Raw genomic sequence first — 56,457 nt, 5'->3', positions numbered from 1 at the left:
TCAACGTTCCCGTGGCTACGCTTGGCGTCCGTCGTTCACCGTAGCGCAAATCGGAGAGATGGTGCGGTTCGTCAAAGAAATCAAGCCGGACGTCATTGTATTTGTCGACAACTGCTACGGGGAATTTACAGAGCTGACCGAACCGACAGAGGTCGGCGTCGATTTGATGGCCGGGTCGCTGATCAAAAATCCCGGTGGCGGCCTTGCGGCTACGGGAGGCTACGTCGCGGGCAAGAGCCGCTACGTGGAGCTGGCTTCTTACCGCTTAACGGCGCCTGGTATCGGCGGCGAGGTGGGCGCCATGCTGGGGACGACCCGGGCTATTTTCCAAGGGCTGTTTCTGGCGCCTCATCTGGTAGGGCAGGCCGTCAAGGGATCGGTTTTTGCCGCGTCGGTGTTCGAGCAGCTTGGGTTCACGACGCATCCGCGCTGGAACGATCCGCGAACCGATCTGATTCAGGCGGTTCAATTCACGGGGCCGGAGCATTTGATCGCTTTCGTACAGGGGATTCAACAGGCGGCTGCGGTCGATGCCCATGTCGTCCCGGAGCCTTGGGACATGCCGGGGTACGAGCATCCGGTCATTATGGCTGCGGGCACGTTCATCCAGGGCGGAAGTCTGGAGCTTTCGGCGGATGCGCCGATCCGGGAGCCGTACATCGCCTATATGCAAGGCGGGTTAACGTATTCGCATTGCAAAATGGGCGTGTTGACCGCGATCCAAAATATGATGGACCGCGGATTGCTGCCATAACATCGTTTGTCTGTAATTCGATGCGCGGGTGCAGGTCATCCGCGTATTTTTTGTGAGAAAATATACTGTAATATGGGTTGACATAAGGCGAAAACCTTACATAACTTGACACGTTTTTTGAACAAGGTTACAATAGCGGTAAGGTTCTAAGTGCTTAGGAGTGATGGTCATGAGTGATGATATCCGCAGGAATATGGCGCTTTTTCCCATCGGCATCGTAATGAAGCTGACCGATTTAACCGCGCGGCAAATCCGGTACTACGAACAACACGAGCTTGTAATTCCGGCCCGAACGGGAGGCAACCAGCGGTTGTATTCGTTCAACGATGTCGAGAGACTGCTCGAGATTAAAGATTTGATTGAAAAGGGAGTCAACATCGCAGGAATTAAGCAGGTGCTGCTGCCGGTCGACAAAAACTCGGAGGAAGCGACCGTCTTGAATGAGCAAACCGAGGTTAAGCGCCGGGAGTTGACCGATACGCAGCTACACAGAATGCTGAAGCAGCAGCTGTTGGGTGGCGGCAAGCGTCCGAATCAGGTATCGCTGATTCAGGGCGAATTATCCCGCTTTTTCCGCAAGTAATGCTGTGTCGGGGCCTGTTCCGGTAGCGCTTTCGCGACTTTGCCGGACATCGCTCCGTTAATTTGTCTCATAGTTTAAGGAGGAGATTGTACAGTGACGGATAAACAATACACCAAGGAAGACATTCTGCGCATCGCCAAGGAAGAAAATGTAAGATTCATCCGCCTGCAATTTACCGACCTGCTCGGTACGATTAAGAATGTAGAAATTCCCGTAAGTCAGCTGGAGAAAGCTCTCGACAACAAAATGATGTTCGACGGTTCTTCCATCGAAGGCTACGTTCGTATCGAAGAATCCGATATGTACTTATACCCGGATTTGAATACTTGGGTTGTTTTTCCATGGGTGACGGAAGACCGTGTTGCCCGTATGATTTGCGATGTGTACCTGCCGGACGGCCGGCCGTTCCCGGGCGATCCGCGCGGCATTCTGAAATCGATGCTGAAGGAAGCCGAGGAAATGGGCTTCAGTTCGATGAATGTCGGTCCGGAGCCGGAGTTTTTCTTGTTCAAAACCGATGAAAAAGGCAATCCGACGATGGAATTGAACGATCAGGGCGGTTATTTCGATCTCGCACCGACGGATTTGGGAGAAAACTGCCGCCGCGAAATCGTACTGACGCTGGAGGAGATGGGCTTCGAAATCGAGGCGTCTCACCACGAGGTGGCTCCGGGTCAGCACGAAATCGACTTTAAATATGCAGACGCCATCAAAGCGGCCGACCAGATTCAAACGTTCAAGCTCGTTGTCAAAACGATCGCAAGACAGCATGGCTTGCATGCCACCTTTATGCCGAAACCGCTGTTCGGCGTGAACGGTTCCGGAATGCACTGCCACCAATCCCTGTTCCGCGGCAAAGAGAATGCGTTCTACGAGGAAAGCGACAAGCTGGGTCTGAGCACGTTGGCCAGACAATACATGGCAGGTATTTTGCGTCATGCCCGCGCTTTTGCGGCCATTACGAACCCGACGGTCAACTCCTACAAACGTCTGGTGCCAGGCTACGAGGCGCCTTGCTACGTGGCGTGGTCGGCCAGCAACCGCAGCCCGATGATCCGCATTCCGGCTTCGCGCGGTCTCAGCACGCGCGTGGAAGTGCGTAACCCGGACCCGGCGGCCAACCCGTATCTTGCGCTTGCCGTTATGCTTAAAGCAGGGCTCGACGGCATCAAGAACAAAATGCAGCTGCCGCCTCCGACCGACCGGAACATCTATGTGATGTCCGAAGAGGAGCGGGAAGAGCAGGGTATCCCAAGCCTGCCGGTCGACTTGAAGCAAGCGATCGATGAGCTGCTTCGCGACGATGTGATCTGCGATGCACTCGGCGATCATGCTCTCGCGCATTTCGTCGAGCTCAAAGAAATCGAGTGGGACATCTACCGGACTCAAGTTCACGCTTGGGAACGCGATCAGTATTTGACCCTTTATTAATACTTAGCAGGTATTAGCAGCAGCCTCTCATGATGGTGAAGCCATGATGAGAGGCTTTTGTGCATGTAAAAGCTGACTTGGATTTGAAAGGAAATTTCAAGCTCGGACACTCAGAGGATGACAGCAAAAAAGACTCCTTCATCAGGAGTCTTGATTCTGGTTACATGGGAACGAAATTAATGAATATTGCGGAATACGCCGATGACTTTACCAAGGATCGATACGTTCTTCAGTCGGAGCGGCTCCATTGTCGGGTTTTCCGGTTGAAGACGGATGTGGTCCTTTTCTTTATAGAACGTTTTGACAGTCGCTTCGTCGTCCTCGGTCATGGCGACCACAATCTCGCCGTTGTTAGCCGTTTGTTGCTGGCGAACGATGACATAGTCTCCGTTGCGAATGCCCGCCTCGATCATACTCTCGCCGATGACGCTCAACATGAAGACGTTATGGTCCCCGACGTAGTTGCTCGGAAGCGGGAAGTAGTCTTCAATGTTCTCTGTAGCGGTAATCGGTACGCCGGCCGTAACTCGTCCGATCAGCGGAACGCGGGAAACCGATACTGCGAATGCGCCGTCGCCGGTCGTACCGTCCAAAATCTCAATGGCTCTGGGCTTCGTAGGATCGCGCCGGATCAGCCCTTTCTTTTCCAGCCGCTCTAAATGACCGTGTACCGTCGAGCTGGAAGCAAGACCGACCGCTTCGCCGATTTCCCGAACGGACGGAGGATACCCTTTATCTTTGACCTCGTTCTTGATGAACTCCAGAATAGCTTGCTGGCGAGTGGATATCTTGCCCATATGAATCACTCCATTTTTGGTAATCATTACTTAGGAGTATAACACAGAACCGGAGTTCGTACAAACATAAGTTCGAAAAACGGATTGACACAAACATTTGTTCGTGTTAAATTCAGAACAGAACAAATGTTTGGGAGATGATATTCATGTATCAGAACAATCAAATGTTAGCTCAATTCAACCGTAATTCGGCTGCAGTCTCCATAGATCCCTCTTACAAAGTGAAAAAAAACAGAACATATGTACGAGTTGTGATTTTTGTTGTATCAGTACTGACGCTGCTCTTTGTCGGAGGTACCGTATCCGCGTGGGTAGGAAATGATGACGCATACGCTTATGCCAAAAGTACCGTATCCGCTCAAGCTTACGTAGTTGTAACTCAAGGCGATACGTTGTGGAGTATTGCTTCTTCGCATGCGGCAAAAGGACAAGATCTGAGAGAGTATGTCTTTCAGATAAGGAAGTTGAACAACTTGAAGAACGTAACAATTCACGAAGGGCAAAAGCTGCTGCTTCCATAATACATGGCCTTTTTTAACTTTTCCTGAATTTCTTCCGCAAGGCTTTGGCTCAATCCCTTGACTTTCAAATCCGGTAATGTCAAAGTATAATTTGATATGAAGCCATCTCGTTCGTGGATTAGCGAACGGAGACCTAACATTACCAGGAGGACAAGCATGATTGAATCGGAGCACGACATAACCGTGAAGCGGATCAACGAGTTGGCCCGCAAGGCGAAAGCCGAAGGATTGACGGAAGAAGAAATGGATGAGCGCAACGTACTTAGGAAAAAGTATATTGATTCTTTTAAATCCTCCTTGCGTTCTCAACTGGACAACATTAAATTCGTGGACGAGGACGAGAAGAAGTAAGGAAGAGGGGACTTGCTTCACTGATACAGCGTTTCCGGGCGCCGGAACAACATCATCTGTTTCAGAGTTCAAGTCCGGGATTGGAGTTAAATCCAATTGAGATACGCACTATACGTTGGATGATCTAGTAGCCGCTGGAAAAGCGCGGTATATTGGATGCTCCAACTTTTTGGCGTATTTGGGCGTATTCGGTTGACGAAATTGATCGGGAACGATGAGTTAACAGTAAGTGTAGAAAGAATGGACAAAGGGGCTCAGCTATGTCGCGGAAATGGCAACGCATGGTTCGCAAAAATACGAAAGTAACGAATGTTCAGCGCAAAAAGAGCGGCAAGGAAACGATTGCGGAATCAAGCGCTTCCGACAACTCGGTTACCTTTAAAGGACGAAGCTGGTTTCTTCCATTGATATTGGTCGCCACCGGGATCTTCTGCTTCATTATATTCCGTGGTCAAGCGGGGCAGGATCAGATGTACTGGTTCACGGGCGCGAGCTATATTTTCCTTGCGCTGTTGATTTATTGGGTCCGTCGGCCACTGTTGAAAATAGGCCCGGATTCGCTTACCTCTCGTCGTTTCGGCGGAGACCGGACCATGAGTGCGGATATGATCGACGAAATTTCCGTGACGAAGGATTCGATCTTTATTACCTTAAAGCCGAAAGGCGCCCGCTGGGGATACACGAAATTTTATCATCAATTCCCCGTAGAGGCGGCAGGGGAGAAGCTTCAAGAATTTGCTCAAAAAAATCAAGTGGCATTTAAGCAAGAATCTTAAGACAGAATCGACATCACTGGAGAGAAGAGGAATCCGGCTTATGGCAATCAAAGCAGTGCTTTTTGATTTGGACGATACGCTGCTCTGGGACGAGCGCAGTGTAAAGGAAGCGTTTCAGGCGACCTGCAGCGAGGCTGCCAAGCATTACGACATCGATCCCGCCCAGCTCGAAGACGCAGTAAGACGCGAAGCTCGGGCATTGTACGAATCGTTCGAGACGTTCCCGTTTACTAAAAAAATCGGTATTAACCCGTTTGAAGGGCTGTGGGCCCGGTTTGTCGAAGGAGAGCAGGAAGAGTTCCGCAAGCTTCAATCGTTGGCCCCGTCTTATCAGCGGGATTCGTGGACCCGCGGCTTAAAGGCTTTGGGGATAGAGGATGCCGAACTGGGACTGAAGCTGGCGGAGATGTTTCCGGCTGAGCGAAGAAACCGTCCGATCGTTTACGAAGAGACGTTCGAGGTATTGGAGCAACTGAAAGGGAAGTACAAGCTGCTTTTGCTTACGAACGGTTCGCCCGATCTGCAAAAAGAGAAATTGGCGGGCGTTCCGCAGCTTGCTCCTTATTTCGATCATATTATTATTTCCGGCGAGTTTGGCGAAGGAAAGCCTGCGGTATCGATTTTCGAGCATGCGATGCAACTGCTTGGCATTTCGGCTGAGGAAGGCGTCATGATCGGGGACAAGCTGACAACGGATATTTTGGGCTCCAACTCGATTGGAATGCGGAATATGTGGATTAACCGCCATGGGCTCTCGTTATCGGACGAGATTACTCCGGCGCACGAAATTACGAGCCTTCGGGATATTCAAAAGATCATTGATTCCTTGGAAGCTTAGAATCAGCACTCATTTTACCTAGCCGAAAAACCCGTCATTTATATGGCGGGTTTTTCACTACGTTTTAAATAATAAAACAAGCCGCCTTTGACAAGGGGCTTGCTGCTTGATTTATAAGTTCCGCTTACGCTTTTTGGAAAGTCGGGTCTTCGAACGGATGTGCGATCCAGCCCTCGGTTTCGATGAACAGACGGACGGCCACGATTTGACGGTTTTCCATCAAGGTGAAGAAATGCGGCTTATGCTCCGGAACCGAGATCACGTCACCGGCTTCCAGTTCAACGTCAAAATAACCGACATCGTCTGTCCCTTTAATGATGAAAATTCCTTTGCCGGCCGTGATGGCGCGAACTTCGTCTTCCGTATGCGTATGCACCTGTTCGAATTTTTTGAGCAGTTCATCCAAATTCGGGGTGGCGTCGGACAATGCAACGATGTCCCACGTCTGGTAACCGCGGCGGCTCGCCAGATCGCGGATTTCTTCATCGAAGGTAGCCAAAATCTGCGATTTTTCCTCGTCCGTCAACGAAAACTTCCCTTGAAGCTCTGCGGGCAGTTTAGCGGCGTTCCAATGCTCATAAAGCACCTCTTGCTTCTCTAAAAATGCTTTTACGTTGGCTTCGCCCGAGATGCGCTCGTTAGTGTTGCGAATGCGAATTTCTGCCATAGTTCTCCCTCTTCCTTCTTGAATTCGTGACTTCTGCTTCTTATTATAGTGGAAGGGGACGCATCTGTCGATGTATAATACAGATAAATCCGATAGGATTCATTAGATAAGTGCTGAATTTTGTCACAATTGCTTTTCAACATGTATCGTTTCTGATACACTTAAGGTTACATAATTTGTGAGTATTATGCGCAGTACGGTGCGAGAACCATAGATCGGCTGCATGAGTATCCGACCCCAATATACAACGGAGCGGGGCGGCAGGGTGAAAGGGGATCACGGATGAGCAAGCCATTATTACAAGACCAATTACAGAAAAAAATTATGATTTTAGACGGCGCCATGGGAACAATGATCCAACAGGAGAATTTAACCGCAGACGATTTCGGCGGCGACGAGTTGGATGGCTGCAACGAAATTTTGGTGGTAACCCGTCCTGACGTCATCCGTAAAATCCATGAAGCGTATTTTGCGGCCGGTGCTGATATGGTAGAGACGAATACGTTCGGCGCAACAAGCGTCGTACTGGCAGAATATGATCTACAGGACCGCGCGCGGGAGCTTAACCTGGCAGCGGCGAAGCTGGCCGTCGAAGCGGCTGAAAAATATAGTACCCCGGAATGGCCGAGATACGTTATCGGTGCAATGGGGCCGACGACGAAGACGCTTTCCGTAACCGGCGGAGTCACCTTCGACGAACTCGTGGACAGCTACTACGAACAAGCGCTTGCGCTGATGGAGGCGGGCGTGGACGCGCTGCTGCTCGAAACGTCGCAGGATACGTTGAACGTCAAAGCCGGCAGCATTGGTATCCGTAAAGCGTTTGAGATGGAAGGCCGCAAGCTGCCGCTCATGATTTCCGGTACGATCGAGCCGATGGGCACGACGCTGGCCGGTCAAAATATTGAGTCGTTCTATATTTCGCTTGAGCATCTTGAACCAATTTCGGTCGGATTGAACTGTGCTACCGGACCGGAGTTCATGCGCGACCATATCCGGACGCTGGCCGATATTGCAGGGACGGCGGTAAGCTGCTATCCGAACGCCGGTCTGCCGGACGAGAACGGACAGTACCACGAATCGCCGGAATCGCTTGCCATGAAGCTGGCAGGCTTTGCCGAGCAGGGCTGGCTGAATATTGCCGGCGGCTGCTGCGGAACGACGCCGGATCATATCCGCGCGATGGCCGAAACGCTTGGCCAGTACCAGCCGCGCAGTCACCGGGGAGAGCACCCGCCCGCAGTATCCGGCATTGAGACGGTTTACATTGAAGATGCGAACCGCCCTTACATGGTCGGGGAGCGGACGAACGTTCTCGGATCGCGGAAGTTCAAGCGGCTTATTGTCGAAGGCAAGTATGAGGAAGCGTCCGAGATTGCCCGGGCGCAGGTAAAAGGCGGCGCGCATGTCATTGACGTCTGTCTGCAGGACCCGGATCGCGACGAAATGAGCGATATGCAGCAGTTTTTGGAGCTTGTCGTCAAAAAAGTGAAAGTGCCGCTTATGCTCGATTCCACGGATTATCGGGTCATTGAGCTGGGGCTCAAATATTCGCAAGGGAAAGCGATCATCAACTCGATCAACCTGGAGGACGGGGAAGAGAAGTTCGAGAAGGTCGTACCGATTATTCATAAATACGGCGCGGCTGCTGTCGTCGGCACGATTGACGAGCGGGGGCAGGCCATTACGGCCGCCGACAAGCTTGAAGTAGCCAAGCGATCCTATGATTTGCTGGTGAACAAGTATGGCATGCATCCGAACGATATCATTTTTGACCCGCTTGTTTTCCCGGTCGGAACGGGGGATCAGCAATATATCGGCTCTGCTAAGGAGACGATCGAAGGAATTCGGTTAATTAAAGAAGCGATGCCTGACACCGAGACGATTCTCGGCCTCAGCAACGTATCGTTCGGTTTGCCGGAAGCGGGCCGCGAGGTGCTGAACGCCGTCTTTTTGTACCATTGTACGAAAGCCGGTCTGGACTATGCGATCGTCAATACGGAAAAGCTGGAGCGTTATGCGTCCATACCGGAAGAAGAGCGCCGTCTTGCCGAAAGCCTGATCTACAATACGAACGACGAAACGCTGGCCGAATTCGTAGCGCACTTCCGTACGAAGAAGGTCGAGAAGAAGGAAAAGATTTCGAATCTAACGCTGGAAGAACGGCTGGCCTCTTACGTTGTCGAAGGCACGAAGGACGGACTGATTGCGGATTTGGACATAGCGCTGCAAAAATACAAGCCGCTCGATATTATTAACGGTCCGCTGATGAAAGGGATGGAGGAAGTCGGCCGGCTGTTCAACAATAACGAGCTGATCGTGGCGGAGGTGCTGCAAAGCGCCGAGGTCATGAAGGCGTCCGTTGCTCATTTGGAGCCGTTCATGGAAAAATCGGAAAGCGCCGTGAAAGGAAAAATCATTTTGGCCACGGTCAAGGGCGATGTGCACGATATCGGCAAAAACCTGGTTGAGATTATTTTGTCCAACAACGGCTATCAGATCATCAACTTGGGCATTAAAGTTCCGCCGGAGCAGTTGATCGACGCTTACCGCAAGGAGCGGCCGGATGCAATCGGTCTATCTGGTCTGCTCGTCAAATCGGCGCAGCAAATGATCGTTACGGCGCAGGATTTGAAGACGGCCGGCATCGACGTGCCGATTATGGTGGGTGGCGCGGCTTTGACCCGGAAGTTCACCAAGACGCGTATTGCGCCGGAGTATGACGGTTTGGTATTATACGCCAAAGACGCGATGGACGGGCTGGATATTGCGAACAAGCTGAGCGACCCCGAGCAGCGGAAGCAGCTGGTCCGGGAACTTCGGGACAGCATGGAATCCGATGTAAAGGAATCCGGCCGCAAAGAAGAGCAAATGCCGGCCTTGACCCGCGTTAGAACGTCGTCGGTAGACCGGAACGTTCCGGTGCAGGTGCCGCCGAGCTTGGAGCGCCGTGTGCTGCGCGACTACCCTATAAGCCATTTGATCCCGTATATCAACATGCAGATGCTGCTTGGGCATCATCTTGGCTTGAAGGGGAAAATCGACCAATTGCTGGCCGACAAAGATCCGAAGGCGCTGCAGCTTAAAGAGACCGTTGATGAGCTGTTAGCGGAGGCACAGAAGAATGGTATTCTTCAAGCACACGGCATGTACCGTTTCTTCCCTGCACAATCGGACGGCAACGATGTGCTCGTCTACGATCCTAAGGATCATACGAAAGTGCTTCAGAAGTTTACCTTCCCGCGACAGGAAAAGGAGCCGTACTTGTGTCTTGCGGACTACCTTAAGCCGGTAGACAGCGGAATTATGGATTACGTTGGCTTCCTCGTCGTGACGGCGGGACATGGCGTCAGCGATCTTGCAACCCAATGGCGGGATAAAGGCGACTACTTGCGTTCGCATGCACTGCAAGCTGCGGCTCTCGAAGCTGCCGAAGGGTTCGCCGAGCGTATTCACCAAATGATGCGCGACGTCTGGGGCTTCCCGGACCCGGCCGAAATGACGATGCAGGAGCGCTTCGGAGCCAAGTACCGCGGCCAGCGGTTCTCGTTCGGCTATCCGGCGTGTCCGAACCTCGACGATCAGCAGCAGCTGTTTGCTTTGCTGAAGCCGGAGGATATCGGTGTTCATTTGACAGAAGGCAGCATGATGGAGCCGGAGGCATCCGTGTCGGCTATCGTGTTTGCGCATCCGCAGGCTCGTTATTTCAACGCCTAACCGTTTTTTGGGTATGCTATAAAAGGAGTGGGGCCTTGGTCGCTCCACTCTTTTGTTTAAGAAGAATGAAAAAGCTTGCTTTCGCCGAAGTACGAAGGTATGTAAGCTTTCTTACCAATCGGAACGATAGAAATGGGGTTGATGGAGCTTGGAGCTGTATTTTCTGGGGACAGGTGCCGGTATGCCTTCCAAAGAGCGGAATGTCACCTCCGTCATGCTGAATTTGCTTGCGGAACGGAACGTCTATTGGATGTTCGACTGCGGGGAAGGGACGCAGCATCAAATATTACGGGCACCGGTCAAAATCAGCAAGCTGGAAAAGCTGTTTATTACTCATCTGCACGGTGATCACATTTACGGCCTTCCGGGGCTCATGTCGAGCCGTTCTTACCAAGGTGGGGATACGCCGTTTACGATTTACGGGCCGGTAGGCATCCGGGAGTTTGTAGAAACGGCGCTTCGAATCAGCGATTCCCACCTAGGCTACCAGACCAAAATCGTGGAGTTCGAAGAGAAGGCCGAGTTCGTGCTGTACGAGGATGAGCAGTTCATTGTGAAGGCCGCTCCGCTGGTTCACCGGGTCGACAGCTATGGCTACCGGATCGAAGAAAAGCCGCAGAAGGGGAAGCTTGACGCGGCAAAGCTGAAGGAGCTCGGCATCGCTTCGGGACCGCTGTACGGCAAAATCAAGAAAGGCGAAGCCGTTACGCTGGAGGACGGCACCGTGCTTGAAGCCAGCCGTTTTATCGGTCCTCCGGTTCCCGGCCGGATCGTGACGATCCTTGGCGATACTCAGCCTTGCGAACATGCCGTCACGCTTGCCTGCCAGGCGGATGTGCTGGTGCACGAAGCGACCTTTGCGGAGGACCGTAAGGAGCTTGCGATGCAATATGATCATTCCACAGCGATGGATGCGGCTCGGACTGCCCAAGAAGCAGGGGCCAAAATGCTGGTTCTGACCCATATCAGCTCCCGGTATCAGGACGCGGAAGCCGAACGGCTGCAGGAAGAAGCGCGAACGGTTCATGATGAAACTTATCTTGCGCACGATCATTTTCGTTTGGACATCCCGGTGCGAAAACCGTCGTTGGCTGCCGGTGAAGCGGCTCCGCTGTAAGTGTGGTCCGTATCATATCGCCGATATGACAAAAACCTCCGTTCCTTACAATAGGTCTGCAAGGAGCCGGAGGTTTTTGTATCATGCCTCGTTGACGGGCTGCAATTATTGTTGATGTTCGGCTTCGTCCTTAATTTCCGAACGGAAGGCGTCCAAGCTTTCACGACGGCGTTCGTTTTTGGACTCGATTTGCTCCCGTTCCTGCGGGCTAATTTCGTCGGCATGCTCGCTCAAATAGTCTTCGGCTTCATTCATGTTTTCAATCGTGTGGTCGATGCTGTTTTGCAAATGCTCCACGTTGTCGGCACGGTTGTCCGGTTTTGCCATAGTCCCATCAAGCTCCTTTATTGTAAAAGTATGGCGCTTGGATAGCGCACCATCTTTACGGTGCCACTGTCCGTGCCGGAATATGCATGAAAGCATCATATTTGGCATACTAGCGGAAACGGGCTGATATTTTAGGGGAGAGGGGAGGCGTCTCCTGATGCGCGGTTTTGCCATCTTGCTCGGTTTTTATTTGCTGGGAACGATTCTGCAGCTCGGCTTAAAGCTTCCGCTTCCGGCTAACGTCATCGGTTTGATTTTGTTTACGGCTAGTCTGTTTCTGAAATGGGTCAAGGTGGAATGGGTAGAGGAGGCCGGCGGCTTTTTGATTAAGCATATGCTGTTGCTCTTTGCGCCGATTGTCGTTGGGACGATGGTGTTTTTTTCTTGGATTGGTGAGCAGGCAGTGACTATCCTGGTCAGCTTGTTTGCCAGCACGTTCGGGGTGCTGCTCGTCACAGGCTGGACGGCGAAGCTCTTTGGCGGTGGACGCGCACGGAAGGAGGGGAATCGTCGTCATGACGTTCCGTGAATGGACGGAGCAGCCGCTGTTCGGAATCGCTCTGACGGTGCTGGCTTATGTATTTGCGCTTGTGCTGCAGCAGCGATGGAAAGCGCTTCATCCGCTGCTGACGTGCTCGGCGCTTGTGATCGCCTTCCTGCTCGTCACGAATGTGCCTTACGATGCATACCGAAAAGGCGGAGATTACATTGTGTTCCTGCTCGGTCCCGCGACGGTAGCGCTCGGCATCCCGCTGTACAAAAACGCGCAGCGCATTCGCAATGCCCTATTGCCGATTGCTGCGGGCATCACCGCGGGTTCAATCAGCGCGCTGTTGCTGGCTGCCGGACTCGTCTGGGTGCTGGGAGGCAGCCGCGAACTGCTTGTGACCATGATGCCCAAGTCGGTCACTTCGCCGATTGCGCTTGAGATTTCCCGGCAAGCGGGAGGGATTCCCGAGCTAACCGCCGTTCTGACCGTTCTGACCGGCTTGATCGGAAGCATGTTCGGACCGGGGCTGCTGCGGCTGGCAGGCGTGCGCGACGACATCTCGATCGGGACCGCCATCGGCACTTCGTCGCACGGCATCGGCACGGCGCGGATCATCCGCGATTCGGAGCTGGCGGGCGGCGTCAGCGGCTTCGCGATGGGCGCTGCGGCGATTTTGACATCGTTGCTGTTTATTCCGCTGTATGGGTGGTTGCGGTGACGTTTACACTTCATTATTGAAAGGAGCCGTTCTGCGAACGGCTTCTTTTTTGTGCCGGACAGCCGGACAAGCCGGGCGAAGCCTTACAAAAGCTTTACACCGCGAAAACGCTATCCTAATAATCGTCTGCTACCCTAAAGCTGTAACTTTCATCCCATCAACCTTTACTTGGAGAAAGGCGTGTTGACGATGATCCGACAAGCAGCAAGTCAAGTCGCAAGCGAGCCGTCCATCTTAACCGTAAAGCTGGCAGAAACTGACTTTGAAGTGGAGCAGGCACTGCGTCTGAGGTATCAGGTTTTTGTGGAAGAAGAGAAGAACATGAAGATGCGAACTGAGAACGGATTGGAGCGGGATATTTACGATGCTTATTGCGACCATCTGATCGTCAAAGATGTAATCACGGGAGAGGTTGTCGGCACGTACCGGCTTCTGCCGGGAGAGCGGGCGACCTCGGGCATCGGATTTTACTCGGAAACCGAATTTGATCTGCACGCGTTCGATTCGCTGAAGCGCCAGACACTGGAGCTCGGGAGAAGCTGTATTGCACCGGCCTACCGCGGAAGCAGAGCGATTCAAATGCTGTGGGAGGGCATTGCCGCGTATATGACCGAGCTGAATTACCGCTATTTGATCGGCTGCGCCAGTTTGCGTCTCCCGAATTTGGAGGAGCTGAATCTGATCTATACGATGCTCCGCAGCAAGCAGGTCATTACGGAACGATACGGTATCCGTCCGTTGGAAACGCACCGGATTCGGGGGCTGAGGACGATCGAATCGGAGTTGACTGAGAAAGAAATTTTCCGTAGGCTGCCCCCGCTGATGAAGGGCTATCAATAGCTTGGGGCAGAGATTGGCGGCGACCCGGCGTACGACAGCCTTTTCGATACGGTAGATTTCTTTATCGTGCTGGAAAAGGACCGGATCACCCGCAGATATAAGAAGCATTTCCTAAACGGATAAGGGGGCTGGGAGCTTGTACGAATGGATTGCCAAAGTGACCACAGACAGGCAAGCGTGCGAGCGTTGGGCGCGACGGTGCGGTCTGCTGCCGAGAAGCGTACTGGCTGCGCTCTGCCGAATGGCGGCTCTGCTGTTGTATAGCTGCGCCGGTTCAGAGTTAAGACGCAAGGTGCAGGGCAACATGAAGGAGCTGTTGCCTGAGCGTTCGGCTCAGCAGATCAGGAAGGCCGGATTTCACTATACCGAAAATGTCATCTTTGCGCTTTATGAAATATTGCTGGAATCGCACCGGCTGCCGGGCAGCGAGAAATGGCGGTTTCGGACGGAAGGGGAAGCGTACCTGGAAGAGGCGCTGCGTCTGGGCCGCGGTGCGATTGTATATACCCCACATGCTGGTAACTTTTTTTACTACTATTGGTATTTGTGCCGGAAGTATTCGTGTCTTACCGTTGCCACCGGCGGTAGTCCGGAGCTGCGGCCGCTGTATTTGAAGTTTCTCGACATGGGCTGTCCGGGGCTCGACTATGATAGCACACCGCCGCTGGAGCTGCTTCGTAAGCTGCGGAAGCATTTGCAGGCGGGGGGCGTCGTCTTTTTGCTGGGGGATTTCTGGCGTCCGACGTTTCCGCCCGCCCGTTTCTTCGGCCGGATGACGCGAACACCCGAGGGTGCTTCGACGCTGTCGATCGAACAGGGAGTGCCGATTATTCCATTCAGCGGATGGCGCGAGCGCGGATGGCTACACCGGATGAGGTTCGAAGCTCCGCTGTATCTTTCTTCTTCGTTCACGAAGGCGACGCGGACAGAGGCGACGAATGTGCTGAACCGTTTCATGGAGCGGATTATTCGGGAGCGGCCCGAACAATGGTTCTATTGGTTTAATGCCGAGGAGCGCTGGGAAATCGAGCAAGGTGGAGGGGCAGGGGTTCATACAGAGCAGGAGCGGCGGAAGACGCATACGGCGTGACAAGCGAAGGAGGCGTATAGCATCATGGATACCGGAAGTCATCTGTTGTTTGGTGCTACATTGGCCGGTTTGGCTATGCTTCAGCCGGAAGTGGCCCAAGAACCGGCGCTGCTGCATGCGGTGCTGACAGCCGCGTTGATCGGTTCGCATGCGCCGGATTTCGATACGGTTGCCCGGGTTCGGGGCTATGCCGCTTACATTCGGGTGCATCGGGGAATTACGCATTCGCTTCCGGCTTTGCTTTTATGGCCGCTAGTGCTGTCCGTTCCGATCGCTTGGGGCTTCGGGGTATGGGAGTATGAGCCGCTTGTTTTCGCTTGGGCGATGGCGGCGGTCGTTTTCCACGTTTTTCTGGATTGGCTCAATGCTTACGGCGTCCAGTGCTTTCGTCCGTTCTCGCAGCGCTGGCATCACCTTGATGCGCTCCCGTTGTTCGAACCGGTGCTGTTTGTGACGCATGCGGCAGGCTTGATAGTATGGCTGGTGACGGGGAGTAATCCGGGATGGATGTTTTTGTGGATTTATTCGTTTACGTTTGTATATATCGGAGGACGGCTGCTTCATCACCAAGGTGTAGTCCGTTTTGTAAGAATGCGGCTTGGGTTGGAGGGGGTATGTCACATCGTCCCGAGTCTGCACTGGTTTCGCTGGCAGTTTGTGCTTGAGAGCAGCGACGCTTTTTATACGGGAACCGTTCAAGGCAAGGAGCTGACGGTCAAAGATATTTATGCCAAACATACCGAAGGCGGCATGGCCGTAGAGGCGACGCGAGCGGTTGATGGCGTGCGGGCGTTTTTGCACTTTGCGCAGCGCGTGCATGTGACTTGTACCGAGAGGCAGGACGGTTATGAGGTCCGATGGCGGGATATGCGGTTTTGGCACAATCACGAGCTGCCCTTTGGGGTGGACGTAACGCTCGACCGGGATCTTAAGGTCGTCAGTCAATCGCTCGGCTGGAGGAAAAAAGCATGGGACCCGCCGTATGTGTAAACCGCTCGGGGGATTGCAGAAATTTGATGAAAAAGGTCGGACCGCAGGTCATCAAAGCTGCGAAGTGTTGTATGCCCGAGAAACAATTGGAAAAACGGTTTTGTTCCGAGGTATGAATAAAAAACGATCGGGATAGAATAGTTCAGTAAACAACCAAGCATGGGGAGGTTGACGGAATGGATTTTACAAGCCACGATATCGCCGTGATCGAGCAGGCGCTGCAGCTTGCCATTCGGTCGCAATCAAGCGGCGCCAAGGCGCAGCCGTTTCAGGAAGTGCTGGGCAAGCTCCAAATGAGCGCAAATGCGGCCATGAACTCAGCTTCGATTCATAAGGTGTCTATGCATGACGGCATAAGATTCGACTACGACGATTCTTCCGATGTGCTCTAAGTTGATCCATGCGTATAGAGTTATCGGGACCAGCCGGTACGAAGGGCGGCAGGCCAAGGCAATTCTGCTCGACTGCCGCTTGCCGGTTTCACCACGGATTATTCTCCAATAAGATTTGCATCGCATCAAGCCGACCTTCATTGAAAGTATCACTTTTCCCTCAAAATCAAGCTGCCCTCTTTTACAGACGACTCTGCAACGAAAAACTTTCCCGGGAAAGCGCAGGATGCGACATGCTTTCTTCAAGTTTCAACACCGATTAGACGTGTCATTCCGATCCCATTCGACCAGCTCCGCTAAGAAAAGAGATTGTCACGCGAACATGCATTCGATATAATGAAAGGAACGTTACCGTCAAAAGGAGCTGCATTTATGAACCGTTTGACTGGCAAGGTTTCTTCCATCGAAGAAATGATCGGTTTGATCCGTTCGTCGTCTGAGCTAATGTCCCAGGTGACTTACTGGCATACGATTCCGCCGCGGGAAGGGCGGTACGAGTCATTCCCGGAAGGCTTGCACGCCGGGCTGCGGGAAGCATTGCTCACCCGGGGCATCGGACAATTATATACGCATCAAGCCCAATCGTTTCATGAAGTAAGCGCGGGGCGGCACGTCGTGACCGTGACCCCGACCGCCTCGGGCAAGACGCTGTGCTACAACCTGCCGGTGCTGGAGGGCATATTGAAAGACGAGAGCGCGCGTGCGCTCTATTTGTTTCCGACCAAAGCGCTGGCGCAAGACCAGGTGGCCGAGCTTCAAGAGCTGGCGAATATTATGGGCGCCGATATCAAGACTCATACGTACGACGGGGATACACCACCGACCGTACGCCAAGCCATTCGCAATGCCGGGCACATCGTCGTGACGAACCCGGATATGCTGCACTCCGCGATTTTGCCGCATCACACGAAGTGGGTGAAGCTGTTTGAAAATATAAAATTTATTGTCATTGACGAGGTTCACTCTTATCGCGGCGTGTTCGGCAGCCATGTGGCGAACGTGATCCGGCGTCTTAAGCGGATTTGCCGCTTTTACGGCTCGAATCCGCAGTTTATTTGCGCTTCGGCGACGATCGACAATCCGAAGGAGCACGCGGAGCGGCTGATCGGGGAAAGCGTATCCCTTGTCAACGACAACGGCGCGCCCGCGGGCGAGAAGCACTTTGTCTTCTACAATCCACCCGTCGTCAACCAGCAGCTTGGTATCCGCAAGAGCAGTGTGCTGGAGACGAGGAAAATCGCCGCGATGCTGCTGCGCCAGGGCATTCAAACGATCGTATTCGCGCGGAGCCGCGTGCGGGTCGAAATTTTGCTTACGTATTTGCAGGAGCTGGTCACCCACGAGTTGGGCACGAAATCGATCCGCGGTTACCGCGGCGGGTATCTGCCCAAGCTGCGGCGCGAAATCGAGCGGGGGCTGCGCAGTGGAGAGATCCGCGGCGTCGTCAGCACAAACGCGCTGGAGCTCGGGATCGATATCGGACAGCTGCAGGCGTGCGTGCTGAACGGCTATCCCGGCACCATCGCAAGCACGTGGCAGCAGTCGGGCCGCGCCGGGAGACGGCAGGAAAGCTCCGTCACGTTCCTCGTGGCGAGCAGCAATCCGCTGGATCAATATATGATCCAGAACCCCAGATTTTTTTTCGAGCGTCCGCCGGAGCGGGCACTGATCGAGCCGGATAACCTCATCATCCTGGTTGATCATGTCAAATGCGCCGCCTACGAGCTGCCGTTTGAAGAGAACGAACAATTTGGCGGCGAGTCGCTGCATGATATTTTGGAGTTTTTGACAGACGAACGTATTTTGCACAGGGTAAAAAACAGGTGGCATTGGATGGAGCAGTCGTTTCCGGCGCATGACATCAGCTTGCGATCGGCCGCACAGGAAAATTTCATCATCATCGATATGACGAACGGCGCCCGGGTCATCGGCGAGGTGGACCGGTTCAGCGCCCCGACGATGATTCACGAGGAAGCGATCTATATCCACGAGGGTGTACAGTATCAGGTGGAGAAGCTCGATTACGAGGAGAAGAAGGCTTACATACGCGAGGTCGACGTCGATTATTTCACGGACGCCAGTCTGGCCGTCCAGTTAAAAGTGCTGCATGTGCATCGGGAGGCGATTGACCGGGGGCTCAAGCGGCAGTTCGGCGAAGTGACCGTGAACGCGAAGGCGACGATTTTCAAAAAAATCAAGTTGCGGACCCACGAGAATATCGGATCGGGGCCGATTCATCTGCCGGAGGAGGAGCTGCATACGAGCTCTTACTGGTTCACGTTCGACGACGAGATTGCCGCAGGCATGACGGTGAACGATATGCAGTTTGCGCTGCTGGGGCTGGCGAACGTGCTCGTGCACATTGCGCCGCTTTATTTGATGTGCGACCCGCATGACATCCGCGTCGTCCCGCAAGTGAAGGCGGTGCATAACAAGCAGCCAACGATCTTTTTCTATGATCGTTACCCGGGCGGCGTAGGGCTTAGCGAGCGGCTGTACGAAGTGCACGGGGAGCTGCTGGCCGAAGCGCAGCGCTTGATTTCGTCGTGCGGCTGCTTGAGCGGCTGTCCGGCCTGTATCGGGCCGATTGAAGAAGTCGGGCTAACCGGGAAGCAGCTGTCGCTTGGGTTGCTGAAGCAGCTGGAGGTTTCGCGATGAGCTCGCTTAAGGAAAGGCTGCTGCGGCACAAAAAATCGATAGCGGGTACGCAGGAACGCGAGGAAGAAGCCAAAATTCACGTGGGAGAGGAACCGCTTGGGTCGGCCGAAGAGGGCCAGGCGGCTCACGGCGAGAGTAAGCCAGAGTCCGCGGCGGAGGTTGACGAATGGTCGGTTGTAGGTGCGGCCATGGAGCATACGGAATGGGGCGATTTTGTCATCCGCCGCCGCACGTATGAAACGGGGTTTCGTCACGGGCAGTATGAGCTTAGCCGTTTATCGTCCTGCGCAGAGGAGTTGTTCGCGCTGCTGGAGCCAACGGTAGGCAGTGCTACGTCAAACCGTGCGGCCGCTCCATTCCACGAACGGCTGCTCTTTCTGGATACCGAGACGACAGGGCTGGGGCATGGGGCAGGCAACGTGCCGTTTATGGTTGGAGTCGGATTTTACCAAGGCAATCAATATCATATCGAGCAGATGCTGATCCGGCACCCCGGCGAAGAGTCGGCGATGCTGGCCTATTTGGAGCAAAAGCTTGCTGCGCATCCGGTGTTAATCTCTTATAACGGCAAATCGTTCGATTGGCCGATTGTCAAAAACCGCTATATCATGAACCGGATGGAGCTGGCCGTTGAGCCTGCGGGACACATCGATTTTTTGCATCCGTCCCGCAGCTTGTGGAAGCATACGCTGCCCTCCTGCCGACTAGGCAAGGTTGAGGAAGAGCGGCTTGGCGTCCGCCGCGAAGAAGACGTGCCGGGCTCGCTCGCACCGACGCTTTATTTTCAATATTTGGCCCAGCTCGATCCTTCCGTTTTGGAAGGCGTGTTCGTGCATAATGAGCTGGACGTGCTGTCGCTGGCGGGCCTCGCCGTTCATTTTGCCTGCTTGTTGAACGGTTCCCATGATTGGTCTTGTGCAAGGTTGTTCGGTTTAGAGGAATGCTTTCGGCTCGGCCTGTGGCTCGATAAAATCGGTCGAAGCGACATGGCTGACACCGTGATGAACGCGCTGAGCGAAGAGCTTCTCGCTGCGGACGAGCTTGCTTCCGAAGAACCGTGCCTGCTGCCGCTTGCGCAATTTTACAAGCGACGGGGACGCTATACGCAAGCCTGTTCGCTTTGGAGCCGGTATATCGCCCTGAAGGGCGATCGTGCAACGTCTTCGCTGGAACCATATATCGAGCTGTCCATGTACTATGAGCATAAGGAAAAACAGTGGGAGCGCGCTCTTGCCTATGCTCAGGAAGCGCTTGACCATCTTTGGCGGCGAGATGCCTTGAAGCGGAGCAGGGAACGCAAGCCGATCGCACAGAGTGGCAAGCGTACGAGGGAAAAAGAGGAGCGGGAGGAGGATGCCGATGCCGTTAGCCTGCGCAAGCGAATCGAACGGCTGCGGCGGAAAACGGCCTCCTCCACTCGTGCGATACGTGTTACTGAGGCTATAGAGCCCGAACCGTTCGATTCCCTCCTGCCGCCGAAGTCAAGCGCAAAGCTATCCGTTAGGTCATCCGGCCAAGCCTCGGCATCAGCTCCGGTTCAGGGGGCATCGTCTGCCGTATCCCGCGTTCCTCAATCAACAAGAAAAAGAAAATCCGGCCTGTCTGCGGCGGAACAGCTTTCTATGCCACTGTAAGTATAATTTTGCTTTGGGGTGGAAATACATGGTAAGATCATGATCCGAAAGGAACAATGACGATGCCTGAACTGCCCGAAATGGAAAATTACCGCAAGCTGTTAAGCGAGCGAATCATAGGCCGAACTGTGACGGATACCGAAGTAACAAGAGAAAAATCGATTAACGTGACGCCCGAGCGATGGGCGCAGGAGCTGATCGGTCAGGCCGTTTCCCGCATTGACAGGAGAGCGAAGCAGCTGCTGTTTCGTTTAACGACAGGCAACGTTCTGGTGCTTCATTTAATGCTCGGAGGCATGATGTTTTACGGCAAGGCAGAGGAAAAGCCCGACCGGTCCGTCCAAGTGCGGCTCGGCTTCGGAGATCGTCATTTGTTTTTTATCGGGCTGCGGCTCGGTTATTTGCATCTCCACGATCCGTCGGAAGTCGAGGAGCTGATGAATAAGCTCGGTCCCGAGCCTTTTGATCCTGGGCTGACGCCCGACCGGTTCGCCGAGCGTCTGCGCGTAAAAGCGGGCACGCTAAAAAGCAACCTCGTCGATCAAAGCGTCTTTGCGGGCATCGGCAACTGCTATAGCGATGAGATCTGCTATCATGCAGGTCTCTTGCCGTCCCGGCGTCCCAACGCGCTCTCTGATGAAGAGCTTCACCGGTTATACTGCTCTATGCGCGAAGTGCTGACGGAAGCGACGCAGGGCGGCGGGTACATGGAAATGCCGCTGTTCGTCGGTGACTCGCTTACGGGCGGCTTTGACAGCCGCTGCCGGGTTTACGACCGCGAAGGAGAGCCGTGTGTGCGCTGCGGCAGCCCGATTGCCAGACACGACGTCTCGTCCAAGAAATCGTTTTGCTGTCTTGTCTGTCAGAGGTGAGGGGGCGTTGACCATGCGTTTCGGCTGTCATATCAGTATTCGAGGCGGTTATGCGGAAGCGGCAAAGACGGCGGTAAAGCTAGGAGCTCAGTCGTTCCAATATTTCCCCAAAAATCCGCGAAGCTTGACCATAAAGTCGTTTAACCGCCAGGACGCCGAGCAGTGCGCCCGGTTTTGCCGCGAGCACGGCCTGCTCAGCATCGCTCACACTCCTTATCCGACGAATCTTGCCGTAGGCCCGGGCGAGCTTCGGCAGGCAACGATCGCCTCGCTTCGCAACGATCTTGAGATTGCTGACGCGTGCGGCTCGGTCGGCGTCGTGGTCCATTTTGGCAAATATAAAGGGGATGACCCGTTACAAGGCTATAAAAATATTATACAATGTATGAATGAAGCGCTTGCCGGCTATACGGGCCGTTCGCTGCTGCTGATCGAGAACCAGGCGGGCGAAGGGACCTCGATGGGGACGACGCTTGAGGAGCTCGTGCAAGTGCGGAATCTTTGCGCTTTTCCGGGGCTTGTCGGCTTTTGCCTCGATACGTGCCATGCTTTTGCCTCGGGCTTGTGGCCCTCTTCCAAGGACGGTTGGCCGGAGCTGGAACGGCATGCGGCAGCGACCGGTTATTTGCAGCACCTCCGGGCGATTCATCTGAACGATTCCGTGTACCCGCGAGGCGCGCATAAAGATCGGCATGCTATGATCGGCCGGGGCGAAATCGGGGAAGCCAGGTTCGCTTCGCTGCTGCAATCGACTGCGCTTAAGTCGATGTCCGACCTTCCGGCGGTGCTGGAAACGCCTGTCCTGCAGGGGAGCACGCACGCTTCGGAAATTCGATACGTCAAGGAGCTGAGCGAAGGGTGATTCACGTTTATTTGGACGATTATCGCGCTTGTCCTAAAGGATTCGTACCTGCCCGTACCGTGGACGAATGCTTACTGCTGCTGCAGGAGTGCGAAGTGGACGTGCTTTCGCTCGACTACGACTTGGGCTGGGGACAGCCCAACGGACTGGAATTGGTTCGGGCGATGGTAAGCGCCGGTTTATTTCCACAGCGCATTTATTTGCATACGTCGAGCGATGCAGGCCGTCAGCAGATGTTTCAACTGCTGTATGCAAGCAAGCCAGAGCACGTCCGGCTGACGAACGGTCCGATGCCTTCCGGGATGCTTATGGAAATTTCTGAAACTGTAAAAGAATAGGTTGTGGTTCAACATGACGATGGTCTTATCCTTGCAAGATATTCATTTTATCCGCGAAGACCGGCATATTTTGTCCGGGGTCAATATCGATATTCGCCAAGGGGAGCACTGGGTCGTGCTCGGCCGGAACGGTTCGGGTAAAACGACAGTTCTGGAGCTGATGAACGGCTACGAGTTCCCGACCCGAGGCAAAGTGCAAGTGCTCGGCAATACATACGGGCAATGCGACGTCCGCGAAGTCCGCAAGCAGATCGGTTATATCAGCCAATCGCTGTATGAGAAACTAAATGCCGGGGACCCGGTGTGGGAAGTGATTGCCACCGGCGAATTCGGTTACTTGCGTTTTTACGAAGAGATTCCGCAGTCCGCCCGCGAGAAGGCGATCGGCATGCTGGAAAAGGTGAAGCTTGCCCATTTGGCCAATCAGCCGCTTGGTACACTGTCGCAAGGCGAGCGGAAAAAAGTGATGCTGGCGCGCGCTTTGATGACAAATCCGTCCATTCTCATTATGGACGAGCCATGTTCGGGTCTCGACTTATACGAGCGCGAGCGGCTGCTGGAAAATGTCAACGTGCTCGGCGGCCAGCAAATGACGGTCATTTATGTCACGCATCACATCGAAGAGATCATTCCGCTTTTCACGCACGTTGTGCTGATCGAGCAGGGGCATATTATTGCTTCCGGCGCGAAGCGGGACGTGTTGACCGAGGAAAATCTGGCAAAGGCGTATCAAGTGCCGATTCGGATCGAATGGTCCGGAGACCGGCCTTGGATTAAGGTGCTGTGATGACTGTGATGAACGACTCGATATTTATCGGCACGTCCAACCGGGGATTTGCCCAGCAGGCGCAAGAAGAGCTTCGGCGTCTGCTAGGGCAGTCGGTTAAATTTGAATGGCTGGCTCCTGGCGAAGTGTTCGTATTTACATCCGAATTTGAGAGAAGCGATACGATTGGCCGCATCCTGGCGCAGGAACCCGTATTTCTGCGGCATATGCAGCCGGTCGATGCGACGCAACCGTGGAGTGGTACTTTCGATCATGCGATTCACTATATTCATGAGATGCTGGTCGCTGCGGGAGCGTCGGTAAAGCAGATGAACGTAGCGGTACAAGCCAGAAAAGCAGAAGGGGAAGCTTTAGCGAGCCTATCCCTGCCGTCGGTTCGCTCTTCTGTTGAAGAGATACTGGCAACGGTTTTCGAGGCGAACCCGGTCTCGCGCGATGCGGACTTGATCCTATCCTTGTATTTCACGGAAGCTAAGCTATATTTCGGTTTGTCCCGGCCTCAGGACAATTTGTCCGATTGGTCCGGCGGAGCCATCCGCTTCCGCAAGGAGGAAGGACAAGTGTCGCGGGCCAAGTTCAAGCTGCTGGAGGCGGAGCAGGCCTTCGGCCTGGATTTGTCCCAGTACCGGTCAGCGCTCGATATCGGCGCTGCGCCGGGCGGGTGGACGTCGTTGCTGCTGGAGCGTGGACTTCGGGTAACTGCGGTTGACCCGGCCAAGCTGGACGCGACGCTGCTGCGTCATCCGCAGCTTACGTTTTTTCAGAAAAAGGCGGATGAGGTTTCGTTTGCAGCAAATGCATTCGACCTGCTCGTTTGCGATATGAGTTGGAGCCACCGGCAAATGGCCAAGCTCGTCCGGGGGCTGTTAGGCGCGCTGCAGCCGGGTGGAACGGCTGTTATCACAGTGAAGCTGATGCACAAGAAGGCGTTTCAAACGATTCGCGAAGTGGTGAGCGATCTGGCTCCGGAGCTGGAGCTTCAGCAAGCGAAGCAGCTTTTTCACAACCGCGAGGAGCTTACGCTGTTTTTGATGAAGCAAGTGTGACCGGTTTTTCTGGCAATGCGAGCCGAAAGGAGTCTTGCGAATGTCCGATGCGATTTTTTGGAATGATTTGTTTTCCAAGCTGAGACCGGAGCAGGTCAAGTACGATATGTGGCTGGAGCCGTTCATCGGAGGCCTTGATCCGTCCGAAACCGGTCCCATTTTGGATCTCGGCTGCGGTGCGGGGAACGATACGCTGTATTTAACGGAAAAAGGCTTCTCCGTCATCGCTTGCGACCTTTCGGCTGAAGCGCTAATGAGGGTACAAGAGCTCGTGCCACAAGTTAAAACGGAGCAGCTTGATTTGCTGCAACCGTTGCCGTTTCCGGACGGTTCGGCGCAGGCTGTGGTGGCGGATTTAAGTCTCCATTACTTTTCTTGGGGCGATACGAAGCGAGTCGTCGCAGACATTTCCCGGGTGCTTCGGACGGGCGGGCAGCTTTGGTGCCGGGTCAATTCGACGAAGGACTTCGAATACGGCGCCGGACAAGGAAGGCTGATCGAGCCGAATTATTACGAACGGGACGGGAAGCGCAAGCGTTTTTTCGATGGTCCGCAGTTGGAACAGCTGTTTCAGGAATGGCACATATCGTTTCTACAGGAACAAACCATGAACCGCTATGACAAGCCGAAGGTCGTCTGGGTAATGGCGGCAACTAAGCCCGAGCTTCGTTAGACAGCCATTCAACGGGGCGATTTGGAAGCTTAGATAGGGTGGCAAGCAAAGCCGAAACGTAATTTTTGCCCCGGACCCTTGCGTATCCCATTTTTTATGCTATAATACGGTTAATTGCATATTTACAAAAGCGGAAGCACCGCTGACCAAGGAATGGATTTCCTGTCAGTGTGTGCTTTTTTTGTGTTTCTAAGGGGGAATTTGAGAACGTGTGATCTATGAAGTACAGGGAAGAAGTATCCAGTAAAAGGAGATACCGCAGGAATAAGCTTGACGCACAGATACGAAGGAGGGGGGCCGTCGGTGGCTAAAATTATGCTGGTGCTGTTGGACGAGGACGCTTATTTTGGCGAGATGCTGTCTGCCTACGTTCGCTCGTCCGAATATGCGGAGCGGTTTAGTATACGCGTGTTTACGTCGATGGACGAAGGAGTCCGGTTTGTAGAACAAAACAAAGAACCGCTGATTATTATGGTGCACGAATCGCTTATGCCGCTGCCTGACGCCGTGTTTGGGCTTAAACCGGGGTGTACGGTCATGATCAGCGATTCGGCAAGAGAGGGCGGACTGCTCGAATATCCGATCATGTTCAAATACCAGCCGCTCGACAGGCTGTTATCGGGCATTACCGCGCATTATAACGAATTTTGCGCAGGTGAGCCGTTGCGGGGGAACCGGGGAGCGAAGACGGTTGCCGTTTATTCGGCCGTCGGCGGAGCGGGCAAAACGGTAACGGCCGTTCATTTGGCGTATCAGCTTGCCCAGCAGGGGGAACGCGTCTTCTGTTTGGGGCTGGAACTGCTCCCGTCCCGCGCTTGGTATGTCCAGGATGGAGCGGATGAAGCGGAATCGTTTTCCCAGCTTTTATACTATGCCAAAACGGCTCCGACGCTCATTTCTTCCAAGCTGGAAGGGCTCAAAAGAAAGCATCCCGACTGCAAATTTGATTACGTTCCTCCGTCAATGCACCTGAAAGAACTGGCGGAGATGGAGGCGTCCGATCTAAAGCATATTTTGCAAGGGATCGAATCTACGAGGATGTACGACCGTATCGTAATCGATTTGGACTCGATGCCACATGCGGCGACAAGGGAGGCGCTTCAGGCGGCCGACCTCGTTCTATGGCTGCTGCTGGACGACTGCGTACATTTGAGCAAAAACGCCGAGCTGCTCCGAAGCTGGACTGCGCGGGAGCGGACAACAGACTGGCTGCATCGGGTGCGGTTCGTCCATAACAAAAATGCCGGACAGACGGTGAACCGGTTCGAGACGTACGGATTTGCACATAGCAGCGAACTGCCTTACGTCCCCGAGTGGAAAGGCGTCGGGCGCGTGGAGGACATGATGTCGCCTGTCTTTGCCTTGGCTGCTGCCGGCTTGGTTCGAGCCGGTGAGGAAGGGTCGCGGTATCGATGAAGGATATCACGGTAAAGCAGCAGATCAAACAGCGCGTACGGGACAGCTTGGATTATGGAAATGCCTTGTCAGACGAGCAGCTCATGGAGCAGATTGAGCAAATCGTGTTTGCTTACTCCAGGGAATCATTTTTGACTGCGGGGCAAAAGCGGACGTTGGTGCAAGAGGTGTTTCACTCTTTCCGTGGGTTGGACGTGCTCCAACCGCTCGTCGACGATCGGACGATTACTGAAATTATGATCAATTCCCATGACCAGATCTTCGTTGAAAAAGACGGGCGCGTGCTGGAGACGGAGATCCGTTTCGAAAGCAGGGAAAAGCTGGAAGATACGATTCAAGCGATCGTCGGCCGGGTCAACCGAATTGTGAACGAGTCGACTCCGATCGTCGACGCGCGGCTTGCAGACGGCTCCCGCGTCAATGTTGTCCTCCCGCCAATTGCGTTGAAAGGTCCGGCGATGACGATCCGGAAATTTCCGGAAAATCCACTAACGCTGGACGATCTGATTGCACGTCAGGCGCTCTCGCGCGAAGCGGCACAGCAGCTTATTCGCTTCGTCAAGGCAAAATACAATTTGTTTATCGGAGGGGGAACAGGTTCGGGGAAAACGACATTTCTCAATGCGCTGGGACAATATATTCCGCCGGACGAACGCGTCATCACGATCGAAGATTCGGCCGAGCTGCAAATTCGCGGCGTTCCGAATCTGGTCAGCCTCGAAACCCGCAACGCCAATACGGAAGGAAAAGGCGGAATCACGATTCGCGACTTGATCCGGTCATCGCTGCGGATGCGGCCGAATCGCGTCATTGTCGGAGAGGTTCGGGGCGCGGAAGCTTTGGATATGCTGCAGGCGATGAATACCGGTCATGATGGATCGTTATCGACGGGTCATGCGAATTCGGTTCAGGATATGCTGAGTCGTTTGGAGACGATGGTATTAAGCGGGGCCAGCCTGCCGGTCGAAGTCGTACGCAAACAGATCGCATCGGCGATCGACGTCATGATCCACTTGACCCGTCTTCGCGACCGTTCCAGACGGGTAACGGAAATTACCGAAGTTATCGGGGTTGAGGAAGGGGAGGTGAAGCTTAATCCGCTTTATCGGTTCGTGGAGACGGGCGAGACGCCGGAAGGCAAAGTGATCGGGCAGCTTGAGCCTACCGGGAATGCTATGGAAGGGACTTGGAAGCTCGAGATGGCGGGCTTGATCTAACAGGACAATACCAGGAAAGGGGGAGGATATCGAACATGATCAAATCGGCTTTCGGCCGTTTGCGCGCCTTTGCGGGGTTGTCTTTCGGCACGAAGCCGGCGCCTGCGGCTTCCAAGGCAAAGCTTCCGGATTATAACGAATACCAGCTAACGTGGGGACAAAAGGCAACTGCTATCTTTTTCGGCGCAGCCGTTATGGCGGGGATTGCTATGGTGTTTTATAAAAACCCATTGATTGCCGGGCTGTTTTCCTTAACCGGCTTTTATTATCCGGTGATGCGGTGCAAGGCCATCATAGCCAAGAGGAAAGCGCAGCTAAAACAGCAGTTTAAACAAATGCTAGCTTCGTTGGCCTCTTCCATGGGGGCGGGCCGCTCGATCGAATCGTCTTTTACGGAGGCGCTCGACGACTTACGGCTGCTGTATCCCGATGCCGGAGCGATGATTGTGCGTGAGCTTGAACTCATCATTTGGCGGCTGCAAAACGGAGAAACCGTGGAGGCATGCCTGCTCGACTTCAGCCGTCGGGCCCATATCGACGAGATCGGTCAGTTCGCGGAAGTATTCGTTATATGCAAGCGGACGGGCGGCAGTCTGGTTCAGGTGGTTCGGCGAACGGCCGTCATTATCCAAGAAAAATTGGATATCGAACAGGACATCCAGGTGACATTGGCCCAAAAGAAATTCGAATCCAAAGTGCTTACGGTTGCGCCCGTCATTCTCATAGCAGCGCTCGCTTGGATGACGCCGGATTATATGGAACCTCTGTATGAAGACGGCGGCGTGCTGATCATGACCGGTGCACTTGGGGTATTGTTCGGCTGCTTTGCCTTGGCGCAAAAAATTATGAATATAAAGGTGTGAAGCAATTTGTGGCTGCTCGCGCTATTGCTGTTGGAGCTGTTCACCGTTGCCGGTGCAGCTTGGGCAGGATTTCCAAAGTATGCTCCATGGGTCCGCGACGAGCGAGGTCTTCCGCGTTCCGATGCTTTCTTTTGGCTCGCTCCTGCAAGCTTATGGTTTATGGACCGGACCAAGCTTGCCGATCGATTATCCGAGCCGCTCGGCAAGGTGCATCGCGTCATGATAGGACTGCACGGTGCGAAGCTGGCGATCTCGGAAACGAGATGGTTTGTAGCCAAGGCGCTTATTATTGCTTACGGCCTGCTTATTTTGAGCACGATGGCCGGTTTGGCTGCAGGAGAAGCGGAGATGCTGGTTTATAGCCTGCCATTGACCATCTTTGTCCCGTTTCTGATGTACAAACAAGCTGCCGGGGAGCTTAAACGTAAGAAACAGTCCATCTTAATTGAGCTTCCGGAAGTTTTGAACCAACTGATGCTGTTGGTCGGCGCGGGCGAAACGGTACCGCAGGCCCTGATACGGATTGTGAAAGGAAAAGAGTCTGTCAGCAGTCCGTTAATGGCCGAATTGAAGGAAACCGTTCACGCCCTTAAGGTGAATGTGTCCTTTTCCAAAGCGATGGAGGACTTCAGCAAGCGGTGCGCAATGCAGGAGGTTTCACTATTTACGACAACGCTGCTATTGAATTACAAGCGGGGCGGCGACGAACTGGTAATGGCTTTGAGGGAACTGTCCGTCAACCTGTGGGAGAAGCGTAAGGCACTTGCCAAAACGCTAGGAGAGGAAGCCGCCTCCAAACTGGTGTTTCCGATGGTCATGATATTTTTTGTCGTCATGGTTATGGTAGCGGCTCCTGCTTTAATGATGATGAACTAATCGAGTAACAGACATAGTTTTGCGACAATAAAGGAGGAAAAAGGAATGGAAGCTTTGAAAACGGCGTGGCATCGGTTTTGGAAAGAAGAAGACGGACTTGGTACGCTTGAGATTTTGCTAATCATTGCGGTGTTACTCATTATTGCAATTGCTTTCCGAAAGTGGATCACGAAGTGGATGGAAAGTTTGTTTAACGATGCCAGTAAAGAAATAAAGGATTCCAAAAATGTAAATATCGACGATAGCAAGTTAGGCACGCCCTGACCTTGGCATGATGACATGATAGTGTTTATGAAATTTATCCATAAACGGTTGTTCGTTATAACGATCCGCCGATTCTTTGTCGGTCATTCCGGTCAATTTACGATGGAGGCGTCCTTGACACTTCCTATCATTTTAATCGCGACTTTGCTGCTTATTTTCTTATCGCTGTTTGCCTATCAGCAAGCTTCCGTTCATTATACGGCGGCATTGACGGCGGATCGGACGGCTTATATCTGGGACAATAGCAGAAAAGATCCGGTCACCGGATCGGTTGGACTGGGGCAAACGGATGGCTTGTACTGGCGGCTGACGAACGACCACGTGATGAATTTATTCAGCTTTTTGCTCCCTATCACTCCGGCTTCCGTTCAGCTTCCGGTATCCGGCCAAGCAGCCGGTCAAAACGGTCCTATAGGCAAGCTGTCTCGAGCCGCTGACAGCCTGCCGGGGCAGTTGCGTGGAGAGATTGATTATACGAATCATGGATTTCTGCGCTATGTTCGCGTCGTCTTGGAAAAAAAGTTTCACGTTCCTTCCTTTGCACGGAAATGGTGGGGCAAAGAGGCTGATGTGGAGACTTCGTCCCAATCTTACGTGATTGACCCGATCGAAACGATCCGGCTGACGGATCTGACCCGAACTTTTATTGGCGAAATTCAAGGGCGAATCAAGCCGAAGGATGCTTTGAAAACGATGGTCGACCCGAAGACCTCGGTCAAAGAACCGGTAAAAATCACCTCGGAAATTGAAGCTGCAGAGCATTTACGCGGCTTGGTTGGCGGGATAAGCAAGAAATTTAATTTGACCCCCGAAACCGTCCGGGTTGTCGATGCCTTGGACTCTTCCGGCGTGGCGCATCAGGCCTATTACACCTTTAATGAAAAAAATTTGCGAGAGCAGATGGCAAAAGACGCAGAGCTGCTGAAGCAGGGCACTCAAATTAAAGGCGTGGTGTGGCATTTTTTCAAGGTGTCGAAGAACGACAAAATGAAGCTGACTCAAGGGTTAAAACGTGAGCTGGAACAAAAAGGAATTGTTGTCGTGCTTCATGAGTAACGGATGGGGGAATCCGGAGGTGAATGTTTGAGGAGGTTGCTAAAGCTATGGAAGGAACAAAGCGGTGCCGTATCCATTTATTTGATCATTATTCTTGTTCCTTTGTTTCTGCTGTGCGGGCTGCTGATCGATGTCGCAAGGTGGAAGACCGCGGATAAGGAAGCCGAGAATGCCGTAAAATCCGGGGTTCGCTCGACACTTTCCGCTTTTTCTCCGAAGCTCGCAGCCTATGGATTGTTTGGTACGGACCTGACCGGTAGCAAGGGGGACGAGATTTTCAAGCAAACGGTAGCCGGCAATTTGTCCGGTGCTGCGGAGCCTGGTCAATTCCGTTTTATTGATCAACGTTTGGAAGAGGATTCCGCAAAGGTAACACCGATCTTCGCCTTATCCAGTCATACGATCTTTAAGCAGCAAATATTGGAGGAGATGAAGTACCGGGCTCCGATGATTTACGCGCTTGAACTGACCGACAAATTCAAAAAAACAGGCCTTGATACCAAATTGAATCAAGCTTCGAAATTCGCGGAAAATGCGGTTAAAGTCGAAGAGCTGCTAGAGGAACGCGATCGCAGACTGGATGAAGCATGGGACGCCTTTCAGGCGATACGCCAAAAGTCTGAAGTGCTGCACCCCCATTATGATACGCAGCTTCGCGATTTGAACGCATTAAGTGAGAAAATCGGCATCCATACGCTGGAAAATATACGGGCCTCGCTCCAGTCGGCGCAAGCTACGCTGAAGGTGCTAAACGACCAAATCAAGCAAATCGACGGTTCGATCATGTCTTTGATCCAAGGCGGCATAGGTGCCGCCGATTCGATCCGGCAGTTGAATCAGACGAAAAACGAATTGCAGCGTCAAGCGGCGGAAGCGGGACAAAAAGTAGAAGAGTTCCAACATCTGTTGGACGATTTTACCAAATACGCCGCTCTGCTCGGATTGTTGAAAGGCGAGGCAGCGCTCGATGATGCGGTGCTCTCCAAACTTAAGGATGCGTTCTTGGAAGCGATGAAGCTGGCTAAAAAAGCTAACGATGACTTGAATACCGAAATCAGTAAAGTTCGGCAGCCTAATGGTTCGGGTCAGCAGCTAAAGGCCGAGGATGTATTCAACTTTGTGCAATTAATCGACCGCCAGGAATTGGAAGAGTGGGAAGCGGGAGTAGGAACGGCGGTAGCTCAGTTTTCCAGCGTACGGGTTCAGCTTGAAGATAACCTCATGTTTACGAAGCAAAAATATTCTATGACTATAGCGGCATTGAACGGATTCAAAACGAAAGTAGATGAATGGTACGCCAAACAGAATAAGGTACAAACCGAGCGTCAGAACAAAAATAAAGCGACGGCGGCGGCTAAGCGAGAGCAAAGGGCCAAAGCGCAGCCGATTCTGGACGAGTTTCGGCGAACGATCGGCAGCTGCTCTCTTGTATCCAATGTCGATCCGTATGAGGAGAGCTACCGCAAGCTTCAGGGCGATCCGAAGACGGCTGGCAGCAAAGGCTTTTATCAGACGTATTTGGAAATGAACCAAGCTGCTGGGGCAATTTCTCCTGTATCTGCTATTAATTTGAAAACACCGGATCAGGCCGGGTCGAGCTCTTTGAAGCTGGTTTCTGCATTGGAAGGGGTGTTGACGGATGTGCGTGACGAGTTTTATATCGATGAATTTGCAGTCAGCAAATTCAGTTATCGTACACTTGGCTTGGAAAAAGATGCTTCCGGCCGGCCCAAAACCTCCAAAGAGCTATCCAATCCCGCAGGTCATGCATTGACCAATCAGGAGGTTGAATATTTAATTTATGGTTCAACTACTTGCAGCGGCAATTATTCGTCGGCGTATGCGGAGATGTTCGCCGTCCGGCTGGCGATTGGAACGACCGAAGCGCTGCTTGAGCCGCGCAATGAGGTGCTTGCCGCCGGTTCGCCGCTTCTCGTCTTGCTGGCTGCGGTGACGGAAGGCGCAATTCGGGCGCAAGCGGACATGATGAAGCTCGTTCAGGGCGAGCAGGTGCCGCTGTCCCAGAAATTGAGCGGAGTAATTACGTTAGGATATAAAGATTATTTGAGATTATTTCTGCTGCTTCATAGCCGTGAGTCGGTTCTGTTGTCCCGAATGCAGGCGCTGATCGAATTAAACACACAACAGAAGCTTTACCAAATGACTACATATGTTTCCGGTGGTGTTACCACCTCGTATCGGCTTTGGTTTTTGCCGGCAATCATGAAAATGGTGGGGAAAAGCGGGTTCTCCGGTTGCGAGGTAAGCGGTAATCGCTGCCGAATGACCAAAACGGCAGACTTTACATATTAGGAGGCCAGTATGTTGCGATGGACGAAAGAGCAGAGAGGAAGCATCACTCTTGAAGCGGCGCTTGTGATGCCTTTTTTTCTGGCATTTCTTCTGCTGCTGATTGCGTTTATTCGCGTATCGTTGGCCGAGATGGCACTGCAGTCTGCCGTCTCGGAATCGGCTAAAGTCATTGCTGCCAACATGTACCCGGTCGAGCTGTTGTACCAACAGGGGCAAGCACGATGGCAGAATAGCCGAGCCAGTGCCTGGTTGGGTAACGTGGTGACCCAACTGGAGACGGCCAGACAAACGGTCATCGATTCCGAACAATTCGTGGAGGACTACGGCAAATGGATTCCTGAGCCTATGGTTCGTTTGGTCGCTTGGGAAAAAGAGCATAGAGAACAGCTGGAAGAGCTTGGCAGCTCGGCAAAGGACGAAGCGAAGAAAAAGGTGGAACAGAAGGTGGCGGAAGCGGCAACGCCAATTATTGCCTCATTTGCCAATATGGGAAGCCTTGATCGACGTAAATTCAAAGTCACCTCTTTTCATTTTCCAAGCTTTGACGACCGGGAGAAGGCTTATGTTGTTATCGAAGCGCAGTATGAGTACACGTTCGCAGTTCCTTTTTTTAAGAAAACCGTCATACTTCGAAAAAAAGCGCAGGAGCGCGCATGGATAGGGGGATAAGCATGCTCGGTATTTGGTTTGCTGCGGTAATGCTGGCCGTTGCGTTCGTGACGGACATCACGAAACAAAAAATTCCGAATTGGCTTACCGTTACGGGGGCAATTTCCGGATTGATTTTTCATTTGGTCACGACCGGTTGGAACGGGCTGGCGTTTTCCGCTGCGGGACTGGCCTGTGGCTTTGCTCCGATGCTCGCGTTATATGTACTTCGCGCAGTCGGGGCCGGAGATGTCAAGCTGTTTGCTGCGTTGGGAGCCTTTACCGGGGCTATATTCTCCCTCTACGCTATGGCAGCCTCGCTCATATGCGCCGGTCTGATCGCGCTGCTTGTGCTGTTATGGCGCAGCGACGGCGTTCAACGGCTGACCCATGCGGGATTTTTACTTATTCAGCTCGCGGCGTTCCGCAAGCTGTCTGTATTAAAGTCCGATCCCGCATCCGACGGTCGGCTCCGTTTTCCATTCATGTGGGCAGTGCTGCCGGGCGTCATGATTACGATCATTCAATGGGAAGCATTAGGGGTTTAATGTGATGAATGGAAAATAAAAGGAAGGGAGAATGACATTGGACCAGCAGCTATACGGCCTGAAAGTCGATTTCGACAACCGGAACGGTCATTTTATGGTTCTTTCTTCACCGAGCGGGATGAAGCAGCAAGACCTCTCGAGCTTTCAAGTCAATATGCTGTCGGCTAACCGGATTCCGCGGCTGCTCGAAGTTCAGGTAGAGGCAAGGAACGGAGATGTTTGCTTATATTATGCCATTACCGGCAAACGAATGCTCAGCCACTGGCTGCGAATGGAGAAGCTTTCGCTCGCTCAATATTATGTGCTGCTGCTGCATATTGTCGAAGTGCTCGACGATAGCAAGGTATACATGCTCCAGCCCGGCAGATACGTCCTAAGGGAAGAATATATTTATTGCGGAGCCGGTTTTCAAGATTTGTATTTAACTTATATCCCTAAGGAACATTTGGAGGGAAAGGGATCGGTTTCTTCAGATCTCCAACATCTGGCGTCGAGTTTAATTCATCGAGTAACCGAGCTCCAGGGAAGCGGATTTCAAGAGCTGATGCGTTATTTGCAGGAGCAAGCTTTCAATTTGCCTGAGCTTAAACAACTGCTCTTGAAGCAAATCGGTCTTTTGCAGCATGTATCACCCGCAGGACCGGAACTGACGGGGATGACGACTTCGTCGCAGCATCCTTTCAGACCTTCCGTTCATCCGGAGTCTACTTTATTTCATAGTCCGGAACAGCTTTTTAGCGATACCTCGAGAGCGGTGCGTAACGAGTATTCGGTGTATGAGCCGATGGCCGGACAGCTACACGTATCGTCCCCGTCACATCATTCGACGGAGCCCGGAATGTCCAAGACCGAAGTAGCACCCAAAGCGAAGCCTGAATCCCGCAGGAAGCAATTGTTCGTAATTTTACTTACCGTGCTCGCATGGTGCTTCGTTTGGAAAGTTTATCTTGACGATCCGAGTGACACAATGCTCTGGATGTGTATCGGTTTGACACTAATCTTTACGGCGGGAGCATTGATGCTGTTTCTCAGAATGGCAAAGACTTCATCCGAGGCATCGAAAGAAGGTGCGCCGGGTTTGTCCTTCGAGTCCAGCAACGAAAAATTACCCGAGGTGGATCGCGGAGACCAGACAAGCTTTATGAGCCGTGTCGGTTTGGCGTCGCCATCGCCGATTAGCTTTGCTGCCCCGGGAGATTCGGTTATGCCGGACGCGGGACGTCCCAAGGAGCCGGACCCTATTTCTTCTCCAGTAACCGGGTACAGCCAATTGTCGCTTGGAGAGACGCAGCCTTACGAGACACAGCCACAATCCTCGGATCTCGCGATGCGAACAGCGATGCTTGCGCCGCAGGATGCAACAGTCTTTCTAGGCAAAGCTCCGCGCCCTTCGGATCGTTCAGGCGCATGCTTGGAGGTTTATCGCAATGGCGTCAGGGAGCAAATACAGCTCCTTAAAAACAGCTTCGTCATCGGACGCGCTGGTGCGGGTGCGGATTGGGTGCACGAGGAAGCAGGCGTGTCCCGCTTGCATGCGGAATTTGTGAAGGATGACGAAGGCTATGCCGTCAAAGATTTAGGATCGCGAAACGGAACAACTGTCAATGGCGAATCTTTGGTGCCTTACCGGGTGCATCGGTTGAAGGAAGGTGATATAGTTAAGATCATATCGACCGAATTTACGTTTAAAATGGGGTTCTGACGCGTGAAACCGACGATTGCCGTCCATTTTCAATATGGATCCGCCACGCATACGGGATGGTTCCGTACAATTAACGAAGACCGCTCGCTGCTGCGAGTGGGACAGACAGTGAAAGGCGTTCCGTATGCCGCCGCCGCACTCGCCGATGGGATAGGCGGCTCGGAGGACGGCGCACAAGCCAGCGAATTGGCCATCCGCCGTTTGAAGGAGTGGCTTGACGACGCCAAGGTTCCCGCTTTGCTTTCCACAGGAGATAGTCTGACAAGATTGGAACGCGAGGCGGAAGCATGGTTTCTTACCGTTCACCAGGAGCTGGTCGAAATAGGTCGGGGCAGCGGCGGCCGTCTTGGCACGACTTTGACGCTCTTGTTATTGACGGATGCCGTCTACTTCATAGCACATGTCGGGGATTGCCGCATTTACCGGCTATCGCCGACAGGCCGATGCAAGCGCTTGACCCGCGATCACACTTGGGTATCCGCCCAAGTCCGCCGCGGGCGAATGTCCGCACGACGCGCGCGAAGTCATCCTAAGCGCAATGTGCTGCTGCATTCGCTGGGCATGGGTGAACAGCCTGAAGTCTATATTCGCTCGGGCTACTACGCGCCGGGCACATTATTTTTGCTGAGCAGCGACGGTTTTCACGACCGGTTTCTGCCTAGATCCATTGCCGCGCTGCTGTGCACGGCGAATGGCAAGCGCAGTGATCTACAGGAAATGTGCGACCTGCTGTTAACAAAAGCGTTGCAGCGAAAATCTGACGACAATATAAGCGTTGTTTTGCTCAAGCCCGTGTCGGGGAGAAAAAATGCAAAAGAGCGGCTGCGATTGCAATGCGGACTATGGCTCCACCGACTTTATCGCAGCGGCCGCAAGCTTCTGTCAAGTCTATCATCTGGATAACTTGCGCCTACTGATGTTATAATGAATTGTCGAGCGCGAATTATTTTCATAGACAGGAGATTCCGAAATTACATGAGCTTGTTGACGGTGGAAGAATTAAGCCACAGCTTTGGTGGCAGGGTATTGTTTAAAAATGTTTCGTTTCGCCTGCTTCCGGGAGAGCATGTTGGATTAGTAGGTGCCAATGGCGTCGGCAAATCGACGCTGATGAATATTTTGACCGGCAATTTATTGAAAGATTCGGGGAAGGTCGAATGGACCCCCAAAGTAAATTATGGCTATTTGGACCAACATACAAAGCTGACACCGGGGAAAACGGTCCGCGAAGTACTGAAGGACGCTTTTCTGCCTTTATTTGAACTGGAACAGGAGCTCAATGGGATCACCGAACAGATGGCCGACGCTGACCCTGACAAATTGGAGCTGCTGCTCGAGCAAATGGGCGAGATTCAAGACCGGTTGGAAAATAGCGGTTTTTATCTGCTTGACGTAAAAGTCGAGGAGATGGCGAACGGCTTGGGACTTGATGCGATCGGATTGGAGCGCGACGTGGCTCAGCTTAGCGGGGGACAGCGGACGAAGGTACTGCTGGCCAAGCTGCTGCTGGAACAGCCGACGGTTCTTCTCCTCGACGAGCCGACCAACTATCTGGACGTTGAGCATATTGACTGGCTGACGGATTACTTGCAAAACTATCCATACGCCTTCATGCTGATATCCCATGATACCGAGTTTATGAACAAGGTTGTAAACGTCATTTATCATTTGGAATTTGCCAAGCTGACGCGTTACACCGCTAACTACGAAAAGTTTCTGCAAATGGCAGATATTAATAAACAACAGCATATTGATGCTTATGAGAAGCAGCAGGAGTTTATCAAGAAGCAGGAAGATTTCATTCAGCGCAACAAAGCCCGTTATTCGACGTCGGGCCGGGCAAAAAGCCGTCAAAAGCAGCTTGACCGCATCGATCGGATCGACCGTCCTGAGGAGGCGGTAAAACCGACCTTCGTGTTCAAGGAATCACGGGCAAGCGGACGCATTGTATTCGAGGGCAAAGACCTGGAAATCGGCTATTCCCATGCACTTCTGCCTAAAATGAATGTCACGATTGAACGCGGCGATAAAATCGCTGTCGTGGGATGTAACGGGGTCGGGAAGTCGACGCTGTTGAAGACAATTTTGGGAAAAATCCAGCCGTTCGGCGGATCGACGTTTTTGGGCGACTTTCTGTATCCTTCTTACTTCGAGCAGGAAGTGAAAGCGCCGAATTTGACGCCGATCGATGATGTATGGAATGAATTCTCGCATATGAATCAGCATGAGGTTCGGGCCGCGTTGGCCCGGTGCGGGCTTAAAAACGAGCACATCACCCGGCCGCTTAGCAGCTTGAGCGGGGGCGAGCAGGCAAAGGTCCGCCTATGCAAGCTGCTGATGCACGAGAGCAACTGGATTGCGTTTGACGAGCCGACGAACCACTTGGACGTGGCGGCCAAAGACGAACTGAAGCGAGCGCTGAAGGAATATAAAGGCACGATCGTGCTTGTATGCCACGAGCCCGATTTTTACGAGGATTGGGTAACGAAGGTGTGGGATGTCGAGGAATGGTCCGCCGCCAAAGTCGACAGGTAAGGACAGAAGCAACCGACAAATTCGATTTTGAAAAGGGGACTGAAACGATGATTACTCATATCGTATTGTTCAAATTAAAAGACCGCAGCCCGGAAGCGGTTAAGCGTACGTATGACGTTCTGGTGAACATGGAAGGGAAAATCCCGGTGCTGCGCCATCTGGAAGTCGGGATGGACGTGCTTCACTTGGAACGTTCCTACGATATCGCGCTGATTACGAAATTCGATTCCCTCGAAGATTTGAAAACGTACGATACGCATCCGGTGCATGAAGAAGTGAAGGCGCATATGAAGCAGGTGCTTGACGGAACCAGCATTTGCGTCGATTTCCAAAGCTGATTCCGGACTAGCTTCCACAAGGTGTTACCATATCATCGGCTTCATGATCATGAGCCACAGCATGACGAACAGTACGAGCAAATATAAATAAAGCGACCGGCTAAGCTTGCGGAGAAGTGCTTGACGGTCGTGTCCCGGTTCGCGCAGCTTGCGGATCGTCGGGGAGAACGCGCGGGCCATGAACAACAGCGACGCGAATAGGACGACGAACGTGCCGAAAATCCACGGGGTCGTCCACGGCCAGCTGCCAAGCCACATCAGAAGCAGTCCGGATGCGACGAGCACGTGTCCGGCATGCTTGGACAAACGAACGACGAAGCGGAAGGAATCGAGGTAGGAGTGCAGCAGATCGCCATCGGCGGTTTTTAACCTGCGAAGCATCGGTATCAGCACGAAGAACGGTCCGATCGATACCATGGCACTGACGGCATGAATGAATATGAGCCAGGAATACATGGTCAACAACCTCCACAACGGTAGCTGAAAATCGTAAAGAAAAAGAAACAGTGTAGCAAAGGCACCTGCAGCAAGCGGACCCGGCTTGGCCGGGGAGGCCGCGGCAAGTACCGAGGCTACACTGTTTTTGCCGTATTACACGGCGCGGAATTCGTGAACCCACACTTTCATGTGCGGAAGCCACGGCATGCCCGCATGCATGGATAAAATATAATTTTTGTAGGCCTCGACGGACTCATATCCTTCCGTCTTTGCGTGCTCGTCGGTCAGCTCTCCGAGCGATTGCTGATAGACATTCGTCACTTCAAAGCGGTGGCCGTTCAACTCCATGATTTCGCCCGGATCGGCGTAACGTCCGTTGCGGCGGGTGGCCGTTTTTTCTCCGCGGAGCACTTTATCGATATCTTCTTGAACGGTGACCAGACGGTCGATACTACAGGTTTTTGGCGGCAATGGTTGAGACATGTATGTACCTCCTTGGTTATTAGATCCATTCCGTAGCTTACCTTAAAATGTTTTGAGAAGCAAACGAACGGAGGCAGATTGTATGAAATGGGACATAAACGAAACGTATATGATGCAGGTGCTGGACATGCTGCTCTCGACGCCGAGCCCGAGCGGTTTTTGCAGCAATATCATGGGCAAGCTGGCCGCCGAAGCGGATAAGCTGGGGTACCCGATCAGCTTCACGCCGAAGGGCTGCGGGATTATAACAGTCGAAGGCCGGCAAAAGGACCGGGTAATCGGCTTGTTCGGTCATGTTGACACGCTAGGAGCGATGGTACGTTCGATTAAGAGCAATGGCACGCTTCGGTTTACGCTGATCGGCGGCTACATGATGGGTTCCGTCGAAAATGAATACTGTCGCGTGCATACCCGAGACGGACGAACCTACGACGGTACGATCCTGACGACCAAGCCTTCGGTGCATGTCTTTCCGGAAGCGCGAGATTTGAAGCGGGAAGAAGCGGTTATGGAAGTACGTCTGGACGAGCCAGTCAAGTCGGCTGATGATGTCAAAGCACTCGGTATCGGTACAGGGGATATCATTTCCTTTGACCCGCGTGCCGAGTTTAAAACGAACGGCTTTATCAAATCACGCCATTTGGATGATAAAGCGGGCGTTGCCGCTTTGTTCGGGCTGCTTGAACTGCTTAAGCGCGAGGCCATCGTTCCATCCTGCACGTTGAAAATTATGATCAGCGTATATGAAGAGGTCGGTCACGGCTCGGCTTGGATTCCGGGAGACATCAGCGAGGTGCTCGCGGTCGATATGGGCGCGATGGGCGAAGACTTGAATTGTACGGAATTTGACGTCTCGATCTGTGCCAAAGATTCGTCCGGGCCGTACGATTATGCGATGACGTCGAAGCTGATCGAGCTGGCGAAGCGCGACGGACTGAGCTACGCAGTCGATATTTACCCGCAGTACAGTTCGGATGCTTCCGCTGCGCTTCGCGGAGGAAGCAACATTCGCGCCGCTTTGATCGGTCCGGGCGTTCACGCTTCCCACGCGATGGAGCGGACGCACAAGGACGCCGTGCGGCATACAGCTTCGCTGCTTGCCGCTTACGTGACGGAGCCCGCCGAACCTTACGGCAATTAATAAACGCAAGCAACGGCGAGGAGGCTTGAATCCGCTTGAACATCATGACGGTAGAAGATTTATATAAAAGCTACGGCGAGAAAGTTTTATTTGACGGCATTCACTTTCAGATCAACGAGAAAGAACGGATCGGGCTCGTCGGCGTGAACGGCACGGGCAAATCGACCCTGCTGAAAATTTTGGCCGGGCTCGAATCGACGGAACGAGGAAAGCTCATCCATGCGAACCATTTCCATGTCGAGTATTTGCCGCAAAATCCGTCGTTCGATTCCGACTCGACTGTGCTTGAGCAGGTGTTTTACGGCGATACGCCGATGATGCAGGCATTGCGGGAATACGAATGGGCGCTTGCCGAGCTGCAGCTTGCCCCCGAGGACGAAAAACGGCAGACGAAGCTGTTCGCCGCGCAGCAGCGTATGGATGCGACAGGCGCATGGGACGCCTCTACGACGGCTAAGACCGTGCTGACCCGGCTCGGCATCCGCGATTTCGGTCAAAAGGTCGGTACACTTTCCGGGGGGCAGCGCAAGCGGGTCGCGATGGCTCGGGCGCTGATTCAACCGGCGGATCTGCTCATCTTAGACGAACCAACCAACCATATTGACCATGAAACGGTGCAGTGGCTGGAAGAATTCCTTGCGAAGTGGCGAGGCGCGCTGCTGCTCGTGACGCATGACCGGTATTTTCTCGATCGGGTGACGAACCGGATCTTCGAGCTGGACCGTGGCAAGCTGTACAGCTACGAGGGCAATTATGCGGCATTTCTTGAGAAAAAGGCCGAGCGGCTGGAGCGCGAGGCCGCCGAGGAAGACAAACGGCAAAACCTGCTGCGCAGAGAGCTGGCGTGGCTACGGCGTGGGGCCAAAGCGCGGACGACGAAACAGAAAGCGCGTGTGGAGCGTGTCGTTGAGCTGCGCGACCGCAAAGTGGACGGACCCGCCGCACAGATGGACATTTCGCTCGGTGCGAGCCGGCTCGGCAAAAAGATCATGGAGCTGGAAGAGGTCAGCAAATCGTTCGAGCAGCGTAAAATCGTCGACAATTTCAGCTATATCGTTTTACCTGAAGATCGCATCGGCATTATCGGACCGAACGGGACGGGAAAATCGACGTTTTTGAACATGTTGGCCGGCAGACTGGAGCCGGACGCGGGGGCCATCGTAACCGGACCGACCGTGAAGCTGGCTTACTACACGCAGGAAAGTGTCGAGATGGACGAGAAGCAGCGGGCGATCGATTATATAAAGGAAGCGGCCGAGGTGGTGCGAACCTCGAGCGGCGAATCGGTTACGGCGGCGCAAATGTTCGAACGCTTCTTGTTTACGCCTGCCCAGCAATGGACGCCGATCGGCAAGCTGTCCGGAGGCGAACGGCGCCGGCTGTATCTGCTGCGCACACTGATGGGCGAGCCGAACGTGCTTTTGCTGGACGAGCCGACGAACGATCTGGATATTCAAACGTTGACCATCTTGGAGGAATACTTGGAAGATTTTCCGGGTGTGGTCATTACCGTATCCCATGACCGTTACTTTCTGGACCGGACGGCGGATCATCTGTTCGTGTTCGAAGGGGAGGGCCGCATCCGAAGATTTTTCGGCAATTATACGGAATATCTGGAAGCGTCCCGAAGCGAAAAGCAAGCGGCAGCGGAGGAGCGGCGGGAAACCAAGTCGGCTGCCGAAACGGCGCCGGCGCAGCAGCGCGAATCGAATCGTCCCCGCAAGCTTTCCTACAAGGAGCAGAAGGAATGGGACGAAATCGAGGATAAAATTGCCGGGCTCGAGGATCGCTTGGCGCAGGTCAAGCAAGATATCGAGAACGCGGGCAGCGATTATACGAAAGCGCAAGAGCTGTTCCAGGAAGAGCAGGAGCTGACGCAGCGGCTGGAGGAAGCGATGGAGCGCTGGACCGAGCTTTCCGAGCTGGTAGAGCGTATCGCACAGAACAAGTAACGAAGCGTTTCAGCGGTGCGGCAGGCCATTTTGGGCGGAACAAAAAATAACATCCAGTGGGAAGACGCGCCAATTTATGCTATAATATACGTTTGGAAGCAGCTTTACACGGGCTGATCGCTTTATTCTATCGCGAAAGTAGGTTTTAAACAGATGATTACGGTAACAGGAGTCACCTTAAGATACGGTAAACGGGCATTGTTCGAGGATGTAAACATTAAGTTTACTCCCGGCAACTGCTACGGTTTGATCGGCGCGAACGGAGCGGGCAAATCGACATTCCTGAAAATTCTGTCCGGCGAAATGGAGCCGAACAAAGGTGAAGTCAGCATCACTCCGGGCGAGCGTATGGCGGTTCTGAAGCAGAACCATTTCGAATATGACGAAGTGGACGTGCTCAAAACGGTCATGATGGGGCATGCGCGTTTGTTCCAAATTATGGAGGAAAAAGACGCTTTGTATGCAAAGCCGGATTTCTCCGAAGAGGACGGCATGCGTGCGGCTGAGCTGGAAGGCGAATTCCAGGAGCTGGACGGCTGGCAGGCGGAATCGGACGCAGCGGAGCTGTTGATCGGTCTCGGTATTTCCAAGGAACTGCATGACATCAAAATGAAAGAACTCGACGGCAACCAAAAAGTCCGCGTCTTGCTGGCGCAGGCGTTGTTCGGCAACCCGAACATTTTGCTGCTTGACGAGCCTACGAACCATTTGAACATCGAATCGATCAACTGGCTTGAGAATTTCCTTGCCAGATATGAAGGCACCGTCATTGTCGTATCCCATGACCGTCACTTCCTGAACCAGGTGTGCACGCACATTGCGGATATCGACTTCAGCAAAATCCAGATGTACGTCGGCAACTACGACTTCTGGTACGAGTCCAGCCAGCTGGCTTTGAAGCTGCAGCGTGAGGCTAACAAGAAGGTTGAGGAGAAGCGCAAAGAGCTCGAAACGTTCATTCAACGCTTTAGCGCGAACGCCTCCAAGTCGAAGCAGGCGACTTCGCGTAAGAAGCTGCTGGAGAAGCTGACGCTCGATGACATCAAGCCGTCGACCCGGAAGTACCCGTTCATCAAATTTACTCCGGAGCGGGAAGCGGGCAAGCAATTGCTTCAAGTGGACCGGATCAGCAAATCGATCGACGGCCAGTTGATTTTGAACAATATCAGCTTTACTGTAAACAAAGGCGACAAAATCGCCCTCGTCGGCCCGAACGGGATCGCCAAATCGACGTTGTTCCAAGTGCTGATGGGCGAGCTGGAAGCCGATGCCGGCGAGTACAGCTGGGGCGTGACGACGACACAAGCGTATTTCCCGAAAGACAACTCGGCTTATTTTGATACGGACATTAATCTGGTTGACTGGCTGCGTCAATATTCCAAAGATCAAGACGAGTCCTATATCCGCGGCTTCCTGGGCCGGATGCTGTTCTCTGGTGAAGAAGCACTGAAGAAAGCAAGCGTGCTGTCCGGGGGCGAAAAAGTGCGCTGCATGCTGTCCAAAATGATGATGAGCGGCGCCAACGTGCTGATTCTGGATGAGCCGACCAACCACTTGGATTTGGAATCGATCACGGCGCTGAACAATGGGCTGATGGATTTCGACGGTACGATGTTATTCGTCTCCCATGACCATCAATTCGTGCAAACCGTGGCAAACCGGATTATCGAAATTACGCCGAACGGTATGATCGACAAGGTCATTACCTATGACGAATACTTGGAGAATGACGAGATTAAGAAGCAGCGCGATCTGCTGTATGCTTAATTTCCATTCATAGTTTGCCAGAAACAGCCGTTCCGTATAATTAAAAAAAGGATGAGCCGCAGGCCTGAAAAGGCTGTGCTCATCCTTCTTTTCCAATCGCGGCCGGTCAGCTTCCGCCGGTACGCCGGCGTTGGTTGTTCGGCTTTTTGTTGTTTTGGCTTTTCATCACGGACGCGTTTCCGGCACGCATTTGGCCGTTGGCTTTAGCGTCATGCTGGGCTTGCTTCTTTTGCGCGAGCTTGTTTTTAATCGCATCCGCCAAGCTGACTTTTTTAGGCTCGCCGGCGGATTGCGGCTGCTCATTCGAATTTTGGTTCGTTGTGTCCGACATTGTTTAACACCTGCCCTATACCCTGGATAGTACCATTCTACCGGATAGGTCCCTCTGGAAGCAATAAGCAAATATGTAGGGAGGGATTGGAACCATGACGCTCAAGGAATGGTCGGAACAAGACCTGCTTGCATGGACGCCTGCAACGACCGAAGCTGTAGAACCGGAATTCCCGGAAAACGCGGCCGAAGGACATTTGGCTTATTCGGAGCCCCGGTACATATTCTTCTATACTCCGCTGTGCGGCACGTGCAAGGTAGGCGAGAGGATGCTGGAGGTTGTACAGGCGTTGAATCCGCGGACTGCCATGGGCCGATGCAATATTAATTTCTCGCCGCTGCTGGCGCGGAATTGGCAAATCGAAAGCGTGCCGTGTCTGGTGCGATGGCAGCAAGGGGTGATCGATAAAAAATATCGGTTCGACGGTGTGCAGGAGCTTCACCGCTGGATGAATGTTACTACGAATGGCTGATAAGGCCATTCTGACTTATAACAAGGAAGGGAGTCGTATCTATACGATGCTGGAATCCATGTTAACTCCCGGGACGATGGTCCGGGCTTCCTACAAAACAGGCGATTACATAGGCGAGGTTGTCGAGCTATCGCCTACTGGTAAGATCGCCATCAAGATTGCCGCGGTCGTGAAACACCCAACGCAAGGAGATTTGCACAATCCGATGGACCCGGATGTGGCATTTTTCCATCAACGGCGCGCGCTGGCCTATCAGGAGATTGCGCTTATGCCGCCGAACACGGTCCGGCCGCACCATGGGGCGGTGCCGGCTTACCGCGAATCGCTGCGGCAAGCCTTGGCGCAGGAGCGCGAGCAACTGAAGCGAACGGTTCGCTGGGCCGAGCGATGTCTCGAAGAATTGGACCGGCTCGAGGGAGAGTACGCTTAAGACGGAAGGGATCGGGTTGTCATGCTGTTTGTTTTTATCGGCCTATGGACGATCGGGCTGCTCCTGATCGTCACCGATCCGAAGCGGGCGACGACACAATGGATCAGCAGCATCGCCTTTACAGGCGGCTGCGGGGGATTGTCCGCGGTGATTGCGGACGACGTCGTGCCTTATTTGTTTGACCGCGGCTTGTTGACGATGCCTGTTGCGGTGCTGCTTGCCAAAGCCGAGCTCGCCAGTTCGCTGATGTGCTACTTCGGCTTGCCTTATACGTTTTTGATGTTCGCCATCGTTTATTACCCGGATTATCCGGTATGGCCGTGGAAACGATGGATTCCGTGGGCGCTGGTGGTTCTTCCTGCTCTTTCCTTCGTGCTCGAACCGAAACCCGGCGATCCGATCCCGTATTACTTTGTCACCCCTTGGGCGGCGCCGTATATTGTGACAGGCGCCGTTTTATTGATCATGGCGCTGCTGAAGGAGAAAAATTCGTTTCTCCGCCGCAGCCGGATGCTGACGACGCTAGCGGCTGCGCCGACGCTGGTATTCGCTTTATTTACGCTTTATTTGCTGCCCTCCTTTTTCGGTTTGTACGAATGGTGGCGCTATAACACATGGGTGATCGCACTCACCCTGGCGATCATTGTCGGATCGAGCTTCCGCTATGGATTCATGGGTCTGCAAATCTCGATACGGAACCAGAAGCTCGATTATACACTGCGCGCAATTACGTCCGGGACCTCGATTTTGAACCATGCGATCAAGAACGATGTCGGCAAAATCCGGCTGTTCGGCGACAAAATCAAATCCGAGGTGGCAGCCGGACGAACGGACCCGGCCCAAGTCGTGCAGGATATGGAAGTCATTTTGTCCGCTTCGCAGCATATTTACGAGATGATCTACCGAATTCAGGGACAAACCCAGGAGATCAAGCTTCAACTCGAGGAGTTGGACCCGCGCGAGCTGATGAGGGACTGTATCCGCACTCTGTCTCCGGAGCTGCATAAGGTCGAGGTTCACGAGCAGTATTTGACGGAGGAACGGATTGCCGCAGACCGGGCGCAGTTGACCGAGGTGTGGACCAACGTGCTGACGAATGCTATTGAAGCGATGCCGGACGGTGGTGTCCTGACCGTACGCTTGACGGAAACGAAGCGGAAAGTCGTTCTGGAAGTGAAGGACACGGGTCCCGGAATGGACAAGGCGCAGCTCAAGCGCGTCTTCGATCCGTTCTACACGACCAAAAGCGGTAAGAAAATGAACTTCGGCTTGGGACTGTCTTATTGTTATACTATTGTTCAGAAGCACAAAGGCACCATGAATATTCACAGCAAGCCGGGCCAAGGAACGAGCGTCTTCATGCAGTTTCCGAAGCAAAAGCGGCTTCCGGCGGGAAGGGAGTTAATTTGAATGGAGCATCCTGTGATTCGCGTCGTCATTGTCGAGGACGATCCGGACTGGCTGCGCGGCCTGCACAGCTACTTGCAAAAGGAGCCGGATATCGAAGTGGTGGGTCAGGCTTCGTCCGGTGAAGCGGCTGTCGAGCTGCTGGAGAAGACGGAAGCAGATGTCGTTCTGATGGACGTCATGATGTCCGACAGTCCGGAGGGACTGTGGGCCGCAGCGGAAATCGTGAAATGCAGCGGGGCACGCGTCGTGATGCTTTCTTCGATGGAGGAGAAAGAAATCATTTTCGAAGCGTTCAAGGCCGGCGCCGTCGATTATATGGTGAAGTCCAACTTCACGGAAATTCCGCAGACGATCCGCAGCGCGTACGCCAACCGGAGCTCCATCCATCCGAGCGTCGCTGCGCAGATGCGGGAAGAATTCCGCCGCTTGAAGCAGCTTGAGCATGAGGTGCGGGTGAGGGAGCTCAAAAATTTGCTGACGCCGACCGAAATTCAAGTGCTCGATCTGATCGAAAAAGGGCACACCCAAACACAAATCGCCGACAAATTCGTCGTCTCCATCCGGACGATCAAAGTGCACGTTGGGAACATTTTGAAGAAACTGGGCGGAAAAAGCAGTAAGGAAGCGGCTCAAAAAGCAAAAGATATGGGCATTTTGTAAGCTGCCCGAAAAGCGGCTGCCACAGGCGTAAAAACCGGAAGGACGCCGCTTTTTTCCGTTACAACTTGCCTGAAGTTTATGGTATAGTGAAACTGTTTGAGAACATAGAAAAACGTCAGCGGAGGAGCCTAACGCATGAGCGCAAACGACAAAATACAAATCGGCGTCATCGGCGCCGGCAACATCGGCAATGTACACATTCAGGAATTTTCGCAAATCCCGGACGCCGCCGTAACGGCTGTGACGGACGTCTATCAGCCTATGGCTATCGCGCGGGCGAAGGAATATAATATTCCGAACGTTTACGCAACCTATCAGGAGCTGCTGCAGGATCCGAGCTTGGATGCAGTAATCGTAGCCGTCCCGAACGATGCACATGCACCCATTGCCATTGAAGCGCTTCAAGCCGGCAAGCACGTTCTGCTTGAAAAGCCGATGGCCGTCAATGCGGCTTCCGCCAAAGAAATTGTCAAGGCACACCTGAAGTCAGGCAAAGTGTTGATGATGTCGCACCAGATGCGTTGGGAATCGCTTAACATGCAGGTGAAGGAACAAATCGAGAAAGGTGCGCTCGGCAGTATCTATAATGTCAAAACCGGCTGGCTGCGCCGCAAAGGGATTCCGGGCTGGGGCACTTGGTTTACGCAAATGCATAAATCCGGCGGCGGGCCGCTGATCGATATCGGCGTGCATATGCTGGATTTATCGCTGCACTTGATGGGCAGTCCGAAGCCGGTCTCCGTCTTCGGGACGACGTATGCCGAGTTCGGACCGAAGAAGCGCGGTATCGGCACTTGGGGCAAACCGGACTGGAACGGCTTTTATGACGTTGAGGATCTGGCAACCGCTCTAATCAAGCTGGATAACGGCAGCACGCTGTCGCTGGATGTAAGCTGGGCGGCTAATACCGATTTTATCGATAACGGACCTTATATTTACCTGATGGGCTCCGAGGGGGGCGCTTCTCTACGTGCAGGAAGAGGGACGCTGCATACCGAGCTGTTCGAGCGGACCGCCGACGTAGAGTTGACGGTGGATTCGAACGATGAAGGGCCTCGTCAGCGCATGAGCCGCCATTTCCTCGATTGCATCCGGGAGCACCGCGAGCCGCTTACATCTGCGATGTCAGGTCTCACGAACAGTTTAGTGCTGGAAGCGATCTATGAGTCGTCCCGTACAGGTCAACTCGTTACGCTGGATTGGAGCTTGGATTAACCCTTATGGATGAACTGCTTCAAGTCAATTTGCAATTATTCAGCATTATCGGCACGATCGCGTTCGCTATTTCCGGCGCGGTCGTTGCCATGGAAGAAGAGTACGATATTCTGGGCGTTTTTGTACTTGCCTTTGTGACGGCGTTCGGCGGCGGGGTCGTCCGAAACTTGCTGATCGGCATACCTGTCAGCACGCTTTGGACGCAGGGACTTTATTTGAAAACGGCGCTCATTGCGGCGTTTCTTGTTTTTATCGTTCCCGTCAGCTGGATTCGCCGCTGGAAAACATGGGAATCCTTGTTCGACGCTATCGGCTTGGCGGCTTTCTCCATTCAAGGGGCACTGTATGCGGTTCAGATGAATGCTCCGCTAAGCGCCGTCATCGTAGCGGCGATGATGACCGGGATCGGCGGCGGGATTATCCGCGACGTGCTGGCCGGACGGAAGCCGCTTGTGCTGCATGACGAGATCTATGCGGTTTGGGGAATGCTGGCGGGATTTCTGATCGGGATCGGCTGGTTCCAAGGGTCGTGGCCGCTGCTCGGACTATTCGCGCTCATTGTTATTTTGCGGATGCTGTCGGTGGTGTACAAATGGCGGCTGCCACGGCGCACGCTGCGGCTTAATGAGGAATCCAAGCAAGCGAAGGGGGCTTAGCATGATGTCGGAAGCAAACGAACCGAACACGTCCTGGAGCAACCGGAAACGTATCCCGGGCGAAGAAATCGGGGAGCGGCTCGATTCCGTTCGCGTGTTGAAAGAAGATGGACTTGAACTGTATGAAATCGCCAAAGACAAGGCGACGGGAGAGCACTACTTGCATTACGCCTACTTACACAGGAATTTGGCCGCAATCCCGGCGGGGCCGGAGTCCGTACAGGAAGAATCGTTTCATCATTTGATGCCGCTGGAAAGCGACGAGGTGCTCGGTTTTTTATTCGGGGAAGCGCCTTACGATTATCCGGCCCATTGGAGCAAGCCATTCCTGCGCAACGGCCCCGAAGGCGATTATGTGTGGTTCGATCCTGGCTATGCAGCGGCAGAAGCCGAGCACGAAGCGATCGGCCGCGACATTGCGGAGCAGCTTGCGCTCTTTAAGCAAACGGGAGACGTATCGGAACAAAAAGTTCGCGAGCTGCTGGAGCGGTTGAATCCCGGCGATACCGAAAAGAAGTAGTGCTGCGCATATTTTCCGGCGTGTGATTCATCCTAAGCGTGAGCCTTATGAGGGCACGTCTACAGGAGGGACACGACAGGATGAACACCGTGATACACCGAAAGGGGCTGCTTCTGCTTGCAGTAGCCGGCTGCTTGCTGCTGCAAAGCGCGTGCGGCGGGAATAGGCCGCAGGCCAGCCGGCCCGGCGGCGGGCTGGAGGATTACCGACAGCAAGCCTTGTATGACCGCGATTCCCGCAATAACGAAGACGGATCGCTTGGGGTCAAGCAGCGTTGGGTGGACGAGCAGCAGGCCCGTCAGGGGAAAGAATACAGCGGGCGAAAACAGCTCGATATGACGAACCGGCACTCGGCGAGTACAATGGCATTCGCGCCACAGATTGCCGAGCGGGTGAAGACCGTCTCCGGTGTCCGTGAGGCCCAAGTGCTGCTGACGGAAGTGAACGGCTATGTGGCGGTCGTTTTGGACGGTCATAGTCCGGAAGCCGAGGCGTCGCCGGACATGCTGGGATATCAGGTAACGTCGAAAGGCGGAGTCGGGATATTCGGAGGCACCGATAAAGGGCCGAGCCGGTATTCGTGGACGGAAAACGGGGGATTATCGACAGGAAAGGCCGATGAAATCCGTAAGCTGGTGCTGTCGATGGCGCCTACCAACATTCAGCAAGTATACGTATCGGCGAACCCGAATTTCGTGCAGCGTGTCCGCTTTTATGCGAAGGAAGAGAAGGAGCGCGGCACCATGACCAATTATATGAACGAGTTCAATACGTTGATCCTGCATGTATTTCCGGACGATGCCAATACTCGCAAATAACAATGCCACCGTATGCAAAAATCCGGTCGGTCGCAACGCATGAGAAGGTTGCGTGCCCGGCCGGATTTTTATGTTGATAAAAGTGCATAGTCTTTGAGCCTGGTTAATTCGTCTTCATTGGCATTTCGAATTTATATCCGACACCCCAGACGGTCTTGATATATTTGGGCTCTTTGGGGTCCGCCTCGATTTTTTTGCGGAGATTCGTAATATGTACGTCGACCGAGCGTTCGGTCACGAAGGAATCGATGCCACGAATTTTGTTCAGCAGCTCTTCTCTTGAGAATACTTTGCCCGGATGAAGCCAGAAATTTTTCATGATTTCAAATTCGGAATAGGTCGTTTCCACCGCTTGACCGTGCAAATAGATGCCCCGCTTTTCCAAATCAAGGACGATGTCCTTCGTTTCCGCAGGCACAGGGTCCTCTGTTGCAGGTCTGACCGTTTGGGTTAAGGCGGAGCGGCGCAGGAGCGCACTCGTCCGTGCGGCCATCTCCCGCATGCTGAACGGCTTGCACAAATAATCGTCGGCGCCGATCATCAGCGCGTTGACGCGTTCGGATACCTCACTTTTGGCGGAAACGATCATGATCGGTACGTTGGAGACGGTGCGAAAGTGCTTGCACAGCTCGATGCCGTTCGTATCCGGAAGCATCAAATCAAGAATGACGACATCCGGCTCATGCAGGCTGAACAATTCTTTACCCTGTTTGCCGTCGGCTGCACAAAACACGGTATAATTTTCTTCGCTCAAGTAAATGGATATCATATCCGAAATACTTTGATCATCCTCAACCAGCAATACTTTAGACATGACGTGCCACCTCGACGAAATGAAGTATTAGATAAATGTTAAGAAACTTAATAAAAATCAAATATGCAACTGCTACTTTTTTAAAGAATGTCTTTCATAATTGAAGTCGTAGAAAGCCCTAAGTGCGGAGAAAACGACACTGAACCGGCCAGCCGTTCGTTTGCGCGAACAAAGCCAAGGAGGTATACCTATGCTGATTCAAGCACAGTTGGAACACCGAATTCGCTGCTGCATCGACGAGTTGAACGCTTTGGTAACCGGCCAAGGCTGTTTGCTGACCGATCCGAAAGTCCTACATAAGAGCATGGAGCTCGACGAGCTCATTTTACTTGCCATGCGCCCGCTGCAGCCAGCCGGACAAGCCGCCGTATAAAAGTGCCGATAGGAGGCCATACCAAAAAAAAAATACGACTTTTTTGGAAGGATGTGCCTCTACGATGAGCAGCGCTTACAAAATTTGTGCTTCCTGCAGCGCTTCGAGCTGCAACTATGCCCCCCAACAAGATGCCTTCCGGACGGCCAGCTATGAATCGTCCTTTTCGCTTGCGTTATGTGTGAACGGCTTAAACGAGCTGGACATGAAAATCAAATGCCCGCAGTGCGGGCACCGTATGTTCTATTACCCGGTCACCTGGATGGCCGAGCCTGTCCACCACGATTAACGCCTCTTCCATTGTAGCACGAGAGGGCGTGTCAAGAAACGGGGTCATTTGACCCACGTTTCTCCCCACTTTTGAACCGCATTCATGACCGGTTCCAGTGCTTTTCCCTTATCTGTTAATTCGTACTCGATCCGGACCGGCGTCTCGGGATAGACGTGCCGGCTGATTAGTCCGGCGGCTTCCAGCTCTTTGAAGCGTTCGGCAAGCATGCGGTCGCTCATTCCGGGAATCATCTCGGAGATATCTTTAAAGCGGCACGGACCTCCCAATAATGCCCGGATAATCAGACCGGTCCAGCGCTTGCCTAAAATTTCAAAGGCGGCTTCGAATTTGGGACATAAATGATGCGGATGATCTGCCATCGTTTTCACCTCTTCTTACCCTTCATTTTAGCATAAGTTACTTGACAAAAGTAAGTTTTTTGTTTCGTTTTTGCCGGTTTGGCCATCCCGAAGTCCCGGCAGCTCCGTTCGCCCCAGGCGTGACGGGGCTTTTCCTGCTTCTGGACGAAATTTGTCGTTTTTCGTCGCAGATTGGAGTTGAAAAATCGAATAAAGTAAAGTATAACAGCGATAGGACTTTATGAAAATCATACCATCATTCAGGAGGAACCTTCTATGTACGGTGCACCGTTATCGACGAATGCGAAAAAAATGATGCTGCTGGGAGCAGGCGAGCTGGGCAAGGAGGTCATTCTTGAAGCCCAGCGTCTTGGCGTGGAAACGATCGCGGTCGACCGTTACGCGAATGCGCCCGCTATGCAGGTGGCGCACCGATCCTATGTTATCAACATGCTGGACGGCGAGGAGCTGCGCCGAATCATTGAGAAAGAACGCCCCGATCTTATCGTGCCCGAGATCGAAGCCATTGCGACGCCCACCTTGGTGGAGCTGGAAAGCGAAGGCTACCGCGTCGTGCCTACGGCAACCGCCGCAAGGCTGACGATGGACCGGGAAGGCATCCGCAGGCTGGCCGCGGAGACGCTTGGTTTGCCGACAGCGAGGTATGCGTTCGCTGACAGCTTGGAGGAGCTGCAGGAAGCTGTCTCGACGATCGGAACACCGTGCGTCATCAAGCCGATTATGAGCTCCTCGGGCAAAGGACAGAGCGTCTGCCGCGCGCCGGAAGACGTAGAAGCTTGCTGGAACTACGCCATGGAAGGCGGTCGGGCCAAAAAGACCCGCGTCATCGTGGAAGAATTCATCCGTTTCGATTCGGAAATTACGCTGCTCACCGTCCGGTCCGTTTCCGGAACGACGTATTGCGCGCCCATCGGCCATATTCAAAAGGACGGCGATTATATCGAATCCTGGCAGCCGCATGCGATGAGCGATGCCCAAATCGCGGAGGCCCAGCGGGTGGCGGGAGCGATCACCGAAGCGCTTGGCGGCGCCGGTATTTATGGGGTGGAATTGTTCCTTGCGCCGGACAAGGTATATTTCAGCGAGGTCAGTCCCCGCCCGCACGATACGGGAATGGTAACGATGGCCTCGCAGGATTTGTCCGAATTTGCCTTGCACGTACGGGCGATCCTCGGGTTCCCGATCCCGAATGTGCGGCTGCTGACACCGGCGGCTTCCTACACGCTGAAGGCGGACCGGGAAACGTCGGACTTTCGCATCGGCGGTCTCGAACAGGTGCTGGCGGTCCCGAATTCCCAGGTTCGCGTGTTCGGCAAGCCAGAGACGAAGCCGGGCCGGCGCATGGCTGTTGCTTTGAGCTCGGCGGAGACAGTGGAAGCCGCCCGTCGGCAGGCGGAGGAAGCCGCTTCGCACCTGCGCATCGAGTACGGGACGGACAAGGCTTGAGGCCGCGAAACCGCAGCATTTGGATATGCGTATAACATCCCATGCGAATCATCGTGTCCTTCCATCATTTTGATTCGGGTACAGCCCCCTAAAAGGAGAGATTGTCCATGAATGCACATGAAGTGGATTATCGGATTATCGGTTCGGAAATGCAGTTTGTCGAGATCGAGCTGGACCCGGGAGAAACCGTTTTTGCCGAAGCCGGAGCGATGATGATGATGGATCAGAACATTCAGATGGAAACGATTTTCGGCGATGGCAGCGACCAGAACAAAGGCTTCGTCGGAAAGCTGTTCGGCGCGGGCAAGCGGCTGCTTTCGGGCGAGAGCTTGTTCATGACCGCGTTCACGAACCGGGGCTCGGGCAAGGAATGCGTCAGCTTTGCTTCTCCTTATCCCGGCCGTATTTTGCCGATGGATTTGGTGGAGCTGAACGGCAAGCTGATCTGCCAAAAGGATGCGTTTCTGTGCGCGGCGAAGGGCGTTTCGGTCGGCATCGAGTTTCAGCGCAAGCTGGGCACCGGATTTTTCGGCGGCGAAGGCTTCATTATGCAGAAGATTGAAGGCGACGGTCTAGCGTTCGTTCATGCAGGAGGGGCGATCCATGAGCGAGTGCTGGGCCCCGGCGAAATGATCCGCGTGGATACGGGATGTCTGGTCGCGATGACGCAGGATGTGAATTACGACATCGAGTTCGTCAAAGGTGTCAAGACGGCGATCTTCGGAGGCGAGGGGCTATTCTTCGCCACGCTGCGGGGACCGGGCAAGGTATGGATTCAGTCGCTGCCCTTCAGCCGATTGGCGGATCGGGTACTGAGTGCGTCACGAACCGGCGGACGCAAGGAGGAAGGCAGCATTTTGGGCGGTGTCGGGAAACTGCTTGACGGCGACCGTTAAAAAGCGATATGATTGATAGTACGATTATTTTTGCCGCTCACTATATCGTCGAAAGAGGTGCTGTAGATGGCGTACCAACCACAGGTCATCGATGCCAAAATCGTCAGTCACAATCCGAAAAACGGATTGTTCGAAATCGTAGCACAATTGAAGGATCGGACGGTTTGCCGTCTTATTTATGAACGGGACGCGGCAGGCAATGTCACGCCAACCCATATTAACCGGCTGCTGAAAGAGCCTTGCCCGATTTGCCGTAAAGACTTTTTGTGCAACTGCATGTCCAAATTCAAAGAAAACATCTCGTCTCAAGCGCTTGACATGGCGGGTACTCCGCAAGCCTAAACCAGCGGACCGTTCGAATGACCCGTGGACTTCTACTGTTCACGGGTTTTTGCGTTCGATACGGGCATGCACCCTCGCGGTGCTTTTTTCTTTTCCCGTGGTTGTATGGTAAAATGAAGAAATCAATGTAAATGGAGGGCGGGAGCTGCCATGCGCATCGGAATCGTATCCGATACTCATATGTTCAGTCGGGCCAGAGCGCTGCCGGAGCCGCTCGTTCAGGGCTTGCAGGGGGTTGATCTGATCCTGCACGCGGGAGATTGGGTGGATGAGGCCGTGTGCGATTTATTTGAGGCGCTGGCCCCGGTTGACGGGATTGCCGGCAACAACGACGGCATGGACATCGTTAGACGCTTTGGCCGCCGCAAGCTGCTCGAGCTCGGCGGGTACCGTATCGGGATGGTGCACGGCCACGGCGGACGTTCTACGCCCGATACGGCTTACGAATCCTTCCGCGACGCGGAAGGGAACGGGACCGCGGACATTGTGCTGTTCGGCCACTCGCATATCCCTTACAAGGAAGAACGCGGAGGCATGCTGCTGTTCAATCCCGGATCGCCGACCGATAAGCGCCGGCAGCCCCGGTATTCCTATGGC

General features: G+C 53.4%; 61 protein-coding genes (2 of these 61 running past the window's edge). 53 read left to right on the top strand and 8 right to left on the bottom strand.

Annotation, left to right across the window (positions count from 1 at the left end):
- The 3 genes from PEL01S_RS15760 to glnA form a co-directional block, all read left to right on the top strand.
- Positions 1–754 carry the 3' portion of a methionine gamma-lyase family protein gene (locus tag PEL01S_RS15760; protein ID WP_127460953.1) on the top strand. The gene continues 497 nt to the left of window position 1, outside the view, so only the last 754 of its 1,251 coding nucleotides appear in the window; its start codon lies off the left edge, out of view; it ends in the stop codon at positions 752–754.
- 169 nt (positions 755–923) lie between these two features.
- The gene (locus tag PEL01S_RS15755) at positions 924–1,337 is read left to right on the top strand and encodes a MerR family transcriptional regulator (RefSeq protein WP_010494149.1); all 414 of its coding nucleotides are present in this window, start codon (positions 924–926) and stop codon (positions 1,335–1,337) included.
- Positions 1,338–1,430: 93 nt separating this feature from the next.
- A complete protein-coding gene (glnA, locus tag PEL01S_RS15750) occupies positions 1,431–2,768 on the top strand; it encodes a type I glutamate--ammonia ligase (RefSeq protein ID WP_010494148.1) in 1,338 nt (445 codons plus the stop codon).
- Positions 2,769–2,944: 176 nt separating this feature from the next.
- Here glnA and lexA read toward each other — a convergent pair whose 3' ends face one another.
- A complete protein-coding gene (lexA, locus tag PEL01S_RS15745; protein WP_063180457.1) occupies positions 2,945–3,565 on the bottom strand; it encodes a transcriptional repressor LexA in 621 nt (206 codons plus the stop codon).
- Between the two features lie 146 nt (positions 3,566–3,711).
- Here lexA and PEL01S_RS15740 point away from each other — a divergent pair, with 146 nt between their 5' ends.
- The 4 genes from PEL01S_RS15740 to PEL01S_RS15720 all read left to right on the top strand — a co-directional run bounded on the left by PEL01S_RS15740 (position 3,712) and on the right by PEL01S_RS15720 (position 6,051).
- Complete coding sequence (locus PEL01S_RS15740; protein WP_239551107.1) at positions 3,712–4,086, top strand: LysM peptidoglycan-binding domain-containing protein; 375 nt, start codon at positions 3,712–3,714, stop codon at positions 4,084–4,086.
- A gap of 156 nt (positions 4,087–4,242) precedes the next feature.
- A complete protein-coding gene (locus tag PEL01S_RS15735; protein ID WP_063180459.1) occupies positions 4,243–4,437 on the top strand; it encodes a DUF896 domain-containing protein in 195 nt (64 codons plus the stop codon).
- Positions 4,438–4,697: 260 nt separating this feature from the next.
- A complete protein-coding gene (locus tag PEL01S_RS15725; RefSeq protein WP_174806952.1) occupies positions 4,698–5,213 on the top strand; it encodes a hypothetical protein in 516 nt (171 codons plus the stop codon).
- Positions 5,214–5,253: 40 nt separating this feature from the next.
- Entirely contained in the window at positions 5,254–6,051 is a 798-nt protein-coding gene (locus PEL01S_RS15720; RefSeq protein WP_108529799.1) for an HAD family hydrolase, read from the top strand.
- A 124-nt stretch (positions 6,052–6,175) separates the two neighbouring features.
- On the opposite strand, the gene mtnD is transcribed toward PEL01S_RS15720, so the two are convergent.
- Positions 6,176–6,718 (bottom strand): acireductone dioxygenase, encoded by a 543-nt coding sequence (gene mtnD / locus PEL01S_RS15715; RefSeq protein ID WP_127460952.1) that lies wholly within the window; start codon positions 6,716–6,718, stop codon positions 6,176–6,178.
- A 282-nt stretch (positions 6,719–7,000) separates the two neighbouring features.
- Here mtnD and metH point away from each other — a divergent pair, with 282 nt between their 5' ends.
- Both metH and rnz read left to right on the top strand, forming a co-directional pair.
- A complete protein-coding gene (gene metH / locus PEL01S_RS15710; protein ID WP_127460951.1) occupies positions 7,001–10,435 on the top strand; it encodes a methionine synthase in 3,435 nt (1,144 codons plus the stop codon).
- Positions 10,436–10,583: 148 nt separating this feature from the next.
- A complete protein-coding gene (rnz, locus tag PEL01S_RS15705) occupies positions 10,584–11,552 on the top strand; it encodes a ribonuclease Z (RefSeq protein WP_127460950.1) in 969 nt (322 codons plus the stop codon).
- A gap of 105 nt (positions 11,553–11,657) precedes the next feature.
- Here the strand turns inward: rnz and tlp are convergent, their stop codons facing one another.
- Complete coding sequence (gene tlp, locus PEL01S_RS15700) at positions 11,658–11,879, bottom strand: small acid-soluble spore protein Tlp (RefSeq protein ID WP_010494137.1); 222 nt, start codon at positions 11,877–11,879, stop codon at positions 11,658–11,660.
- A 157-nt stretch (positions 11,880–12,036) separates the two neighbouring features.
- Here tlp and PEL01S_RS15695 point away from each other — a divergent pair, with 157 nt between their 5' ends.
- The 27 genes from PEL01S_RS15695 (at position 12,037) to PEL01S_RS15565 (ending at position 39,045) form a co-directional block, all read left to right on the top strand.
- Positions 12,037–12,408 (top strand): CidA/LrgA family protein, encoded by a 372-nt coding sequence (locus PEL01S_RS15695; protein WP_063180469.1) that lies wholly within the window; start codon positions 12,037–12,039, stop codon positions 12,406–12,408.
- The gene (locus PEL01S_RS15690) at positions 12,395–13,087 is read left to right on the top strand and encodes an LrgB family protein (RefSeq protein ID WP_127460949.1); all 693 of its coding nucleotides are present in this window, start codon (positions 12,395–12,397) and stop codon (positions 13,085–13,087) included. Before PEL01S_RS15695 ends, PEL01S_RS15690 begins: the two co-directional genes overlap by 14 nt.
- 189 nt (positions 13,088–13,276) lie before the next feature.
- Positions 13,277–13,927 (top strand): GNAT family N-acetyltransferase, encoded by a 651-nt coding sequence (locus PEL01S_RS15685; RefSeq protein WP_239551109.1) that lies wholly within the window; start codon positions 13,277–13,279, stop codon positions 13,925–13,927.
- Between the two features lie 136 nt (positions 13,928–14,063).
- On the top strand, positions 14,064–15,017 hold the full coding sequence (locus tag PEL01S_RS15680; protein ID WP_127460948.1) for a lysophospholipid acyltransferase family protein: 954 nt from the start codon (positions 14,064–14,066) through the stop codon (positions 15,015–15,017).
- Positions 15,018–15,041: 24 nt separating this feature from the next.
- The gene (locus tag PEL01S_RS15675) at positions 15,042–16,007 is read left to right on the top strand and encodes a metal-dependent hydrolase (protein ID WP_127460947.1); all 966 of its coding nucleotides are present in this window, start codon (positions 15,042–15,044) and stop codon (positions 16,005–16,007) included.
- A gap of 176 nt (positions 16,008–16,183) precedes the next feature.
- Positions 16,184–16,399: a hypothetical protein gene (locus tag PEL01S_RS15670; RefSeq protein WP_063180480.1), complete on the top strand. Its 216-nt coding sequence runs from the start codon at positions 16,184–16,186 to the stop codon at positions 16,397–16,399.
- Positions 16,400–16,771: 372 nt separating this feature from the next.
- Positions 16,772–19,057 carry a DEAD/DEAH box helicase gene (locus tag PEL01S_RS15665; RefSeq protein WP_127460946.1) on the top strand — a complete coding sequence of 762 codons (2,286 nt, stop codon included), beginning with the start codon at positions 16,772–16,774 and terminating at the stop codon, positions 19,055–19,057.
- Entirely contained in the window at positions 19,054–20,691 is a 1,638-nt protein-coding gene (locus tag PEL01S_RS15660) for a ribonuclease H-like domain-containing protein (RefSeq protein WP_127460945.1), read from the top strand. Before PEL01S_RS15665 ends, PEL01S_RS15660 begins: the two co-directional genes overlap by 4 nt.
- Before the next feature lie 62 nt (positions 20,692–20,753).
- Positions 20,754–21,563 (top strand): Fpg/Nei family DNA glycosylase, encoded by an 810-nt coding sequence (locus PEL01S_RS15655; protein ID WP_127460944.1) that lies wholly within the window; start codon positions 20,754–20,756, stop codon positions 21,561–21,563.
- Positions 21,564–21,576: 13 nt separating this feature from the next.
- A complete protein-coding gene (locus tag PEL01S_RS15650; RefSeq protein ID WP_127460943.1) occupies positions 21,577–22,425 on the top strand; it encodes a deoxyribonuclease IV in 849 nt (282 codons plus the stop codon).
- Entirely contained in the window at positions 22,422–22,763 is a 342-nt protein-coding gene (locus PEL01S_RS15645) for a cyclic-phosphate processing receiver domain-containing protein (protein WP_127460942.1), read from the top strand. Before PEL01S_RS15650 ends, PEL01S_RS15645 begins: the two co-directional genes overlap by 4 nt.
- A 13-nt stretch (positions 22,764–22,776) precedes the next feature.
- The gene (locus tag PEL01S_RS15640) at positions 22,777–23,550 is read left to right on the top strand and encodes an ABC transporter ATP-binding protein (RefSeq protein WP_127460941.1); all 774 of its coding nucleotides are present in this window, start codon (positions 22,777–22,779) and stop codon (positions 23,548–23,550) included.
- Complete coding sequence (locus PEL01S_RS15635) at positions 23,550–24,596, top strand: SAM-dependent methyltransferase (protein ID WP_127460970.1); 1,047 nt, start codon at positions 23,550–23,552, stop codon at positions 24,594–24,596. The genes PEL01S_RS15640 and PEL01S_RS15635 overlap by 1 nt, the downstream gene beginning before the upstream one ends.
- A 40-nt stretch (positions 24,597–24,636) precedes the next feature.
- On the top strand, positions 24,637–25,269 hold the full coding sequence (locus tag PEL01S_RS15630; RefSeq protein ID WP_127460940.1) for a class I SAM-dependent methyltransferase: 633 nt from the start codon (positions 24,637–24,639) through the stop codon (positions 25,267–25,269).
- A 303-nt stretch (positions 25,270–25,572) separates the two neighbouring features.
- The gene (locus PEL01S_RS15625; protein WP_127460939.1) at positions 25,573–26,685 is read left to right on the top strand and encodes an AAA family ATPase; all 1,113 of its coding nucleotides are present in this window, start codon (positions 25,573–25,575) and stop codon (positions 26,683–26,685) included.
- Positions 26,682–27,902 carry a TadA family conjugal transfer-associated ATPase gene (locus PEL01S_RS15620; RefSeq protein ID WP_127460938.1) on the top strand — a complete coding sequence of 407 codons (1,221 nt, stop codon included), beginning with the start codon at positions 26,682–26,684 and terminating at the stop codon, positions 27,900–27,902. The genes PEL01S_RS15625 and PEL01S_RS15620 overlap by 4 nt, the downstream gene beginning before the upstream one ends.
- A 35-nt stretch (positions 27,903–27,937) precedes the next feature.
- Positions 27,938–28,765, top strand: a complete 828-nt coding sequence (locus PEL01S_RS15615; protein ID WP_127460937.1) for a type II secretion system F family protein — start codon at positions 27,938–27,940, stop codon at positions 28,763–28,765.
- A 6-nt stretch (positions 28,766–28,771) separates the two neighbouring features.
- A complete protein-coding gene (locus PEL01S_RS15610; protein ID WP_127460936.1) occupies positions 28,772–29,641 on the top strand; it encodes a type II secretion system F family protein in 870 nt (289 codons plus the stop codon).
- 45 nt (positions 29,642–29,686) lie between these two features.
- Entirely contained in the window at positions 29,687–29,905 is a 219-nt protein-coding gene (locus PEL01S_RS15605; RefSeq protein WP_063180500.1) for a Flp1 family type IVb pilin, read from the top strand.
- A gap of 114 nt (positions 29,906–30,019) precedes the next feature.
- The gene (locus tag PEL01S_RS15600) at positions 30,020–30,961 is read left to right on the top strand and encodes a hypothetical protein (protein WP_239551111.1); all 942 of its coding nucleotides are present in this window, start codon (positions 30,020–30,022) and stop codon (positions 30,959–30,961) included.
- A gap of 27 nt (positions 30,962–30,988) precedes the next feature.
- Complete coding sequence (locus PEL01S_RS15595; protein WP_239551113.1) at positions 30,989–33,274, top strand: hypothetical protein; 2,286 nt, start codon at positions 30,989–30,991, stop codon at positions 33,272–33,274.
- Between the two features lie 9 nt (positions 33,275–33,283).
- A complete protein-coding gene (locus PEL01S_RS15590) occupies positions 33,284–33,943 on the top strand; it encodes a TadE/TadG family type IV pilus assembly protein (RefSeq protein WP_127460935.1) in 660 nt (219 codons plus the stop codon).
- A 2-nt stretch (positions 33,944–33,945) separates the two neighbouring features.
- Positions 33,946–34,470: an A24 family peptidase gene (locus PEL01S_RS15585; protein ID WP_127460934.1), complete on the top strand. Its 525-nt coding sequence runs from the start codon at positions 33,946–33,948 to the stop codon at positions 34,468–34,470.
- Positions 34,471–34,507: 37 nt separating this feature from the next.
- Entirely contained in the window at positions 34,508–36,172 is a 1,665-nt protein-coding gene (locus tag PEL01S_RS15580; protein WP_127460933.1) for a DUF6382 domain-containing protein, read from the top strand.
- Between the two features lie 3 nt (positions 36,173–36,175).
- A complete protein-coding gene (locus PEL01S_RS15575) occupies positions 36,176–37,075 on the top strand; it encodes a PP2C family protein-serine/threonine phosphatase (RefSeq protein WP_127460932.1) in 900 nt (299 codons plus the stop codon).
- 72 nt (positions 37,076–37,147) lie between these two features.
- Complete coding sequence (locus PEL01S_RS15570) at positions 37,148–38,707, top strand: ABC-F family ATP-binding cassette domain-containing protein (protein WP_127460931.1); 1,560 nt, start codon at positions 37,148–37,150, stop codon at positions 38,705–38,707.
- 47 nt (positions 38,708–38,754) lie between these two features.
- Positions 38,755–39,045, top strand: coding sequence for a Dabb family protein (locus tag PEL01S_RS15565; protein WP_010494098.1), 291 nt, complete (start codon positions 38,755–38,757; stop codon positions 39,043–39,045).
- A gap of 24 nt (positions 39,046–39,069) precedes the next feature.
- On the opposite strand, the gene PEL01S_RS15560 is transcribed toward PEL01S_RS15565, so the two are convergent.
- Both PEL01S_RS15560 and PEL01S_RS15555 read right to left on the bottom strand, forming a co-directional pair.
- Positions 39,070–39,501: a DUF2269 family protein gene (locus PEL01S_RS15560; protein ID WP_063180512.1), complete on the bottom strand. Its 432-nt coding sequence runs from the start codon at positions 39,499–39,501 to the stop codon at positions 39,070–39,072.
- A 135-nt stretch (positions 39,502–39,636) separates the two neighbouring features.
- Positions 39,637–39,966 carry an ASCH domain-containing protein gene (locus PEL01S_RS15555; RefSeq protein WP_010494096.1) on the bottom strand — a complete coding sequence of 110 codons (330 nt, stop codon included), beginning with the start codon at positions 39,964–39,966 and terminating at the stop codon, positions 39,637–39,639.
- An 82-nt stretch (positions 39,967–40,048) separates the two neighbouring features.
- Between PEL01S_RS15555 and PEL01S_RS15550 the strand changes: the two genes are divergently transcribed.
- The 3 genes from PEL01S_RS15550 to PEL01S_RS15540 all read left to right on the top strand — a co-directional run bounded on the left by PEL01S_RS15550 (position 40,049) and on the right by PEL01S_RS15540 (position 44,826).
- Positions 40,049–41,107: a M42 family metallopeptidase gene (locus PEL01S_RS15550; protein WP_127460930.1), complete on the top strand. Its 1,059-nt coding sequence runs from the start codon at positions 40,049–40,051 to the stop codon at positions 41,105–41,107.
- A gap of 35 nt (positions 41,108–41,142) precedes the next feature.
- Positions 41,143–43,059, top strand: coding sequence for an ABC-F family ATP-binding cassette domain-containing protein (locus tag PEL01S_RS15545; RefSeq protein ID WP_127460929.1), 1,917 nt, complete (start codon positions 41,143–41,145; stop codon positions 43,057–43,059).
- 153 nt (positions 43,060–43,212) lie between these two features.
- Complete coding sequence (locus PEL01S_RS15540) at positions 43,213–44,826, top strand: ABC-F family ATP-binding cassette domain-containing protein (protein ID WP_063180523.1); 1,614 nt, start codon at positions 43,213–43,215, stop codon at positions 44,824–44,826.
- A 106-nt stretch (positions 44,827–44,932) separates the two neighbouring features.
- Here the strand turns inward: PEL01S_RS15540 and PEL01S_RS15535 are convergent, their stop codons facing one another.
- The gene (locus PEL01S_RS15535) at positions 44,933–45,157 is read right to left on the bottom strand and encodes a hypothetical protein (protein ID WP_063180525.1); all 225 of its coding nucleotides are present in this window, start codon (positions 45,155–45,157) and stop codon (positions 44,933–44,935) included.
- A 94-nt stretch (positions 45,158–45,251) separates the two neighbouring features.
- Here PEL01S_RS15535 and PEL01S_RS15530 point away from each other — a divergent pair, with 94 nt between their 5' ends.
- The 8 genes from PEL01S_RS15530 (at position 45,252) to PEL01S_RS15495 (ending at position 51,338) form a co-directional block, all read left to right on the top strand.
- Positions 45,252–45,629 (top strand): thioredoxin family protein, encoded by a 378-nt coding sequence (locus PEL01S_RS15530; RefSeq protein WP_127460928.1) that lies wholly within the window; start codon positions 45,252–45,254, stop codon positions 45,627–45,629.
- Positions 45,630–45,675: 46 nt separating this feature from the next.
- Entirely contained in the window at positions 45,676–46,059 is a 384-nt protein-coding gene (kapB, locus tag PEL01S_RS15525; protein ID WP_127460927.1) for a kinase-associated lipoprotein KapB, read from the top strand.
- Between the two features lie 21 nt (positions 46,060–46,080).
- Positions 46,081–47,469: a sensor histidine kinase gene (locus PEL01S_RS15520; RefSeq protein WP_127460926.1), complete on the top strand. Its 1,389-nt coding sequence runs from the start codon at positions 46,081–46,083 to the stop codon at positions 47,467–47,469.
- Positions 47,470–48,129, top strand: coding sequence for a response regulator transcription factor (locus PEL01S_RS15515; RefSeq protein ID WP_036685555.1), 660 nt, complete (start codon positions 47,470–47,472; stop codon positions 48,127–48,129).
- Between the two features lie 135 nt (positions 48,130–48,264).
- Complete coding sequence (locus PEL01S_RS15510; protein ID WP_063180527.1) at positions 48,265–49,344, top strand: Gfo/Idh/MocA family protein; 1,080 nt, start codon at positions 48,265–48,267, stop codon at positions 49,342–49,344.
- Between the two features lie 5 nt (positions 49,345–49,349).
- The gene (locus tag PEL01S_RS15505; RefSeq protein ID WP_063180529.1) at positions 49,350–50,000 is read left to right on the top strand and encodes a trimeric intracellular cation channel family protein; all 651 of its coding nucleotides are present in this window, start codon (positions 49,350–49,352) and stop codon (positions 49,998–50,000) included.
- A 1-nt stretch (position 50,001) separates the two neighbouring features.
- Positions 50,002–50,520: a hypothetical protein gene (locus PEL01S_RS15500; protein WP_127460925.1), complete on the top strand. Its 519-nt coding sequence runs from the start codon at positions 50,002–50,004 to the stop codon at positions 50,518–50,520.
- Positions 50,521–50,600: 80 nt separating this feature from the next.
- Positions 50,601–51,338, top strand: a complete 738-nt coding sequence (locus PEL01S_RS15495; RefSeq protein ID WP_010494076.1) for a YhcN/YlaJ family sporulation lipoprotein — start codon at positions 50,601–50,603, stop codon at positions 51,336–51,338.
- Positions 51,339–51,441: 103 nt separating this feature from the next.
- On the opposite strand, the gene PEL01S_RS15490 is transcribed toward PEL01S_RS15495, so the two are convergent.
- Positions 51,442–52,152, bottom strand: coding sequence for a response regulator transcription factor (locus PEL01S_RS15490; RefSeq protein WP_063180533.1), 711 nt, complete (start codon positions 52,150–52,152; stop codon positions 51,442–51,444).
- 190 nt (positions 52,153–52,342) lie between these two features.
- Between PEL01S_RS15490 and PEL01S_RS15485 the strand changes: the two genes are divergently transcribed.
- Positions 52,343–52,525, top strand: a complete 183-nt coding sequence (locus PEL01S_RS15485; RefSeq protein ID WP_108529833.1) for an aspartyl-phosphate phosphatase Spo0E family protein — start codon at positions 52,343–52,345, stop codon at positions 52,523–52,525.
- Positions 52,526–52,589: 64 nt separating this feature from the next.
- A complete protein-coding gene (locus PEL01S_RS15480) occupies positions 52,590–52,814 on the top strand; it encodes a hypothetical protein (protein WP_127460924.1) in 225 nt (74 codons plus the stop codon).
- Positions 52,815–52,858: 44 nt separating this feature from the next.
- Here PEL01S_RS15480 and PEL01S_RS15475 read toward each other — a convergent pair whose 3' ends face one another.
- A complete protein-coding gene (locus PEL01S_RS15475; RefSeq protein ID WP_010494072.1) occupies positions 52,859–53,176 on the bottom strand; it encodes a winged helix-turn-helix transcriptional regulator in 318 nt (105 codons plus the stop codon).
- A gap of 255 nt (positions 53,177–53,431) precedes the next feature.
- On the opposite strand from PEL01S_RS15475, the gene purT reads away from it, so the two are divergent.
- The 4 genes from purT to PEL01S_RS15455 form a co-directional block, all read left to right on the top strand.
- Complete coding sequence (gene purT, locus PEL01S_RS15470) at positions 53,432–54,622, top strand: formate-dependent phosphoribosylglycinamide formyltransferase (RefSeq protein WP_127460923.1); 1,191 nt, start codon at positions 53,432–53,434, stop codon at positions 54,620–54,622.
- 107 nt (positions 54,623–54,729) lie between these two features.
- A complete protein-coding gene (locus PEL01S_RS15465) occupies positions 54,730–55,518 on the top strand; it encodes a TIGR00266 family protein (RefSeq protein WP_127460922.1) in 789 nt (262 codons plus the stop codon).
- A gap of 66 nt (positions 55,519–55,584) precedes the next feature.
- A complete protein-coding gene (locus PEL01S_RS15460; RefSeq protein WP_063180542.1) occupies positions 55,585–55,860 on the top strand; it encodes a hypothetical protein in 276 nt (91 codons plus the stop codon).
- A 150-nt stretch (positions 55,861–56,010) separates the two neighbouring features.
- Positions 56,011–56,457 carry the 5' portion of a metallophosphoesterase family protein gene (locus tag PEL01S_RS15455; protein ID WP_010494068.1) on the top strand. It continues 60 nt past the right edge of the window, so only the first 447 of its 507 coding nucleotides appear in the window; it begins with the start codon at positions 56,011–56,013; its stop codon lies off the right edge, out of view.

The sequence above is a fragment of the Paenibacillus elgii NBRC 100335 genome (assembly GCF_004000865.1).
Taxonomy (GTDB): Bacteria; Bacillota; Bacilli; order Paenibacillales; family NBRC-103111; genus Paenibacillus_G; species Paenibacillus_G elgii.
The sequence above is the reverse complement of the archived record's forward strand: the minus strand, read 5'-3'. Positions and strand labels throughout refer to the sequence as shown.

What these genes read in the sequence shown, in the direction of transcription:
- PEL01S_RS15755 (WP_010494149.1), top strand. Translation starts at nt 924, where the DNA reads ATGAGTGATGATATCCGCAGGAATATGGCGCTTTTTCCCATCGGCATC.
- lexA (WP_063180457.1), bottom strand. Translation starts at nt 3,565, where the DNA reads ATGGGCAAGATATCCACTCGCCAGCAAGCTATTCTGGAGTTCATCAAG.
- PEL01S_RS15740 (WP_239551107.1), top strand. Translation starts at nt 3,712, where the DNA reads ATGTATCAGAACAATCAAATGTTAGCTCAATTCAACCGTAATTCGGCT.
- PEL01S_RS15735 (WP_063180459.1), top strand. Translation starts at nt 4,243, where the DNA reads ATGATTGAATCGGAGCACGACATAACCGTGAAGCGGATCAACGAGTTG.
- PEL01S_RS15725 (WP_174806952.1), top strand. Translation starts at nt 4,698, where the DNA reads ATGTCGCGGAAATGGCAACGCATGGTTCGCAAAAATACGAAAGTAACG.
- PEL01S_RS15720 (WP_108529799.1), top strand. Translation starts at nt 5,254, where the DNA reads ATGGCAATCAAAGCAGTGCTTTTTGATTTGGACGATACGCTGCTCTGG.
- mtnD (WP_127460952.1), bottom strand. Translation starts at nt 6,718, where the DNA reads ATGGCAGAAATTCGCATTCGCAACACTAACGAGCGCATCTCGGGCGAA.
- metH (WP_127460951.1), top strand. Translation starts at nt 7,001, where the DNA reads ATGAGCAAGCCATTATTACAAGACCAATTACAGAAAAAAATTATGATT.
- tlp (WP_010494137.1), bottom strand. Translation starts at nt 11,879, where the DNA reads ATGGCAAAACCGGACAACCGTGCCGACAACGTGGAGCATTTGCAAAAC.
- PEL01S_RS15695 (WP_063180469.1), top strand. Translation starts at nt 12,037, where the DNA reads ATGCGCGGTTTTGCCATCTTGCTCGGTTTTTATTTGCTGGGAACGATT.
- PEL01S_RS15690 (WP_127460949.1), top strand. Translation starts at nt 12,395, where the DNA reads ATGACGTTCCGTGAATGGACGGAGCAGCCGCTGTTCGGAATCGCTCTG.
- PEL01S_RS15685 (WP_239551109.1), top strand. Translation starts at nt 13,277, where the DNA reads ATGATCCGACAAGCAGCAAGTCAAGTCGCAAGCGAGCCGTCCATCTTA.
- PEL01S_RS15675 (WP_127460947.1), top strand. Translation starts at nt 15,042, where the DNA reads ATGGATACCGGAAGTCATCTGTTGTTTGGTGCTACATTGGCCGGTTTG.
- PEL01S_RS15670 (WP_063180480.1), top strand. Translation starts at nt 16,184, where the DNA reads ATGGATTTTACAAGCCACGATATCGCCGTGATCGAGCAGGCGCTGCAG.
- PEL01S_RS15665 (WP_127460946.1), top strand. Translation starts at nt 16,772, where the DNA reads ATGAACCGTTTGACTGGCAAGGTTTCTTCCATCGAAGAAATGATCGGT.
- PEL01S_RS15660 (WP_127460945.1), top strand. Translation starts at nt 19,054, where the DNA reads ATGAGCTCGCTTAAGGAAAGGCTGCTGCGGCACAAAAAATCGATAGCG.
- PEL01S_RS15655 (WP_127460944.1), top strand. Translation starts at nt 20,754, where the DNA reads ATGCCTGAACTGCCCGAAATGGAAAATTACCGCAAGCTGTTAAGCGAG.
- PEL01S_RS15650 (WP_127460943.1), top strand. Translation starts at nt 21,577, where the DNA reads ATGCGTTTCGGCTGTCATATCAGTATTCGAGGCGGTTATGCGGAAGCG.
- PEL01S_RS15640 (WP_127460941.1), top strand. Translation starts at nt 22,777, where the DNA reads ATGACGATGGTCTTATCCTTGCAAGATATTCATTTTATCCGCGAAGAC.
- PEL01S_RS15635 (WP_127460970.1), top strand. Translation starts at nt 23,550, where the DNA reads ATGACTGTGATGAACGACTCGATATTTATCGGCACGTCCAACCGGGGA.
- PEL01S_RS15630 (WP_127460940.1), top strand. Translation starts at nt 24,637, where the DNA reads ATGTCCGATGCGATTTTTTGGAATGATTTGTTTTCCAAGCTGAGACCG.
- PEL01S_RS15620 (WP_127460938.1), top strand. Translation starts at nt 26,682, where the DNA reads ATGAAGGATATCACGGTAAAGCAGCAGATCAAACAGCGCGTACGGGAC.
- PEL01S_RS15615 (WP_127460937.1), top strand. Translation starts at nt 27,938, where the DNA reads ATGATCAAATCGGCTTTCGGCCGTTTGCGCGCCTTTGCGGGGTTGTCT.
- PEL01S_RS15605 (WP_063180500.1), top strand. Translation starts at nt 29,687, where the DNA reads ATGGAAGCTTTGAAAACGGCGTGGCATCGGTTTTGGAAAGAAGAAGAC.
- PEL01S_RS15590 (WP_127460935.1), top strand. Translation starts at nt 33,284, where the DNA reads ATGTTGCGATGGACGAAAGAGCAGAGAGGAAGCATCACTCTTGAAGCG.
- PEL01S_RS15585 (WP_127460934.1), top strand. Translation starts at nt 33,946, where the DNA reads ATGCTCGGTATTTGGTTTGCTGCGGTAATGCTGGCCGTTGCGTTCGTG.
- PEL01S_RS15570 (WP_127460931.1), top strand. Translation starts at nt 37,148, where the DNA reads ATGAGCTTGTTGACGGTGGAAGAATTAAGCCACAGCTTTGGTGGCAGG.
- PEL01S_RS15565 (WP_010494098.1), top strand. Translation starts at nt 38,755, where the DNA reads ATGATTACTCATATCGTATTGTTCAAATTAAAAGACCGCAGCCCGGAA.
- PEL01S_RS15560 (WP_063180512.1), bottom strand. Translation starts at nt 39,501, where the DNA reads ATGTATTCCTGGCTCATATTCATTCATGCCGTCAGTGCCATGGTATCG.
- PEL01S_RS15555 (WP_010494096.1), bottom strand. Translation starts at nt 39,966, where the DNA reads ATGTCTCAACCATTGCCGCCAAAAACCTGTAGTATCGACCGTCTGGTC.
- PEL01S_RS15550 (WP_127460930.1), top strand. Translation starts at nt 40,049, where the DNA reads ATGAAATGGGACATAAACGAAACGTATATGATGCAGGTGCTGGACATG.
- PEL01S_RS15540 (WP_063180523.1), top strand. Translation starts at nt 43,213, where the DNA reads ATGATTACGGTAACAGGAGTCACCTTAAGATACGGTAAACGGGCATTG.
- PEL01S_RS15535 (WP_063180525.1), bottom strand. Translation starts at nt 45,157, where the DNA reads ATGTCGGACACAACGAACCAAAATTCGAATGAGCAGCCGCAATCCGCC.
- PEL01S_RS15530 (WP_127460928.1), top strand. Translation starts at nt 45,252, where the DNA reads ATGACGCTCAAGGAATGGTCGGAACAAGACCTGCTTGCATGGACGCCT.
- kapB (WP_127460927.1), top strand. Translation starts at nt 45,676, where the DNA reads ATGCTGGAATCCATGTTAACTCCCGGGACGATGGTCCGGGCTTCCTAC.
- PEL01S_RS15520 (WP_127460926.1), top strand. Translation starts at nt 46,081, where the DNA reads ATGCTGTTTGTTTTTATCGGCCTATGGACGATCGGGCTGCTCCTGATC.
- PEL01S_RS15515 (WP_036685555.1), top strand. Translation starts at nt 47,470, where the DNA reads ATGGAGCATCCTGTGATTCGCGTCGTCATTGTCGAGGACGATCCGGAC.
- PEL01S_RS15510 (WP_063180527.1), top strand. Translation starts at nt 48,265, where the DNA reads ATGAGCGCAAACGACAAAATACAAATCGGCGTCATCGGCGCCGGCAAC.
- PEL01S_RS15505 (WP_063180529.1), top strand. Translation starts at nt 49,350, where the DNA reads ATGGATGAACTGCTTCAAGTCAATTTGCAATTATTCAGCATTATCGGC.
- PEL01S_RS15500 (WP_127460925.1), top strand. Translation starts at nt 50,002, where the DNA reads ATGATGTCGGAAGCAAACGAACCGAACACGTCCTGGAGCAACCGGAAA.
- PEL01S_RS15495 (WP_010494076.1), top strand. Translation starts at nt 50,601, where the DNA reads ATGAACACCGTGATACACCGAAAGGGGCTGCTTCTGCTTGCAGTAGCC.
- PEL01S_RS15490 (WP_063180533.1), bottom strand. Translation starts at nt 52,152, where the DNA reads ATGTCTAAAGTATTGCTGGTTGAGGATGATCAAAGTATTTCGGATATG.
- PEL01S_RS15485 (WP_108529833.1), top strand. Translation starts at nt 52,343, where the DNA reads ATGCTGATTCAAGCACAGTTGGAACACCGAATTCGCTGCTGCATCGAC.
- PEL01S_RS15480 (WP_127460924.1), top strand. Translation starts at nt 52,590, where the DNA reads ATGAGCAGCGCTTACAAAATTTGTGCTTCCTGCAGCGCTTCGAGCTGC.
- PEL01S_RS15475 (WP_010494072.1), bottom strand. Translation starts at nt 53,176, where the DNA reads ATGGCAGATCATCCGCATCATTTATGTCCCAAATTCGAAGCCGCCTTT.
- purT (WP_127460923.1), top strand. Translation starts at nt 53,432, where the DNA reads ATGTACGGTGCACCGTTATCGACGAATGCGAAAAAAATGATGCTGCTG.
- PEL01S_RS15465 (WP_127460922.1), top strand. Translation starts at nt 54,730, where the DNA reads ATGAATGCACATGAAGTGGATTATCGGATTATCGGTTCGGAAATGCAG.
- PEL01S_RS15460 (WP_063180542.1), top strand. Translation starts at nt 55,585, where the DNA reads ATGGCGTACCAACCACAGGTCATCGATGCCAAAATCGTCAGTCACAAT.